The sequence below is a fragment of the Acinetobacter colistiniresistens genome (assembly GCF_000413935.1).
Lineage (GTDB): Bacteria > Pseudomonadota > Gammaproteobacteria > Pseudomonadales > Moraxellaceae > Acinetobacter > Acinetobacter colistiniresistens.
The window spans coordinates 207970-265640 of sequence record NZ_KE340378.1 but is presented as its reverse complement, the minus strand read 5'-3'; the positions used below and the strand labels follow the sequence as shown (position 1 = coordinate 265640).

Annotated in this window: 56 protein-coding genes and 2 pseudogenes (2 of these 58 only partly in view); 18 read left to right on the top strand and 40 right to left on the bottom strand. The window is 40.4% G+C overall.

Going from position 1 to position 57671, the window contains the following annotated elements:
• From F907_RS14120 to F907_RS14130, 3 genes are all read left to right on the top strand, one after another.
• Positions 1 to 328: the 3' end of a DUF4349 domain-containing protein gene (locus tag F907_RS14120; RefSeq protein ID WP_016651479.1), read on the top strand. 548 nt of this gene lie to the left of the window's left edge; 328 of the gene's 876 nt are visible here — the last part of the coding sequence; its start codon lies beyond the left edge, outside the window; the stop codon is at positions 326 to 328.
• A gap of 112 nt (positions 329 to 440) precedes the next feature.
• Positions 441 to 1031: an NAD(P)H-dependent oxidoreductase gene (locus tag F907_RS14125; RefSeq protein ID WP_016651478.1), complete on the top strand. Its 591-nt coding sequence runs from the start codon at positions 441 to 443 to the stop codon at positions 1029 to 1031.
• A gap of 13 nt (positions 1032 to 1044) precedes the next feature.
• Positions 1045 to 1359: a putative quinol monooxygenase gene (locus tag F907_RS14130; RefSeq protein ID WP_016651477.1), complete on the top strand. Its 315-nt coding sequence runs from the start codon at positions 1045 to 1047 to the stop codon at positions 1357 to 1359.
• Between the two features lie 85 nt (positions 1360 to 1444).
• On the opposite strand, the gene F907_RS14135 is transcribed toward F907_RS14130, so the two are convergent.
• Positions 1445 to 2209 (bottom strand): nucleotidyltransferase domain-containing protein, encoded by a 765-nt coding sequence (locus F907_RS14135; RefSeq protein ID WP_016651476.1) that lies wholly within the window; start codon positions 2207 to 2209, stop codon positions 1445 to 1447.
• 489 nt (positions 2210 to 2698) lie between these two features.
• Positions 2699 to 4108, bottom strand: coding sequence for an FAD-binding oxidoreductase (locus tag F907_RS14140; protein ID WP_016651474.1), 1410 nt, complete (start codon positions 4106 to 4108; stop codon positions 2699 to 2701).
• A 347-nt stretch (positions 4109 to 4455) separates the two neighbouring features.
• Between F907_RS14140 and serA the strand changes: the two genes are divergently transcribed.
• The 4 genes from serA (at position 4456) to F907_RS14160 (ending at position 8064) form a co-directional block, all read left to right on the top strand.
• Complete coding sequence (gene serA, locus F907_RS14145; RefSeq protein WP_005185444.1) at positions 4456 to 5688, top strand: phosphoglycerate dehydrogenase; 1233 nt, start codon at positions 4456 to 4458, stop codon at positions 5686 to 5688.
• Between the two features lie 104 nt (positions 5689 to 5792).
• Positions 5793 to 6674 (top strand): EamA family transporter, encoded by an 882-nt coding sequence (locus F907_RS14150; protein ID WP_005238443.1) that lies wholly within the window; start codon positions 5793 to 5795, stop codon positions 6672 to 6674.
• 22 nt (positions 6675 to 6696) lie between these two features.
• A complete protein-coding gene (locus F907_RS14155; protein ID WP_016651473.1) occupies positions 6697 to 7167 on the top strand; it encodes a GNAT family N-acetyltransferase in 471 nt (156 codons plus the stop codon).
• Between the two features lie 39 nt (positions 7168 to 7206).
• Positions 7207 to 8064 carry an EamA family transporter gene (locus tag F907_RS14160; RefSeq protein ID WP_016651472.1) on the top strand — a complete coding sequence of 286 codons (858 nt, stop codon included), beginning with the start codon at positions 7207 to 7209 and terminating at the stop codon, positions 8062 to 8064.
• A 15-nt stretch (positions 8065 to 8079) separates the two neighbouring features.
• On the opposite strand, the gene F907_RS14165 is transcribed toward F907_RS14160, so the two are convergent.
• The 20 genes from F907_RS14165 to ispH form a co-directional block, all read right to left on the bottom strand.
• The gene (locus F907_RS14165; RefSeq protein ID WP_016651471.1) at positions 8080 to 8847 is read right to left on the bottom strand and encodes a sulfite exporter TauE/SafE family protein; all 768 of its coding nucleotides are present in this window, start codon (positions 8845 to 8847) and stop codon (positions 8080 to 8082) included.
• Between the two features lie 11 nt (positions 8848 to 8858).
• A complete protein-coding gene (gene truB, locus F907_RS14170; protein WP_016651470.1) occupies positions 8859 to 9752 on the bottom strand; it encodes a tRNA pseudouridine(55) synthase TruB in 894 nt (297 codons plus the stop codon).
• A gap of 138 nt (positions 9753 to 9890) precedes the next feature.
• Positions 9891 to 10262, bottom strand: a complete 372-nt coding sequence (gene rplS, locus F907_RS14175; protein ID WP_016651469.1) for a 50S ribosomal protein L19 — start codon at positions 10260 to 10262, stop codon at positions 9891 to 9893.
• A 192-nt stretch (positions 10263 to 10454) separates the two neighbouring features.
• Positions 10455 to 11195: a tRNA (guanosine(37)-N1)-methyltransferase TrmD gene (trmD, locus tag F907_RS14180; RefSeq protein WP_005275911.1), complete on the bottom strand. Its 741-nt coding sequence runs from the start codon at positions 11193 to 11195 to the stop codon at positions 10455 to 10457.
• Between the two features lie 45 nt (positions 11196 to 11240).
• Complete coding sequence (gene rimM / locus F907_RS14185; protein ID WP_005275908.1) at positions 11241 to 11789, bottom strand: ribosome maturation factor RimM; 549 nt, start codon at positions 11787 to 11789, stop codon at positions 11241 to 11243.
• 16 nt (positions 11790 to 11805) lie between these two features.
• On the bottom strand, positions 11806 to 12063 hold the full coding sequence (rpsP, locus tag F907_RS14190; protein WP_005275906.1) for a 30S ribosomal protein S16: 258 nt from the start codon (positions 12061 to 12063) through the stop codon (positions 11806 to 11808).
• A gap of 163 nt (positions 12064 to 12226) precedes the next feature.
• Positions 12227 to 12712, bottom strand: a complete 486-nt coding sequence (locus F907_RS14195; protein WP_016651468.1) for a type IV pilin protein — start codon at positions 12710 to 12712, stop codon at positions 12227 to 12229.
• Between the two features lie 31 nt (positions 12713 to 12743).
• Positions 12744 to 17252: a PilC/PilY family type IV pilus protein gene (locus F907_RS14200; protein ID WP_016651467.1), complete on the bottom strand. Its 4509-nt coding sequence runs from the start codon at positions 17250 to 17252 to the stop codon at positions 12744 to 12746.
• 12 nt (positions 17253 to 17264) lie between these two features.
• A complete protein-coding gene (locus F907_RS14205) occupies positions 17265 to 18017 on the bottom strand; it encodes a pilus assembly PilX N-terminal domain-containing protein (RefSeq protein WP_016651466.1) in 753 nt (250 codons plus the stop codon).
• Complete coding sequence (locus tag F907_RS14210) at positions 18014 to 19039, bottom strand: PilW family protein (protein ID WP_016651465.1); 1026 nt, start codon at positions 19037 to 19039, stop codon at positions 18014 to 18016. The genes F907_RS14205 and F907_RS14210 overlap by 4 nt, the downstream gene beginning before the upstream one ends.
• Position 19040: 1 nt before the next feature.
• The gene (gene pilV / locus F907_RS14215) at positions 19041 to 19529 is read right to left on the bottom strand and encodes a type IV pilus modification protein PilV (RefSeq protein WP_016651464.1); all 489 of its coding nucleotides are present in this window, start codon (positions 19527 to 19529) and stop codon (positions 19041 to 19043) included.
• Entirely contained in the window at positions 19526 to 20113 is a 588-nt protein-coding gene (locus F907_RS14220; protein ID WP_016651463.1) for a GspH/FimT family pseudopilin, read from the bottom strand. The genes pilV (F907_RS14215) and F907_RS14220 overlap by 4 nt, the downstream gene beginning before the upstream one ends.
• A 363-nt stretch (positions 20114 to 20476) precedes the next feature.
• Positions 20477 to 20914 (bottom strand): type IV pilin protein, encoded by a 438-nt coding sequence (locus tag F907_RS14225; protein ID WP_016651462.1) that lies wholly within the window; start codon positions 20912 to 20914, stop codon positions 20477 to 20479.
• Complete coding sequence (locus tag F907_RS14230; RefSeq protein WP_016651461.1) at positions 20914 to 21501, bottom strand: type IV pilin protein; 588 nt, start codon at positions 21499 to 21501, stop codon at positions 20914 to 20916. Before F907_RS14230 ends, F907_RS14225 begins: the two co-directional genes overlap by 1 nt.
• Positions 21502 to 21510: 9 nt before the next feature.
• Positions 21511 to 25296, bottom strand: a complete 3786-nt coding sequence (locus tag F907_RS14235) for a pilus assembly protein (RefSeq protein ID WP_016651460.1) — start codon at positions 25294 to 25296, stop codon at positions 21511 to 21513.
• A gap of 28 nt (positions 25297 to 25324) precedes the next feature.
• The gene (locus F907_RS14240) at positions 25325 to 26038 is read right to left on the bottom strand and encodes a pilus assembly PilX family protein (RefSeq protein WP_016651459.1); all 714 of its coding nucleotides are present in this window, start codon (positions 26036 to 26038) and stop codon (positions 25325 to 25327) included.
• On the bottom strand, positions 26035 to 27036 hold the full coding sequence (locus F907_RS14245; RefSeq protein ID WP_032861825.1) for a PilW family protein: 1002 nt from the start codon (positions 27034 to 27036) through the stop codon (positions 26035 to 26037). Before F907_RS14245 ends, F907_RS14240 begins: the two co-directional genes overlap by 4 nt.
• Positions 27029 to 27550 (bottom strand): type IV pilus modification protein PilV, encoded by a 522-nt coding sequence (gene pilV, locus F907_RS14250; RefSeq protein ID WP_016651457.1) that lies wholly within the window; start codon positions 27548 to 27550, stop codon positions 27029 to 27031. The genes F907_RS14245 and pilV (F907_RS14250) overlap by 8 nt, the downstream gene beginning before the upstream one ends.
• Positions 27551 to 27558: 8 nt before the next feature.
• Complete coding sequence (locus tag F907_RS14255) at positions 27559 to 28005, bottom strand: pilus assembly FimT family protein (RefSeq protein ID WP_016651456.1); 447 nt, start codon at positions 28003 to 28005, stop codon at positions 27559 to 27561.
• 140 nt (positions 28006 to 28145) lie between these two features.
• Entirely contained in the window at positions 28146 to 29096 is a 951-nt protein-coding gene (gene ispH / locus F907_RS14260) for a 4-hydroxy-3-methylbut-2-enyl diphosphate reductase (RefSeq protein WP_005238404.1), read from the bottom strand.
• Positions 29097 to 29199: 103 nt separating this feature from the next.
• On the opposite strand from ispH, the gene gmk reads away from it, so the two are divergent.
• From gmk to bfr, 6 genes are all read left to right on the top strand, one after another.
• The gene (gene gmk, locus F907_RS14265) at positions 29200 to 29823 is read left to right on the top strand and encodes a guanylate kinase (RefSeq protein ID WP_005275870.1); all 624 of its coding nucleotides are present in this window, start codon (positions 29200 to 29202) and stop codon (positions 29821 to 29823) included.
• Between the two features lie 70 nt (positions 29824 to 29893).
• The gene (rpoZ, locus tag F907_RS14270) at positions 29894 to 30172 is read left to right on the top strand and encodes a DNA-directed RNA polymerase subunit omega (RefSeq protein WP_004657467.1); all 279 of its coding nucleotides are present in this window, start codon (positions 29894 to 29896) and stop codon (positions 30170 to 30172) included.
• A gap of 328 nt (positions 30173 to 30500) precedes the next feature.
• The gene (locus F907_RS14275) at positions 30501 to 32624 is read left to right on the top strand and encodes a RelA/SpoT family protein (RefSeq protein WP_016651455.1); all 2124 of its coding nucleotides are present in this window, start codon (positions 30501 to 30503) and stop codon (positions 32622 to 32624) included.
• Positions 32625 to 32784: 160 nt separating this feature from the next.
• Entirely contained in the window at positions 32785 to 33165 is a 381-nt protein-coding gene (locus F907_RS14280) for a RidA family protein (protein ID WP_016651454.1), read from the top strand.
• Between the two features lie 179 nt (positions 33166 to 33344).
• The gene (locus F907_RS14285; protein WP_004657461.1) at positions 33345 to 33539 is read left to right on the top strand and encodes a bacterioferritin-associated ferredoxin; all 195 of its coding nucleotides are present in this window, start codon (positions 33345 to 33347) and stop codon (positions 33537 to 33539) included.
• A 244-nt stretch (positions 33540 to 33783) separates the two neighbouring features.
• Positions 33784 to 34248 (top strand): heteropolymeric bacterioferritin subunit Bfr, encoded by a 465-nt coding sequence (gene bfr / locus F907_RS14290; protein WP_005238394.1) that lies wholly within the window; start codon positions 33784 to 33786, stop codon positions 34246 to 34248.
• Between the two features lie 60 nt (positions 34249 to 34308).
• Here the strand turns inward: bfr and F907_RS14295 are convergent, their stop codons facing one another.
• From F907_RS14295 to F907_RS14305, 4 genes and pseudogenes are all read right to left on the bottom strand, one after another.
• Positions 34309 to 35949: a PglL family O-oligosaccharyltransferase gene (locus tag F907_RS14295; protein ID WP_016651453.1), complete on the bottom strand. Its 1641-nt coding sequence runs from the start codon at positions 35947 to 35949 to the stop codon at positions 34309 to 34311.
• 83 nt (positions 35950 to 36032) lie between these two features.
• A pseudogene (gene tfpZ, locus F907_RS0117855) lies at positions 36033 to 36774 on the bottom strand (TfpX/TfpZ family type IV pilin accessory protein).
• Positions 36775 to 36817: 43 nt separating this feature from the next.
• Positions 36818 to 37240, bottom strand: coding sequence for a pilin (locus F907_RS14300; RefSeq protein WP_016651451.1), 423 nt, complete (start codon positions 37238 to 37240; stop codon positions 36818 to 36820).
• 493 nt (positions 37241 to 37733) lie between these two features.
• Positions 37734 to 38192, bottom strand: a complete 459-nt coding sequence (locus F907_RS14305; protein ID WP_016651450.1) for a pilin — start codon at positions 38190 to 38192, stop codon at positions 37734 to 37736.
• 784 nt (positions 38193 to 38976) lie between these two features.
• Here F907_RS14305 and F907_RS14315 point away from each other — a divergent pair.
• Positions 38977 to 39504 carry a pilin gene (locus F907_RS14315; RefSeq protein WP_016651448.1) on the top strand — a complete coding sequence of 176 codons (528 nt, stop codon included), beginning with the start codon at positions 38977 to 38979 and terminating at the stop codon, positions 39502 to 39504.
• A 24-nt stretch (positions 39505 to 39528) separates the two neighbouring features.
• Here F907_RS14315 and F907_RS14320 read toward each other — a convergent pair whose 3' ends face one another.
• From F907_RS14320 to F907_RS14335, 4 genes are read right to left on the bottom strand one after another with little or no spacing between them, the layout of a single operon-like run.
• Positions 39529 to 39897: a hypothetical protein gene (locus tag F907_RS14320; protein ID WP_016651447.1), complete on the bottom strand. Its 369-nt coding sequence runs from the start codon at positions 39895 to 39897 to the stop codon at positions 39529 to 39531.
• A 3-nt stretch (positions 39898 to 39900) separates the two neighbouring features.
• On the bottom strand, positions 39901 to 41958 hold the full coding sequence (locus tag F907_RS14325) for a hypothetical protein (RefSeq protein WP_016651446.1): 2058 nt from the start codon (positions 41956 to 41958) through the stop codon (positions 39901 to 39903).
• Entirely contained in the window at positions 41955 to 43892 is a 1938-nt protein-coding gene (locus F907_RS14330; RefSeq protein ID WP_016651445.1) for a hypothetical protein, read from the bottom strand. The genes F907_RS14325 and F907_RS14330 overlap by 4 nt, the downstream gene beginning before the upstream one ends.
• Positions 43889 to 45316: a tyrosine-type recombinase/integrase gene (locus F907_RS14335; protein WP_016651444.1), complete on the bottom strand. Its 1428-nt coding sequence runs from the start codon at positions 45314 to 45316 to the stop codon at positions 43889 to 43891. Before F907_RS14335 ends, F907_RS14330 begins: the two co-directional genes overlap by 4 nt.
• 497 nt (positions 45317 to 45813) lie before the next feature.
• Here F907_RS14335 and F907_RS14340 point away from each other — a divergent pair, with 497 nt between their 5' ends.
• Positions 45814 to 46197: a helix-turn-helix domain-containing protein gene (locus F907_RS14340; RefSeq protein ID WP_016651443.1), complete on the top strand. Its 384-nt coding sequence runs from the start codon at positions 45814 to 45816 to the stop codon at positions 46195 to 46197.
• A 15-nt stretch (positions 46198 to 46212) separates the two neighbouring features.
• Positions 46213 to 46638, top strand: coding sequence for a hypothetical protein (locus F907_RS14345; protein ID WP_016651442.1), 426 nt, complete (start codon positions 46213 to 46215; stop codon positions 46636 to 46638).
• A gap of 70 nt (positions 46639 to 46708) precedes the next feature.
• On the opposite strand, the gene F907_RS14350 is transcribed toward F907_RS14345, so the two are convergent.
• A complete protein-coding gene (locus F907_RS14350) occupies positions 46709 to 46918 on the bottom strand; it encodes a helix-turn-helix domain-containing protein (protein WP_081402433.1) in 210 nt (69 codons plus the stop codon).
• A gap of 161 nt (positions 46919 to 47079) precedes the next feature.
• Here F907_RS14350 and F907_RS14355 point away from each other — a divergent pair, with 161 nt between their 5' ends.
• Positions 47080 to 47346, top strand: coding sequence for a hypothetical protein (locus F907_RS14355; RefSeq protein ID WP_004281168.1), 267 nt, complete (start codon positions 47080 to 47082; stop codon positions 47344 to 47346).
• Between the two features lie 105 nt (positions 47347 to 47451).
• Positions 47452 to 48072, top strand: a complete 621-nt coding sequence (locus F907_RS14360; RefSeq protein WP_016651440.1) for an HAD family hydrolase — start codon at positions 47452 to 47454, stop codon at positions 48070 to 48072.
• Positions 48073 to 48146: 74 nt separating this feature from the next.
• On the opposite strand, the gene F907_RS0117850 is transcribed toward F907_RS14360, so the two are convergent.
• The 9 genes and pseudogenes from F907_RS0117850 to gltB form a co-directional block, all read right to left on the bottom strand.
• Positions 48147 to 48773 (bottom strand): hypothetical protein, encoded by a 627-nt coding sequence (locus F907_RS0117850; RefSeq protein ID WP_016651439.1) that lies wholly within the window; start codon positions 48771 to 48773, stop codon positions 48147 to 48149.
• A gap of 370 nt (positions 48774 to 49143) precedes the next feature.
• Positions 49144 to 49680 (bottom strand): annotated as a pseudogene (locus F907_RS0117845) (hypothetical protein).
• 530 nt (positions 49681 to 50210) lie between these two features.
• A complete protein-coding gene (locus F907_RS14365; RefSeq protein ID WP_016651437.1) occupies positions 50211 to 50771 on the bottom strand; it encodes a TPM domain-containing protein in 561 nt (186 codons plus the stop codon).
• On the bottom strand, positions 50765 to 51832 hold the full coding sequence (locus tag F907_RS14370; protein ID WP_016651436.1) for a TPM domain-containing protein: 1068 nt from the start codon (positions 51830 to 51832) through the stop codon (positions 50765 to 50767). Before F907_RS14370 ends, F907_RS14365 begins: the two co-directional genes overlap by 7 nt.
• Before the next feature lie 36 nt (positions 51833 to 51868).
• Positions 51869 to 52459: a LemA family protein gene (locus tag F907_RS14375; RefSeq protein WP_005147322.1), complete on the bottom strand. Its 591-nt coding sequence runs from the start codon at positions 52457 to 52459 to the stop codon at positions 51869 to 51871.
• Positions 52460 to 52637: 178 nt separating this feature from the next.
• Positions 52638 to 53528, bottom strand: a complete 891-nt coding sequence (locus tag F907_RS14380; RefSeq protein WP_032861823.1) for a metal-dependent hydrolase — start codon at positions 53526 to 53528, stop codon at positions 52638 to 52640.
• A gap of 114 nt (positions 53529 to 53642) precedes the next feature.
• A complete protein-coding gene (locus F907_RS14385) occupies positions 53643 to 55052 on the bottom strand; it encodes an MFS transporter (protein ID WP_016651434.1) in 1410 nt (469 codons plus the stop codon).
• A gap of 186 nt (positions 55053 to 55238) precedes the next feature.
• Positions 55239 to 56660 carry an FAD-dependent oxidoreductase gene (locus F907_RS14390; protein WP_005275842.1) on the bottom strand — a complete coding sequence of 474 codons (1422 nt, stop codon included), beginning with the start codon at positions 56658 to 56660 and terminating at the stop codon, positions 55239 to 55241.
• Between the two features lie 71 nt (positions 56661 to 56731).
• Positions 56732 to 57671, bottom strand: partial view of a glutamate synthase large subunit gene (gene gltB / locus F907_RS14395; protein ID WP_171068365.1) — the 3' portion only. It continues 3539 nt past the right edge of the window; only the last 940 of its 4479 coding nucleotides appear in the window; its start codon lies off the right edge, out of view; it ends in the stop codon at positions 56732 to 56734.

The window sequence follows — 57671 nt, the reverse complement described above, 5'->3', positions numbered from 1 at the left end:
AAGTAATAGCGGATCCAATGCAGTGAACAATCAGCTGCAGCAACTTACCAATTTAGAAGTCAAAGACCGTTTGGCTTATAGCACCATTCGACTGGAGTTTTTCCAGCAATCACAAGTGCGTAAATCCCATGATCTTAATATCAATCGTATTGCCACCTTGGACAGTGATCCGCTATTCAGTCGGATTTGGGAAGCCATCAAAGTAGGACTCTATGGCTTTAGAGAAACCCTCATTTGGTTAGTGATGTTATGGCCACTGTATCTTGCGATTGCAATTTTATGGGGCATTCGTCGTTGGTATAAAGCTAAAAAATCCAAAGCTGAATAGTCCAATTATTGATTTTTTATCAATAGTATTTTGCTCATTTATGCATTTTTACTCATGAATAGATTTCCTAAAATGCGTTCCAGTTTTTAGAGATTTATTTTTGAGTAATCGCATGAGCAATATTTTAATTATTAATGGTGCCAAACAGTTTGCACATTCGAATGGTGAATTGAATGACACGCTGACCGAATTCTCTCAAGCACATTTAACTGCCTTAGGTCATCAGGTACAAGTGACACGTACCGACAGTGACTATGGCATCCAAGCCGAAATAGCCAAATACTTGTGGGCAGATGTGGTGATTTACCAAATGCCAGGTTGGTGGATGGGTGCACCGTGGACCATGAAAAAATACATCGATGATATCTTCACCATTGGCCATGGTTCACTTTATGCCAGTGATGGCCGTAGTCGTGCAGATGCCTCTAAAAAATATGGTTCGGGTGGCCTAATCCAAGGTAAAAAATATATGTTGTCTTTAACTTGGAATGCACCGATGGAAGCCTTTACCGATCCAGACCAGTTCTTCCACGGCGTTGGCGTGGATGGCGTTTATTTACCTTTCCATAAAGCCAATCAATTCTTGGGTATGGACTCACTGCCGACCTTTATCGTCAATGATGTAATCAAGGTGCCCAATGTGCCAAGTTATATCGAAGCGTACAAAGCGCATTTAGATCAGCTGTTTACCACAAGCCATTAAGTGAGAAAATATCATGCTAACTATTATTGCTGAAATTCATACCCATGCAGGTGCTGAACATCGCCAAGCAGTTTTAGATGCCTTTGAAAAGATTATTCCAACCGTGCTTGCAGAAGATGGCTGTCATGGCTATGAGCCATTGATTGATCATCTTCCTGCGATTGAGATGCAGACCACTGATGAGAATACGATTATCATGTTAGAGAAATGGCAAAGTACCGCTCATTTAGCAGCGCATATGCAAACTGCCCATATGCAGCAACATTTTGAAGCGACCAAAGACCACGTTGCCGATGTGAAAATTCGTATTCTAAACAGCGGGATTTAACAGATAACACCCTACATCTGAGTCCGGCAAAATATGAAATCATGGAATATTTAAGTCGACTCAGGTGTTAAGTAAGCGCATTGTTTTACTGATAGTAATGCTGTTTTAAATGACGGCTATAATCCGTTAAATAAGCTTCCAAACTGGCACGCCGATCCACCTTCTGCATCAACTTGGTGGCCAACTGCTCAATCTTGCTTTCCAATAAATTAAGAATTGCGGCTTGTTTTGCTTCAGGCAATTGCGCCTTCTCTTTCTGCTGCTTTTTAATTTCCAGATAATCTTCTGCCCAATGCCGTAATGGATCATTCGCATCGACTTGTGCAAACAGATCGGTAATCAGTAATTCAGGCATCTGTTCCTGAGTTGCCAACTCAGCCGACATCAATCCACGAATTGAATAAAACACTTTCTTATAAGTAAAATTATCCGCGGTTTGCATCACTTTCATGCCACCTTTTGCCAACGATAAATAGTGGTGATACAAGGCGCTATAATCGATTTGCTCCAGCAATCCATCACGAAAATTCTGCCATTCAGGAAAGGCATTAAAATACACAATATGTGCTCTGACCCACTCCAAAACAGTGGGGTTACTTTTTGCCAATAACCCAAACATTTTATCCAAGTCATAAGAAACAAAGTCAAAGTCCCCATCCATAATCTCAATCAGATCACGATATTTTTTATAATCAAAATATTGGTCTTTACTCGGGAGGTGAAAACCACGCACATCATAGTCACTATCTGGACTGGCCATGCCCCATAAACGGCTACCACTTTCGATATAAAATAATGGGATGTCTTGACGTTGTTGGAACAGTTTTTCGATTTCTTGATGGATATTCATATTTTTCTCTAAGATTCGCTCAAGATGAGGATTTCATTATTTGTACCCACATCCATTTGATTTTTTAGCCTTAATTTATGCAACGAAAAAATAATTTTTAAGAGATTAAACCTATTATCCTATAAAAAACTACTAAAATAGATGAGGCCTATTTGTTCACTTTTTAAATTATAGAGCTCATAATTCTTGAATAAATTTAAGCCTCCATCATAACAAAGAAAGTTTACCTCGCAATGAATAAGCTCTCCCAATATCCAGGAAGAGAAGTCTGCAAATACGAAGGAACAGGAATAAAATAGATCCGAAATTTTTACTCTCAGCATAATACACATACACTTTATATTATGCTGATTATAATAATGATCAATATAGTCTCCATATACTTGATCACTCTCTAGATAGATATAAGCTTGAGTTTTCATATTAGTTTTATAAAAAAGCGCATCTTACGATACGCTTTTAGCAGAACTTCTTTTATTTAATCAAGCATTAAAGATCAAATAATTTACCTGGGTTCATAATCCCATTCGGGTCAAACGCCAATTTCAATGCTTTCATATATTCAATTTCTTCAGGCGAACGCGAATATTCCAAATATGGCTTCTTAGTCATACCGACACCATGCTCGGCTGAGATCGAACCATCATATTTTTTCACGGTTTCAAACACATATTTATTCACCACCTGACACTTGGCAAAGAATTCATCTTTGGTCAAATTTTCAGGTTTGAGAATATTTAAGTGCAAGTTACCGTCACCAATATGACCAAACCAGCAGATTTCAAAGTCAGGATAATTATCTTGAACAATGGCATCAATCTCACGGATAAATGCAGGCACATGAGTAATTAATACTGAAATATCATTTTTATATGGAATAAACGGCGCGATTGATTCAGAAATATCTTCGCGTAAACGCCATAAGCTTTCCACTTGATCAAGGCTCTGGCTCATCACACCATCAAGCACCCAACCTTGTTCCATACAGTGCTCAAAAATCTGCATTGCCTTGTCGACAATCGGCTCATATGGTGCTTCAAACTCAAGCAATACATAGAATGGGCATTGCGTTTCGAATGGGCGTTGTACATGACCACGATCAAGTACTTTTTGCATCGCAAGCTCACCAAAGAACTCAAATGCAGTTAAGTCGATATCTTTCTGGAACGCATGCAGTACAGGCATCACCGCATCAAAATCAGGCACCCCTAGAACCAGAACCTGTAGGTTCTGCGGCTGACGCTCAAGCTTAATTTCAGCTTCGGTCACGAGACCCAATGTGCCTTCACCACCAATAAACAAGTGCTGAAGCGAATAACCGGTCGCATTCTTAATCATGCCTTTGTTTAAACGTAGTACATCGCCTTTGCCTGTCACCACGGTTAAACCAAGCACCCAGTTACGGGTCATACCATATTTGATGACTTTAATGCCGCCGGCATTGGTACCAATATTGCCGCCAATCTGGCTTGAACCTGCTGAAGCAAAATCGACTGGATAGTACATGCCTTGTTGTTCGGCATAATTCTGTAATTGCTCAGTCACCACACCCGCTTGCACACGTACCATACGATCTGCGGGGAAGAACTCAAGAATCTGATTCATCTTGTCAAAGCTAATCACGATCTCGCCATTGGCGGCTACTGCACCCGCTGAAAGGCCAGTACGACCGCCCGATGGGGTAATCGCGACATGAAATTGATTGGCAAGTTTAACAATGGCCTGCACTTGTTCAGTGCTTGAAGGGAAAACGATGACTGATGGGTTCGGATCAAAATGTTTAGTATGATCTCGTCCCCAATTTTCTAAACTGTCGGCATCGGTTTTAATTCGGTTTTCACCCACAATTGCCGTTAATTGGGTCAATAACTCAGGTGTTAAAGCGACTGAAGCATTCATCGTTTACAGGCCTAGCAAGAAGTAAAGATAGAGCATTTGAATAACAACATAATATTTTTCAATATCTTAAAATACTGTATTCAACATATAGAAACTCGGCAGAACAGCGCAAACCTGATGTTTTCAGATTTGACTATCAGATCTCTGCATTTTACATAGAAGCAGGCATGGGATAAAGCTTAGGATAAAGATACTGTAATAACAAAATGTGTTTAACCAGTAAAATTCAGCACTCACTGAAAAATTCTCAGCAATTCTGCTGCGGGAATTTTAAACCAAATATTTATATCTCAAAGCTCTATGCTATAGTACTGCAACTAAATTTTGGCCTTTGTAGCGGAGCCGTAATGAGCCAACATCTATCACTACCTAAAGACAAAATCCGTTTCCTTCTGTTAGAAGGTGTGCATCAAAATGCCATCGATACCTTAAATGCAGCGGGTTATACCAACATCGACTACCACAAAACTGCGCTTGAAGGCGACGCTTTGAAAGAAGCGGTTAAAGACGCGCACTTCATCGGTATTCGTTCCCGTACTCAATTGACTGAAGAAATCTTTGCAGCTGCGAACAAATTGATCGCGGTTGGCTGTTTCTGTATTGGTACCAACCAAGTCGATTTAAAAGCGGCGATGTCTCGTGGTATCCCTGTTTTCAACGCACCGTATTCAAATACACGTTCGGTTGCAGAATTGGTTCTTGCTGAAACCATTTTGTTACTTCGTCGTGTACCTGAAAAATCGAAAGATACCCATGCGGGCGGTTGGAATAAAGCTGCGGTGGGTTCGTTTGAAACTCGTGGTAAGACTTTAGGTATCGTCGGTTATGGCTCGATCGGTTCACAACTTTCTGTATTGGCAGAAAGCTTGGGTATGAAAGTCATCTATTTTGATGCCGTGACTAAATTGCCATTGGGTAATGCACGTCAAGTGGGCTCTTTAGATGAACTATTAGAAACTGCGGATGTGGTGACTCTACATGTTCCAGACGTACCATCTACGCGCAACTTCTTCAAAAAAGAACAATTCGCGAAAATGAAAAAAGGCTCAATTTTCTTGAACGCAGCACGTGGTACTTGTGTGGTGATCGAAGATTTAGCCGATGCGATCAAATCTGGTCACATCGCGGGTGCCGCAGTTGACGTATTCCCGAAAGAACCAAAAGCCAATGGTGAAGAATTCTTGTCTCCACTTCGTGGTTTAGACAACGTGATCTTAACCCCGCACGTGGGTGGCTCGACCATGGAAGCGCAAGCGAACATCGGTTTGGAAGTGGCTGAAAAATTCGTTGCTTATTCAGACAAAGGGATGACCCTTTCTGCGGTGAACTTCCCAGAAATCGCATTACCGCTTTCTGATGGTCAGCACCGTTTGCTTCACATCCACAAAAACGTTCCAGGTGTATTATCGAAGATCAACACCTTGTTCGCTGAACAAGGCATCAATATCTCTGGTCAGTCGTTAATGACTAAAGGTGATATCGGTTACTTGGTAATGGATGTTGACGCATCTGCTTCTCAAGAAGCGCTTGATACCTTGAACCACGTTGAAGGCACGATCCGCGTTCGCGTATTGTTCTAAACAACATTTAGAACAATGCTAAAAAAGCCACAGCATTCGCTGTGGCTTTTTTATAGGCGTTTGACTTATTATGTGAATATTATACTGAATGTTAAAAAAATAAGATGTCTAGCCCTGTACTAAAAACACCACTGCATGCTTTATTGCTGTTGATGATTGCCATGTTGTGTGTGCAAGGCAGTGGTTCTTTGGCCAAAATTCTGTTCCAAAGCTTTCCCGTCCTAACAGTCTCGGCCATGCGCCTGTTTTTTGGTGCGCTGATTCTGGCCGTGATTTTTAAAATCTGGACCATCAACTTCAAAGTGGTACGCTGGAAAGCCATTCTGACTTATGGGGTTGCCCTTGCAGGGATGAATGCCCTGTTCTATTTATCACTTGAACGCTTACCACTAGGCCTTGCCGTTGCCTTTGAATTTATCGGCCCTTTAAGTGTCGCGCTGTATCATGCTCGGCAAAAATACGACTTTATTTGGGTCGGCTGTGCCATTTTAGGCTTAATCCTGCTGTTTCCTTTGCAACAGGCACAGCAAGGTCTAGATTTAGTCGGTGTAATGTTTGCGGTGAGTGCCGGTGCATGTTGGGCGCTGTATATTATTGCAGGGCAAAAACCTTCGGGCATCTCTGGCAATCATACCGTTTGCTTAGGCATGTCAATTGGTATGCTCTGCCTGCTGCCTTTTGCACTCTTTTCAGGGGCGATTGATCGGGTCTTTGAACTACCCAATTTGTACTATTTTATCGGGCTTGCGATATTAGCCAGTGCCTTACCCTTTACCCTAGAAATGATCGCCCTACGTAGCTTAACCCCACTGAGTTTTGGTACCTTAATGAGTCTGGAACCCGCAGTGGCTGCACTCTCAGGTTTTATCTTTCTCGGTGAAATGTTGCTTTGGAATCAATGGCTAGCACTGGGCACGATTATTATTGCCTCAATTGGCTGTACCTTTACCACGCAACAAGCGCGACAGCAAAAAGAGGCTGGATAATCAGCAGATTCAGTAATTGCATATGGAAGAATATTTAGAACTCACATTGATGACCTTAAAAAACTTGTCTGAGCATGCAGGTAAGCCGATTGATCACGCATCCTATTTAGCCTCATTAATTAGCGCTTCAAATCAAGGTTATGTATTTGAGTATCGAAAAAATCAGCAATTATTAGGCTATTTCACTGTTGAGCACATGGAACAGCAGAGATGGTTTATTCCAATTTTAGTGGTTCACCCAAAGCACCGAACACGGAAGGTATTTGCGTCATTACTTTCGCAGTTTATTCAATTTATTGAAGCTAAACAGGCTACAACTATAATCAGCCACGCATTCAAAAGTAATACCTTATCTATAAAATTCCATAAACAGTTAGGTTTTAAAGTCATCCGAGAAAATCAAATCGCTTTTGAATTTCAACTCGATATCAATGAAGCCATCAAAAAGACATGGTCTTGTTTTTATTTACAAGGAATACATTCTCATGGCTAAACACCTTATCGTCGTTCTATGCATGGAGTGGCTATACACATGAAAAATATCCAGTTGGTCGCAATACTGTACATGGTTTTATCCATGCTGTCTTATCAAATCAGTGCGTCCTTTGCCAAGCAGTTAATTGCGACACTGGATCCGCTCACTGTAACGATTTTAAGACTGTGTTTTGCCACCCTTCTGGTCGCGGTTATGTTCCGTTCATGGAAAATCATTTCCAAATTAAAAGAACTGAAATGGCGAGATTTACTTTGCTATAGTGCTGCACTGGGCTGTATGAACATCTTGTTTTACACCTCTTTAGGCAAGTTACCTCAAGGCATTGCGGTGGGTTTAGAGTTTATTGGCCCACTGGGTTTGGCTCTACTCTCGATTAAACAGCGTAGTGATTATATTTGGGTGGCCTTTGCTATTTTGGGCATTGCCTTAATGGTGCCGTGGCACGATGCCCATGCACAGCATTTTTCCTATATCGGTGCAGCATGTGCACTTGGTGCAGGGTTCTTTTGGGCTTTATATATCTATTACGGGCATCGCGTAGTGCAACAGAATATTGGCATGCATGCACTGACCATTGCCATCGGTTTATCCGCACTAACCTTACTTCCTTTTGGTCTATGGAATAACGCGCCTGTACTGCTAGACACTCAATATTGGGGCAAAGCGCTGGTGATTGCCCTACTCGCAACTGCGATTCCTTATGCCTTGGATTTAATGGCACTGAAACGCTTAAGTAAATTGAGTTATGGAACGCTTTCCAGTCTTGCGCCTGCATTAGCTGCTTTAGCAGGTCTGGTACTGCTACATGAACGCATTAGCTTGATTCAATGGGTGGCATTGGCCTGTATTATGGTGGCTTCGATTGGTGTTACTTTACGCGGAGGGAAAGCCTAGTCTATGTCTAGGCTTCTAGCTAGTAATGATCTGATAGCCCAATCGACAGATTAAAATACTGACCAATATCAGGAATAAAATACGGATAAAGCCACTACCGTATTTTAAAGCCAAACGCACACCCAATAATGAGCCCGCAATATTGGCAACCGCCATCATCAGGCCCAATGTAAACAGCACATGTCCTGTCGGAATAAAGAAGCTTAATGCCGCCAGATTGGTCATGAAATTGCCAATTTTCGACAAGGCTGAAGCATGTAGAAAATCCACCTGTAAAAAGCGGATAAAAAAGAAAATAAAGAAACTGCCTGTCCCTGGGCCAAAAATACCATCATAGAAACCAATCGCTAAGCTACCAATCGCAGCCAGTAGCAGTAACTTAGGTGTAATTTGTTGATCGACGTGCACTTGCCCGAATTGCTTTTTCATAAAGGTATAAATCGCAATCACGATCAGCATGATCAAGACAATCGGTCTTAAAATATGCGTCGGCACCAATGATACACAGGCCGCCCCAATAAAAGAGCTGATAAAGGCAAATAGTGCAATCACACCCAGTAATGACCATTGCAATTTGACCCGACGTACAAATGAAAATGCAGCCGAACCTGTGCCGCAAATGGAGGCTAATTTATTGGTCCCAAATAAGGTCGCAGGTGCAGTTTGTGGTAAAGCTCCCATCAATGCAGGAATCTGAATCAACCCGCCGCCACCGACGGCCGCATCAATTGTTCCCGCACAAAAAGCAAAGAACACCAGTGTTAGAATCAGTTCCCATTCCATTGACTTTACTCTTATAGATTTAACAAGCGTTTCGGTACCAGACGTTTTTTATCGGTGATTTCAGCCAAACCTAAGCAACGTTCACCGTCAAACACCAGCACTTCAGCCGCAGCTTCATGCTCAATATTGCTTTCCTGACCATTGCCGAAATACTTTTCACGGCCTTCAGGCAATTGCACACGCGGAAAATGCTCAACGGGTGCATAGACTGGCAGCAATAATGCATCGCGCTGTTCGAGCGAAAGACCTTCTAAATATTCAATAGTATAACTTGGATTAATCTCAAAGTGACCTGTTTGAGTACGGTGCAATTGGGTTAGATGCCCACCGCAGCCCAAAGCCTCGCCAATGTCTTCACCTAAGACACGAATATAGGTCCCTTTTGAGCAAGTCACATCCAGCGTTAAGCTATCTTCCGTAAAATCAACCAAGCTTAAGTCATAGATGGTGACTGGACGTGCTTCGCGCTCAATCTCAATGCCTTTACGCGCCAATTCATAGAGTGGACGACCATCACGTTTTAACGCTGAATACATCGGCGGTACTTGCTGAATATCACCACGGAATTGCTCAAGTATTTGCTCAATCCGTTCTTGCGTCAATGCAGGTACTTCTCTCTGTTGCAGAATTTCACCTTCAACATCCCCTGTTGCTGTGGTTTGTCCCAATTTCACCGTAGTTTGATAACGTTTGGTTGAATCCAGTAAATAATGTGAGAACTTGGTGGCTTCACCCAAACAGATTGGCAATAACCCTGTTGCCAATGGATCCAAGGCACCCGTATGCCCTGCTTTTTGTGCATTAAACAGACGACGGACTTTTTGAAGTGCAGAATTAGAGCTCAAACCTAAAGGTTTATTTAATAGGAAAACACCGCTCAAATGGCGATAAGAACTTTTTTTCATAAAAGAAAAGTCAACGTATAAAGACCTATTTTAGCAAAATCAGGTCTGAGATTATTAAAAAGAAAGTGCTTGTCGACGCAAACAGGCATAAAAAAATGCGCCAAAGGCGCATTTTTTCGCTTTAAAACAAAGTTAAAATTAACCTTGTTTACGAGCTGGTAACTTTTCACGAATACGTGCAGCTTTACCAGACAACTCGCGTAGGTAGTAAAGTTTAGCACGACGAACGTCACCACGACGTTTCACTTCGATCTTAGCAACGATTGGAGAGTGAGTTTGGAAAACACGCTCAACACCAACACCGCTAGAGATTTTACGAACTGTGAAAGCAGAGTTTAAACCACGGTTTTTCTTCGCGATTACAACACCTTCAAATGCTTGAAGACGCTCACGGTCACCCTCTTTTACTTTAACTTGAACGATAACTGTATCGCCCGGTGCAAAAACAGGGATGTCTGATTTTAACTGTGCATTTTCAACAGCTTGAACTAAAGGATGTTTACCACTCATGTGGAATCTCCAATATGTGCGGGAGAGAAGAGGTCTCTGACACCGCTGGGAATAGAGGCTAAAGCGCATATCTCCCGTTTAACTTTCCCCTTAAGACAAACGTCTTAAAGAGCCTATTTTTAACTTAAACTAGGTTTAAGTAGAACTCGAAGCAAAGCTTCTCGTTGGGTGCGAAGATCAACTGGTACCAGTTTAACCTTTCGAATTTTTTAACCATTTAATTTGCTGTTTGGTCAACTCTACTTTTTCCACCAATTCTGGTCGACGCTCTAAAGTTCGTTGATAACGCTGCAAAAAACGCCATTTCTCAATATTGGCATGATGTCCTGATTTAAGTACCTCAGGCACATCCAGCCCTTCAAAATGATCAGGCTTGGTATATTGTGGACAGTCCAGTAAACCATCTACAAAAGAATCTTGTATCGCAGATTGCTCGTCAGACATGACATTCGGCAATCGACGAATAATACTATCCAGCAACACCATGGCAGGAAGTTCACCACCCGATAACACGTAATCCCCGATTGACCATTCTTGGTCAACATAATGCTGGATTAAACGCTCATCGACGCCCTCATAACGCCCACACAATACAATCAAACCATCATAATCAACGAATTGTTGTACTGCCTGCTCATTCAAGGTCTTGCCTTGCGGTGACATATACACCACTGGGGCATGAACACAGCCTGCTTGCATTGCAAGTTGTTTGGCATGGCTAATTGCTTGTGCCAAAGGCTCAGCCATCATCACCATACCAGGGCCACCACCGAAAGGACGTTCATCCACTCGCTTGTAATTGCCCTCAGCAAAATCTCGTGGGTTAATGCAAGTCACTTGCACGATGTCACGCTTTGCCGCACGTCCGCTAATCCCGTACGCTGTAATCGCTTCAAACATTTCAGGAAACAATGTGATGACTGCAAAAAACACCGCAGACTCCTCTATTTTCCTGCTGCGCTACTGTCCCCGAAAGGATTAGTAGTCTACGCCCCAATTGACGTAAATACGACCAGCTTCAAGATCAACACGCTGTACCACATCTTTATGCCAAGGAATCATTCGCTCTTCAGCATCAATACTGTCAGGCGTCGCTTTTACGACCATGACATCATTGGCACCTGTTTCAAACAGTTCGTAGATTTGACCAAGATTGACTTCCTGTTCATCCTCTCCAAGACCTAACACGGTTAAGCCTTTGAGATCAGACCAGTAATACTCGTCTACATCTGCTTTTGGAAGCTGTGATTTGGCAATCCAGATATTTGCGCCAACCAAGTTTTCTGCACCAGTACGATCATTTACGTCTTTTAATGCAACAACCAAGCCTTTGCCATGTGGTTTCCAACGTTTCACATCAATCGTTTGCCAACCTGCCTTGGTCTCAATGTACCAAGGAAGGTAGTCAAACATATTGCTCATAGGTTCTGTATTAGAGTAAACCCAGAGCCACCCATTCAATCCATAAGCTGAACGTAACTGTCCAATCTGAATACGATCTTCTGGCACATTCTGTGTCGATGTCATGGGCTACCTACTACAATTATGCAGTAGTTGCAGCTTTTTTAGCTTGAGCAGCTAAAGAAGCAACACGATCTGAAGGTTGAGCACCTTGAGCAACCCAGTGTGCAAAACGGTCAGCATCTAAACGAACTTTTTCAGCTTTACCTTGTGCAGTTGGGTTAAAGAAACCAATACGCTCGATGAAACGACCGTCACGTGCGTTACGGCTATCAGTCACAACGATTTGATAGAATGGACGTTTTTTTGCACCACCGCGCGCTAAACGAATAACAACCATGAGAACAACCTTATAATTTTTACGGATTATCCCTGCGCCGACCATCGGCAACACTTCAAACCCCTTTCATAGAGGGCGATATTCTACGTTAAATTGACTTTGAAATAAAGATTATTTTTCGAGTTATCCACAGCTGTGAATTTAATCTATAAAATCTGCTGAGTTACCAGTCTTCAGCACTATTGCCACAACTTGATGAGGTCATATTGGCAACCGTTTTAGTCTTACACTTAAAGCCCGTACTCGTCATCAGCAAGGAATAATTCCTTGGACTTTGGCTGACCGCTTGCAAAGACCATGCTTGGGAGTTAACCGTTAAAGTTAGGCTAAACTTCTGATCGCCACTGCTGGCATTCAAAGGCAGCAGTAAACTGGTATTGGTCGCCGTAGGCACTGCATAATACGCCCCCTGATTCGTTGCCGTCCCTTTAAGCACAAAACCATCATAACTAAAATTGCGAGCTCGATGCTTTTCCAATAGCGCTGCAACTTTCAGCATTTCTTGTTGTGCTGTCGCTAAATCTGCACGGCGAATATAGACGTCATAACTGGGGATCGCGATCGCCGCAATAATTGCAACGATCGCCACCGTAATCATCAGCTCGATCAAAGTGAAACCAGAACGACTCAGCATATAACGTTGATTCATGATGGTCTCAGATTGACAGCTCAACTTATTGTTATTCATTACGCTCGTACCAAGTCAGTGGAACCAATTGGCGGCGCATGGTATTGATAGGAAGTTTGCTATTACCAATTTTGTCTTTTGCATTTGGATTGAGTAGTTGCCGCGTCAAACCATTTTTATCACCTAGGCCTATGCCCGCACCGACCATCGAATCAACGATCCCGTGTCCAGCACCAAAGCTCATAGTCACGTCCTTAACGTCTTGCTCACAGACACCAAAAGGTAAGCAGAAGCGTTGAACCGTGGTTGCCCCATTGGCCTGTATTTTACACCCATTCCCAACACTGGTATTTGGATTATAAACACTGGCATACAGGCTCTTATTCATGACCACCATTTCGTTCAACACTTTGCTGCCAGCCTGATTGGTCAGACTAACTTCACTGCCTTGTGCATCTAGTTCTTTTCCAACCACCGTATTGGCCAGCACATACCAGCCATTTGGCATCATCGCTTTGACTTGGACTAAATTTTTCCCTTTGAGATCAGTTGCCGTGAACATGGTTTTAAGATCAGTTGTTAATAGCTTAGGTATGCTGCTATTTGCATTCCCCGCAGCATTAAAGTTACGACTAACCACATCCTGATCAAAAAGATTATAGATCGTGCTGCTTGAATTTTTATCACTATAAGGCAAGCTACGATTGCCTGAGGCAATACTTAGTACCGCCAGTGGTTGTTCATAGCCATAGACACTAAAATTAGGGGCTTCATAAAAACGGCTATTGCTGTCTTTAAACAACATGCTATAACGGCCACACCCGCCACCTTTTAAGCCAAAATCTTTGCCTAAATCGATGCGCCAAACCTGCCCACCCAAATCACCAAAATACAGATGATCTGCGATGCCATCGCCATCACGATCTACAACATTGATACGACTTACCACGCTATATAGGTCTTTCATTCTTAAACCAAGGTTACTATCTCCTTGATCACATGAGGTGCTTGAATTGTCTCCACCTGCATACCAGATCAAATCTCCATTATCGGCATCAAACATATAAATCATACGGCCTTTGGTCGTATTGCTAATGCTTGGTGTGACTTTTTCATACTCCATATCATAGCCACCACCCACCAGCATCACGCGTTTCGCAGCACCTTTATACATCACCGTTGCAATGGTTGGCTTAGACCAACTCTGCCCCATAGCTGCTAAAACCGTATTGGTGGTGGTTTTATAGCTCCCATCTGCTTGTAGACTAATAATGCGATTATTATCTGGATCGATATGGAACTTCAGTTTTGGACGTGTGAGATCACTCAGATCCAAAGCATAATAACTACGACCGCCCATACGCAAACCACCATAAGCAATTTGTTTCCCTTTTGCGAGGACCTGATCACCTTTTTTAATTTCACCAACGGTTGCAACCACTGCACTACTAGTACTGCCGCTGCTTAGTGCCTTCATTCCATAGACGTATTCACTATAGATGGTCCATGCACCATCAATCCCATAAGCCATATTTGCTTTAACGCCTGTCGCTTTGTCCAAGAATGCCTTGCTCTGTTGAGTATTTTCCAGCATTTCATTGGGAACAAAAGCAAAGCTTTCTTCACCCGTTTTGGCATCAACGACATGCAATAAACCTTGTGTTGTACCAAACAGCATATAATCCTTGCGCTCTTTAATACTATTATCCGCATTAAAAGTTGCTTCTTGGGTGAGTTTGACTGGGGTTGAATGCAAGTTCATGCCAACCTGCCAATTGGTTCGATTCGCTTCAGTCAGATCTGCCGTACTAGCCGCATTTCCCACGTTATAGCCCAACAAATTCATTAACAAATAGCCTTTAGCATCTGTAACAGCTGAAGTTCCTGAACCACATTTCACATCTAGATATTTATTCGTCAGGGTTTTCAGCCCACCAACCTCTGTAAATTGATAAGTAGAGGTATTGTCAATTTGCTGGCAATCCCGATTTATCAGGACCTGACGTTCTGTAATGATTGGTTTGGTCGGATCGGAATTGTCCGTTTTATTTTTCAAATTTTTAAGCTTGGCAAGTACGCCGCCCTTATTCCAATCTTGCACATCGTAGCTTGTTGACGTTGCATCCCATGCATCTTTCAGTTTATTAATCGAATTATCGGTTTCGACATAGTATTTTTTAAAGTTACCAAACCAACTGGCTTTTTCTGTTGGTTCAAACATACTTTTATAGACTTCATTGCTCATCCGATATGGCGTCAACGGATCCTCAGGCAACGTTTGCAAACCAATAGGATCACCAGCCGTCACCCCTAAATTATCGTGAAAATCGCGAATACTTTGTGCAATATTCTGGCTATTGGCGGCGTTATACCAACCGCCCCCGCCAATGACCCCCCAGCGTGCCATATTTTTGATGTCCTCTGGGTTACGAGGTAACAAGCGATCCAATAGACTGGTAATTCCTGTGGTTAAGCCACTTCCGATCAAGCTATTTGGCAATAGGCCATCAAGCAGCGAACCTGTTACGCCCAATAAATCCCGAACAGCCTTCGGCACAATCCCAGTTAACAATTGATCTTGCGCCACATTGGTACTTGAAATTTGAGTCAAGCCTTTGGTATCCGAACTATTTTCTTGTCCTGCAATATAATTGGGAAGCTGTAAAAACGACCGATCCAGTCCAATGACGGCGGTTTTAATCGGGTTGGCTTTTAGTGCTCGAATATCTCGGGCATAGGCACCAATGCACTGCCAGGTTGCAAAATCCGTATTATCGTTTGCGTTTTTATTATTCCCCAAAGTGGTCGCTTTTAAATCGGCAGAATTACATCTAAAGCCCCAATTATCATTCAAGCGCCCATCTTTATATTGAATATTGAGTGTTTGGCTGCTGTCCAATGAACGGGCCATTAAACGTTCCATGGCAACTTTGGTCGCATCGGATTGGCTGCCTTGCGGTTGCAATAACGAGTCCGTCAATGTCGGTGCTATCGTTGGCACCCCACCCGCAATCACCATTAAACCATTGGCATCGCATTGTGGGGCTGTCGATGGTGCCTGATAGAAGCTACCATTGCTTTTAATCAGTGGATTAATGGTGCTGTTATTTTTCTGGCTATCACTAAAACCACTATATTTTGCATCGACATCTGCACGGTATTCATAAAAGATTTCTTGTTTCCCGACCTGTAAAATACCCAGTACATTTAACAGGTTGCCATCGACTTTTTTATAGCCACTGGTACTTAACAGAACAGCATATTTCCAATCATCACAGGTCATGCCATCGGCTTTCCACGCCTTACATTCATAATCAGTCCATAATAATGGTACTCCCAATAGCCCTAATAAGGCATTCCGCTTCGCATATTGTCTGGCACCAGTTCCCTTGGTGGTATTACCTAACAAGTATGCACCTGTTTCCGCATAGGCACTAGCCATTGGGTTATTGCCACCCAGGCCTAACATGGTCAGCACATCATTCAGGGCATTATTGGTATTTTCCAGATTCAATAACTCACTCACCGCATCCAGTGGATTACTTAAAATTTTGCCCAGTGTTGCAACCACATCATTGAGTAATCCTCCTACGAGTTTAGGTACAATCATGAGTAAACTTTGCAGGCTAAACTCACCTTTGGAGTCCATATTGGCACTGGCAATATAGTCAATCATATGCTGACGATGGGTTTGAGTTTTCCCGTTATAAAGATAAATATCACTGAGTAATTTAGGTTCAAAAACAATCGCACCAGCGCGATCATTTAGCGTTTGGTTATAAGGTGAAATGGATAGCCCGACCATTGTACTATCTGGGATTTGATCGATATCTGGCAGACCACCGCCCCCTTTTTTCCCTTTTAAAACATCCGTCAATGCCATACGAACGCGCGAATTTTTATCATAACAACGATAAATCCCGACCGTTGAAGAGTTAGTAATGGATTTAAGTAGGCTAATATCAATCAGTGGGTCACAGGTTTCACGGATATATTGTTCTGCAGATAACCCTGTTTTCACCCCCAACAAGCCACTCAGCAAGTTATCCAACAAGCGTACCGTTGCATCTGTAGTAACCACCGTACAGGATTGACGCGGAAATGGATAAGCCGTACTCGGCTGTTCCGTTTTAATTTCAGCAATCGAATCTAGCAGCCCCTGACCTTGGCCATTGCCGAGCAGACCTTTTAAAATGGCTTTATTGATAAGATCAGTGGCCTCTTTGGTGACATTAATCAAATCGGTTTGACCCGCGATCTTGATTCCCAAATTCAAGCCATTTTTACCCAATACATCGGTAACGCCCTGATCAATACATAATGGGTAATCTTTGACTAAGTCTAAAAGACCTGCACCGCCCATACTTCGGGATTGATCCACCATCAGCATCAGGCGTTTCTTATTCCCGGCCGCAGGTTGATAAATTTCAATATCGCTCGCAGACGCAACAGAAGAAAGTACAAGCAGGCTAGACAGGACCGTAGAGCCCAACCATAAATACTGCATTTTGTTTTTATGTTGATCACCCTGCGTCAATTTTTCTATCTTATTATTATTCATGACATTTCTCCCTTATGAACTCGAAGGTTCAAAGTCAGACAAGAAACGATATTCTGCGACTTGTATGTTATATAACGGTTTTTCTGTATTCTGTTTTAAGCAAGTGGCAACATCATTGGCACCGTTATTGTCGATACTTTTAGTTAAACAACCTTTGTTAATATCACTATCTGCTTTAAATAAGGCATCCGAGGTTAATAAGCCTTGCATCACGGACACCACATAGACCCGTAAGCGAATATTATTTTCAGTTTTTGCACCAAATACTTCTGTTCCACGAGATAAATCTGCAAAAGGTGCTGTAGGGTTGATTTCTCTTTTGATATAAACCTGTGTCACCACTTGTTTACGGCCACTCGATTGAGAAGCTGTATCATTGGCTGAGTTACTCGAATCAACTTTACACATCCCAGCATTGCTTGCCATGGGCTCAAAGCTGGCACTGTTTAAGCGATACGCAGCTTTGGTTAGGGCAAATGGATCTGTTCCTGAAAAGCAGAAGACCAGTTCAGCATTTTTATTATTTTCATTTTTAAAGAAACCAACGACACCATTGGCAGAAGCTAAATTTTGCTGGGTATTGGGATCCTGAAAATACATCAGTGCAGTATCCGCATTTTGTGCCAGTAGCGTCTGTATTTGATGGTTACTGACTAATTTAAGCGAACTGATACTTTGCCGAATTGCCAGTGTGCCCACAATGGTAATCATCAGCACAATCATCAAAACAATAATCAAGGTTGAACCACGGTGCGTTTTTATCATGTTCCAGCCCCCCCATTTGTACAGCTTGAGCTTTTACTGCTATCACACCCCTCTGAAACCCAGCCCATTGCATTTCTCAATGAGATCGTTTGATCAACCACTTGTCTTAAATAAGTATCTTGAGATGCAGGGGTAAGATTGACCTTCGTGCCGAGCACTTGGAATGGTTCTTTATTTCTTTGTTTAATGACCGACTGGTCTCCGGTCTTATCATCAGAACGCACTAAAACACCGATTTGAATGGCATGTACATAGGGACGAACCGTCTGTGTAATGCCATCAATATTTTTTTTAGCTGCGGTTAAAGCCATATAATTTTTAACGTCTGTATAGGCGATCATGCTATTCGCACTATTGAGCTCACCATCCATATACCCTAACCGAATCTGAAAAAGATCCACATTGGGTAAAATGACCTGACTTTCGCCCCAAACCAGTTTGAGTCGGTCTGTTGTGGTTTTTGCATCGAGCATCGCCTGTGTATATTGGGCAGCCTGACAACGCAAAGATTGGCGTAAATCTGTAGAAGTAGAACCGACATAGTAGCGCTGGATCACAAAAGTCCCATTTGCTACATTTTGACCAGAACAATCCAGCCCCCCTTGCGGTGCCTGATAACGAATCATTAACTGATCATTGGTCAATCCCGCCACATTGGCATTGCCAAAACTGGCAATCTGATTATTCGAAAAACAATCCGTACAATTCAGGTCAATGTTTCCGCCGACATTATTCGAACTCAGTAAAATTCCGGCATAGCTGGTTTGATCATTAATTGCAGGGACGGTGGAGCTGAGATTGGCTTTACGAATATCGTCAACAATAAAGTTCAAGCCGAGACTGGCATTGTCTTGAATATGCGCCATGGCTTTTTGTAACTTATAACTGGTGATTCCTGTAATAAACAGCTGAATAGCGGCAGCAACGATCAACAATCCCAAGGTAAGAGAAATCATTAACTCAATCAGGGTAAATCCTGCTTGTGCTTGACGAGATCTTGAATATAAGAGGCCTGTTTCCATTTCAGTATGCCTCCAAAAACAAACAATGCGATCCTGAAACATATGCACCATCTTTGATACATGCGGCGATGCCTTGATCACCTGCTAAATTGGTTCCATCCCAAGCCACATAAATACATTGCCGGTTATTGCCTGCTGGACATTGGTCGACCGCCAGATTCATGCCATTGTTTTGAGCCTCAAGCGCAGCCTTCTGTAAGTCTTGTAAGGCAATCTTTTCAGGTTTATCCGCGATCGTTGGGACTTCTGCTTTAGGGACTTCAACTGCTTTCACCTTATATTTCCCAGCACGCGTTGCTTGTGGATTGGCTCGCATCCGTTCTGCAAGATCACGTGCAATGGTAAGTGCCAGAACCTGTTTATTGGCTTCGAAACTGGAATCAATTGCTTTTAATTGCAAAGCAGCAAAGCCCAGCACACTAATTGCCAAAAGAACGAGGGCAACCAAAACTTCGACCAGCCCGACACCTTTTTGTTTTTGAATATTCACGTGCAAGCTCCTTCTTTGATTGTAGTATCTCCAATCACCCCCACCCGGATACAATAAGAAAGATTTTGGCGCTGTAAAATAAAGTCCTTTTGCGCTGCAAGACTGCCATTTTTCCTAAAACTAAGATTGGTCGATGAGTTATTTGCGCTGTTTACCCCATTATCTAAACGGACGACAAAGATACGTTGCGTCTCTGTATTTGGAATGGCGAGTACAGTTGCACAATCATCTTCAGATAAAGAAGACAGGCAGAGCCCAGTAGTTTGACGAAGTAAAACGGCTTGACTCCTTGCTTCCGAAACTTTCATGATCAGTTCACGTGCAGAAGATTCTAATTTTTGGCGACTATACATCGTTGCGAATGACGGCGCTGCTATCACTGCAATAATGGCTAAAACAGCGATCGTGACAATCAACTCAACTAAGGTAAATCCTGAGCGAAGATGAACAAAGCTCTGCTTTGTCTGAGCGCAAGACGGAGAGCTACGCTCGAAGTTGAACGGATGATGTTGGACAACACTCGGCCCTATCGCAAAGCGAGAAGCTGCAGAGCGAGGCTGTAAGTCAGAATATGCTTGTTGCATACAGTCCTCCATATGCACAAATCTTTTTGTTTTAACGAACATTTCAGTTAATTTTTATTCAATTCATCTTACAAATTATTTCATCTTGACTGTATAAATAAGGAACTCTTAAGTCAGTAAAATCAAATTGTTATATGAATGAAATGAACGTTATTTTTCGTGATTGTTTTCATGTTTAATATCAATTTCCATCGAAAATACACTTAAATCCACCCTTAAGAGATAAAAGGTAGATAACAGCAGATAAATGATAAATAGATCACATTCATTAATTATTGTTGTTAAAAATGTTAAATAATAAGCATAAAAAAGCAAACCAGATTTAGGTTTGCTCTTGTAAAACATTAAAAATACTGTGAAACGTTAACGACCATCCCAGTTTGTTGTCGCAGATGGCGTACATGCTGTACCACTATTTTTGTCAGAAGCTTTGGTCCAGCATTTATGTCCTTGATTATTTAATACCACATGCCCATCACCAACTTGCCCATTTATTGGCGTTGCTGTAAGTACCCAAGTCTGATCAGCGGGTATTAAAGTAATCGTATAAGACGCATTAGATGTCGGATAATTTTTTGTTAATGCTCCATTATCCAATTTAGCATTGGTATATTTATGATTAATCACACGATAACTTTGCAACCTTTGTGCGATAGTCATCATTTCGCTCTGTACATCAGTGCGCTTAGTCCGTTTTACATAGTCCTGATAAGATGGATAAGCTATGGCCGCTAAAATAGCAATGATTGCAACAACAATCATGAGTTCAATTAATGTAAAGCCTCTATCAGTTAATTGCATCACCACTTCTCCACATCATCAGCACTACCACAATCCATATACTTTTGTAGATTTTCTGTTTGAGCTTTGGTCATACAGCGCAACCCCGCGCTAGTTAATAATAAATCATAATTTTGAGGGTCTTTTTCCGTCGCGCCTCCATTGATGAGGCGCTCTACTTTGATGGCCCAACTCAATCCTTTTACCAATTTAGAATTGTTAGTTTCCACCCCATTACTGTCTACAGTCATGGTTAATGGTTTGTGCTCAGTTCCACCATCAACTAAAGTTAACTGATATTTAGCATTTGTCGATGTTGAGCCTATAGGCAGATAGAGCTTTCCTGTAGTATTGTCATAATAGCTCTTTTTTGTACCGTTATCGTCGTACGCATACCAGAACGATGCATCAAAACCTTTATAACTAAAGTTTTTGGATTTAAACCGTTCCAATTCACTGGATATGCGTAAAGCTTCTTGTTTGGCTACTGCCAAATCTCGTTTACGCATATAACTCTGATAACTTGGAATCGCAATTGTCATGAAAATAGCCGCAATTATCAAAACAACCATCAGCTCAATCAAAGTAAAACCATGATATTTTTTCATCGGGTCACCTTATCTTGATTCGTACCAGCGTAAGTGCTGCAATCTAGCACCAGTATCAAAGAGCTGGCATTCAGGTTTATTTTTATTCGCAGTATCATCACAGAAATTATCTGGCTTTTTCACGATCAGACCTGTTTCATTAAATTTATTGCTAACCCCTAGGCCTAAGCCCGTCCCTAGAATACCTCCCCCTAATACCGTTTTATTTGGGCCTGTTGTTTCCGTTGTATAAAAACTACATTTCCCTGAAGGCAAACAGAATTGATAAAGCTCCGTATCTCCAATAACACCTGAGCCACATGCACCTACAATACCAGTACCATCCTTATGATAAACATTGACATACAACATTCCATCCAAGGCATAAATTTCATTCATTCCTTTATATCTACCCGCAGTTGTGCCGTACTGGTATTTCCAGCCTCCATTATAATTAGCCCCAGTTTTTTGATCGATTCCAGCTCGTAGAGTTGAAAAGCTCGCAGGTGTGATCGTTGTTAACAATACCCCGGTATTGGTCGAGGAGGTTCTTAATTCGCTGTTTGCAATCGTATATAAGTCTGAACGAGCTACATCATTATCATAAATAACATATACAGCATCATTCGCAGTTGTAGTGATCGTATCTACCCCATCAACTCTATGTACTCCCGCCAAAGGAGAACTCCGATTTCCAGAACTTAATGCGACTACGCCAAATAAACCATCTACACCACTGTGCACTGAAAAACTTGGCATTTCATAGAAACGAGGGCTTGCTCCGGCAGTTGTATGTGCATTATATAAACGGACAATCCGCTTACTGAAATTAGCAGTAGATGTCGCTTTGTTATTTAAATCAATTCGGAAAGCTTGGCCACCTAAATCACCAAAAAATAAATGATCAACTAATCCATCATTATCGCGATCCACGGCATTAATTTGGCTCACGACACTATATTTTAGATTAGCATCATTCACTCCAATCCCTGTCGTCGTACTTCTTACATTTGCACTCGCCCACCATAATAAATCCCCACTTCCAGCATCGAACATATAAACGCCCGCTCCCTTTTTAGGTGTGGTGGTATTATTATCTTGGTCATAATCTGGTGCTTCATAGCCCTCATCATATCCGCCCCCTACAAACATAACCAGTTTGCGAACACCACCCCAATTTACCCATGCAATCGTGGGCTTAGACCAGCTCTGTCCCATATAGTTTAGTGGATTATTCGTATCTGGTATTTTCTTACCACTCGCATCTAGTCGAGGAACACCATTATCTTTAACCACAGCATCATCAGGGTTGATATGGAATTTTAAACTTGGACTACTTAGACTGGTCAAATCTAAACCATAATAGCCTCGTCCTCCCATCCGTAAACCACCATAAACCCATTGCAAACCTTTTTGATTGAGATCTTTACCGTCATTATCTTTACGCCCTGAAGTCCCAACCGTTAAAGTTTTATCCGTTTTGGATACATACTGCGTATAAGCGGTCCAAGCCCCATCCATGCCATAATATAAATTTGCCCGGCCACCATTTGTCGCCCCCTCATTCAAGAAGGCTTTAGGTTGCCGCTCCATCATTTCATGTGGCACAAAAGTAAAGGCTTCTTTTCCTCTGTCCGTGTCAGTATCACTTCCCACTTCAATGACATGTAAAGAGCCTTGATTACTTCCAAATAGCAAATAATCTTTCCGACCTGTTGTCGTGACTTGCCCTTTATTATCACCTGATGTTGGAACAACAATTTTACCTTCCTGAGTCAATAAAATCGGTTTTGAGTGCATGGTTGCACCCAATTGACGTTGTATATCTGTTGGTAAGGTTGCAAGTGTTAGGCCGGTGGCATTTTCATTAACTTTATAACCTAAAATATTTAACCAATAATTTTTCTTAGGATCATTGCGCAGCGTTCCTTCAGCATCCGCATTAAATAAAGTTCTTAAGTTTACTCTTTGTAGACTGCTGATTTCTTCAGCTACACCGCTTGCCGTATTTATTTGGCGGTTCGTAAACACTGTCCGATTGGAAGATTGTGTTCCTGAAGCCGTGTCGGTAAATGTTCCTAGTGGCAATTTACCAAGCACTCCGCCATTCCAAATTCCATTTGCAGCGTTATTCAATTGACCACTATCTTGAATGAGTCGAATCGTCTTCGTCGTGTCATACAATTGACCATCCTTAATATGATATTTATTAAGATTTCCAATCCAAAGCTGATAAGGTTCTTGTGGCTTAGGAGTAAACCTTGCATAGTAACCATAAGGTTGGATTTGTATTGGATTTAAGGCATCTACAGGTAAAGTCGGTGAACCTGTCGGAATGGGGTCAAACTCAGGCTTCATATCCTCAACAAAATTTTTAAGACTCTCAATCACTTCTTCTGTAGAAGATGCAGAATAAAAACCGCCCTCACCATATCCCCCTGAACCTGCAATAGTCGTTGTTGTACCATCAGAAAATTTACTTTGCATTCCCCAATTACAAGCATTTTTTTGGTCATTACCTGTAAGTTTACTGCAATCATAATAGGTTCTTTTATTACCCGTTTTAGGGTCAATTAATTCTTTACGAATTTCTCCTCTTGGATCAGCGACATCAAAAACCGAACCAAAACCCACTACTGCTGTTTTAATAACATGTTCATTATTACGCTGCGTACTACTAAAAAGAGGCTGTAAAACACTTCCTGTATTTAAAGATTTAGCAAAAGATCCTATCGATTGCCAATCTGATCGATAATTTCTAAACGAATTATTATTATCATAGTAGCCATTATTTGTTAACCCAGTTGTATACGAATAGTTTCCACTTAAATTTAAGGCATTTTTCATCAATGTACTGGTAATAGCACTTGTACTCGCATTAGGCTCACCATCGGTTAAAACATAAATTCCTTTTCCCGAACATAATGGATCTTTTGTCTTATCCAATGGCGTGACATATTTCCAAGTTGAAGTATTTGTACCTGTACGAACATTTATACCCTCTGCAACACCAATACCACTGTATGTACTATTTCCTCCTGTTGTAGTACCTAACAAATAAGCTGCTGCCTCTGCATAAGCTGATGAAGTTGGCGTACCTCCACTTCCTTTAAATCCCGAATTTCGAATTAAGGTTAATACTCGATCACGCTGGACACTCCCCACGGCGCCCCATTGGTCTGCTGCGATACGAACATATCCTCTATTCCCATCTGCATTATAAGAAAAAGTTCCTATACCTATTTTTGTATTCAGAGGAATATCATTTGAAGTTGCCAGTATATATAAAGAATTTTTTAAACGGCTAATACGGTCATAATATCGTTTCGTTTCACCATAATTATAATAATAATAAAAATTATTACTACCAGTACCTAAGGTAGATCTTGTGTATTTAAAAATTTCTTCATTATCAGGCCGATTTATAAGAGTACTACAGTTAGCGACTGTATTGTCAGATGTCTTGGTACATTTCCACCAATTTGTTTCATCGCTATTAGCACGATAGTAATATATATTACTCCTACCTTTTGTTCCTGTATAACAAAAGTTCGTACTATAACCTCCTGCCACGGTATCACCAGTTACTTTACCTGAAGAACTCACCGTACCTAAATCACAAGGTCCATTATCCGAAACAGCTGTTAGATCCATACTTCCTGACAAATCTAGCATCATCATAACGGTGAGTTCTGTTGCATCAGGCAACTTATAAATATCAATATCACTGGCTTGAGCAGTAACAACATGACATATAGACATAGTCATTAACATTGATACCGATGCCGAAAGTAGTTTTTGATTAAAATTTTTCATTTTTTCACCTCTTACAGGTAGGTATCTATTAAGACTTGAGCTTTGGCGAACTGCCAACAATATAGTCTGCATGCTGGAGGTTATAAGGCACACTTAAGCTTTCAAAACACTCTTCGACCGTCTGTGTATCGTCATTTTTCTTAATTGCCGTCTGTTTAAAACAATTTTCAATCTGTGTATCTGTAGCACTAACATAACTTGGTAAAATTGAAATCACGGTCACACCAATATTATTTGCAACAACAGGGACTTCACTTTGTCCTAGACTGGTTGCTGCTGGTGCCGTACTAAAAGGTGATGCATTCGGCTCTTTATTTTTCTTTAAATAAATCTGCGCCTGAATTGCCGAACGGCCTGAAGAAAACTCTCCCACTTTACAAAAACCCGTATTCCCCATTTTGGTTGTTTTACCATTTTGCTCGATCACACTGGCCTTATCCATTGAATAAAAAGTACTCATCGATGCGGGGCGATAACAAAAAACCAATTCGTCTTCAAGATTAGTCACGGAGTTAAAATAACTAAACATGCCATCAAGCGCCAATTGGCGGGCAATCTGGTTTGGATCTTCAACATTAAATAAAGCTGAATTACTATTTTCTAGCAATAAGGAGCGAACCTGACTATTCGTTGAAATTTTTAAGCCCAGAATACTCGACTTGACAGCCAATGTCCCGATAAGAGCAATCACCACCAAGATAATCAAAACCATGATTAGCGTTGCACCATTTTGCTTTTTCATGATGATGCCCCCAGAGTATTTCTAAATGCCACAACCTGACTAAAAACTTCTCGAAGAAACTTTGAACCCTTCTGCTGACCATCATTTAAAGTGGCATCACTTCCTATAATTTTAAATACTTTTGCATTATCAATCAGTGCTTCAGAATTTAATGGCGTCGTTGAACGGGCCAACAAACCAATTTCAACCGACACAACATTATAATAATTTTTACTGTCGGTAACGGTTACTGGCATTAAAGCTAAATAATCATTAATACTCATATAGCGAAGTTTTCCATTCATGTCTTTTACTTCTAAACGCACTTTGAATGTATCTATACGCTGCATGAGTTGTGTACCGTTTGCCCCCACTGTCATATTTGTAATCGTCGTATCACCCTCTTGGTAATAGCCAGCATCACAATACAAAGAATATGCTGTTGGTTGCCCATCAATTTGGTTAGGGTCGGTTTTCAAGTGATAACGTTGGACAATCGTAGTGACCTTATCAAATTCAAGTCTGTTTCCTTCGCAATCCACATTTTTCGCAGTATAAATAGTGACGTCTTCTTTATCTGCATCGGCTGTGCAGTTAGGCTTATCTTGTTTACATTTTTTTTTCGTAGTCACTTGATACTCAGGAATAAACTGAATCGTCAATTGATCACTATTCCCTGTTGTCGCATCACTATCTTTTGCCTGCCCAGTCAATAAACTGGCATTCACTTTCGATAAAGAAGATGGCAAATTGGCTGTTGTAAAGATCACTCCAGATCCAACCTGTTTATTATTTACTTTTTGAGTTGAAGGCGTATTCAAATTGGCATGCCGTAAATCATGCGTGATCATGGATAAACCAAAATTTGCATTTTGCTGCAATTCACCCATACTGCCCTGTAAACCCAATGAGCGTTGTCCACTTAAAAATACGGCAGTACCAGCGGCAACGATCAATAACCCCAAGGATAATGCAATCATTAATTCCAGTAAGGTTAATCCTTTTTGTTGATTAATCATCATAGTTATATACCTCTACGATAATACACTTCGCTTCAGGCACATACGCTACACCGTTGGTACAGTTTGAAGTTGTTGTTCCATTATCCGGAGTTGTTCCTTCCCATGCCACATAGATACATTTACGTTTTAAACTTGCTGTTCCTTGGCAATTCTGAATCGCTAATTGCATGCCTAAATCGTTTGCAGTATTACTCACCTTTACAAAGTCATAGGCCGCCATTTCTACTGCAGTGCAAAATACTGCATCACTTTCATTCGCACAATTTTTACTCGCTATTATTTTAGTGGTATAACCATTTTTATCTTTAAAAGCTTGAAGTCCATCACGATTACTCCGTATCCGCTCCGACAAATCTCGCGCAATATTCATTGCCTGAATATTACGGCCAGCCTCATGACTCGCGGCAATTGCCTTCATCTGTAAAGCAACAAAACCCAGTACAGCAATTGATAACAGGATCAAAGCTACCAAGACTTCAACTAGCCCTACCCCCCGTTGATGAGATCGCATGATATCTCCTATTCCGTCCCTAAATTTGTAGGACAAGCTGTAAATGATTTATCAAAAATAACTAAACCGCTTCTTCGAGCAATGATCACGGCTTTCATCGTTTCATCTTTTTTACTCTTTAGGATGAAGCATAAATTGTTGGCAGAATTCAAACGCCCCATAGCATTATAAGAAAGAGCCGTTATCGTGGGTTGTCCCCGATCCCAGTCCACTTTATTTGAAGGTTTCCATGCAGCATCTTGATTAACATCTAAAGATAAGCTTTGCTCTTTTTGGCTTAAAATAGCATTTGAACGTATCTCAACTAATTTATCTGTGAAATCACGAGCATCCATATTTAATTGGCTTTTATATATAAGCGCAGATAAAACAGGTGCAGCCATCATTGCAAGCACAGACAGCACTGCAATCGTCACGAGCAACTCAATTAAGGTGAATCCCCGAGTTTTCCCCATTTCCCCAGCACCTAATTTTTAAAATTCACTACTCTATATTAAATTTTATTTTTACAGAACCAATACAAAGCAGATAAACACCAAAAAAAAACGGATGGAGTGTCATCCATCCGTTTCCAGTTCACATTTTTCTAATAAAATTAGGCTTGTATCACCTGGATACGCAACTCTTTTGGTAGACTAAAAGTAATATTTTCTTCTCGTCCTTGCAGTTCTTTGGGTGGAGTTGCCCCCCAGTCTTGCAAGCGCTGAATCACCTGTTTAATCAAAATTTCAGGCGCAGAAGCACCTGCTGTCACACCAATTTTAGTGTCAGCTTTAAACCAGTCTTTTTCAAGCTGATCCGCATTGTCGACCAGATAAGCAGATTTCCCCATACGTTCAGCCAATTCTCGTAAACGATTGGAGTTTGACGAGTTTGGTGAACCGACAACCAACACCACATCGCACTGCTCGGCCAGATCACGCACCGCATCTTGACGGTTTTGAGTGGCGTAGCAGATATCATCTTTACGCGGGCCTTGAATGAGAGGGAATTTAGTACGCAATGCATCAATCACTTTGGCCGTATCATCAATCGAAAGTGTAGTCTGGGTAACAAATGCGACTTTCTCAGGATGTTTAACCATGAGCGCTTCTACATCTTGCTCATCTTCAACCAGATAAATCTCACCACCTCGGGACTTATCATATTGCCCCATGGTGCCTTCAACTTCTGGATGGCCTTCATGCCCGATCAAAATCGCTTCAGTCCCTTCACGCGCATATTTGGTGACTTCGATATGTACTTTGGTGACGAGAGGACAAGTTGCATCAAAGACTTTTAACCCCCGACGATCGGCTTCTTGCTGTACAGCTTTGGATACGCCATGCGCACTAAAGATTACAATCGAATCATCAGGCACCTGATCCAGTTCATCGACAAAAACAGCACCGCGCTGACGCAGATCATCAACCACAAATTTGTTATGTACCACTTCATGACGTACATAAATCGGCGGATTAAAGCACTCCAGCGCCCGATTGACGATTGCTATAGCACGGTCAACACCAGCACAAAAGCCTCGTGGATTGGCCAACACGATTTCCATAACATCCTCTCTCATCATCTGAATTTTTACACCAAACTATTTCGTTTAATGGCACGCTACACTACAATAGCCAAGATATTTTATCATATTCAGGAAAAATATCATGTCGGGTCTCTTGTTTGTCGTTTCTGCAGCTTCAGGAACAGGCAAAACATCTTTAGTCAAAGCCCTACTCGATCGAGTCAGCAACCTGCACGTTTCTGTCTCACATACTACACGCGGTCAACGTCCTGGTGAACTCGATGGTGTTCACTATCATTTTACCAGTAAAGAAAGCTTTTTAGCACAAGTCGATGAAGGTGGCTTTATCGAATACGCAGAAGTATTCGGCAATTACTATGGCACCTCCCAGGCCAAAGTTAAAGAGCAATTGCAACAAGGTCATGATGTTCTGCTTGAAATTGACTGGCAAGGTGCAGAACAAGTTCGTCGACTCTTTCCTGAATCTAAACAAATCTTTATTCTGCCACCAACACAATATGATTTAAGACAGCGCCTCTCGAACCGCGGCACAGACTCGGTCGACGTGATTGAGCATCGTCTCAGCTGTGCAGTTGAAGATATGCGTCATTTTGCCAGTTTTGACTATGTCATTATCAATGATGATTTCAATAAAGCCGTGCATGATTTGGAAGCCATTATTAGCGCAAACCGTTTAGTGACCTCGCAACAAAGCACGCGCCATCAACAATTAATCGAAAACTTGATTACCCTTAATCGCGAATGACTTGAGTCTGGCAGAAAAGCCTTTTATACTACTCAGTCTTTCCAAATGTAATGTTCAAACGAGACAACTTATGGCACGTGTAACCGTTGAAGATTGTTTAGACCATGTAGATAACCGCTTCGAGTTGGTACTGGTAGCGAGTAAACGTGCACGTCAATTGGCACGTCAAGGCATGGAACCTACTGTAGAATGGGACAATGACAAACCAACAGTGGTTGCATTACGCGAAATTGCAGTCGGTCATGTCACCAAAGAAATTTTAAAACAACGCGATCAAGACTACCAGACATCAAACCTTGATATGGTACTGTCTACAAATTCATTAAACTTAGAAGGTTTTACTTTCTAAACCGAATTTGTTGTGCGAAAAGCCCATTGTGAATACTCTGGGCTTTTTTCTTTCTTGCAAAATTCGATGCATATTGATAAAAGCAATATCCGTCATTGAAAAAATTTACGAGTTTTTATAATGAACAAATTGACAAGTTTCGCAATTTGCTTTTCATTAGAAGAGAGGCGTAATGTTTACGAATACTGGCACTGAAAGTACGTTTTCAATGCGATCCAATATGATTTAGCACCTGAAGACGGTACTAAATCACAAAATCATCCATGTAATACATCGTTAAAGTATCAACAGACAGATCATTACTGAATTCAAGTTATAAAGGTGTTATATGCCAGGCGAAGAAGTCAGCCAAGCGAAGCAGCAGCTCAAAGCAATTATTGAAGCCTATCTCAAAGATAGTGACGTTCAACGTGTGCTTGCTGCCTGCGATTTTGCTGATTTAGCGCATAGCGGTATTACCCGTAAAAGTGGTGAGCCCTATGTACTGCATCCAATTGCAGTGAGTTGCATTTTGGCGCACATGCGTCTTGACGCCGATACCTTGATGGCAGCCCTTTTACATGATGTGATTGAAGATACTGAATTTACCAAAGATGAAATTGGGCAGAAATATGGAGTCGTCGTCGCAGAACTGGTCGATGGCGTCACCAAACTCAGCCATTCCAGCGACAAGGAATACAACAAAGCCGCATCATTCCGAAAAATTCTACAAGCAACTTTACAAGATCCTCGTGTCATTATTATTAAACTGGCAGACCGCTATCACAACATGACCACTCTGGGTGCCCTGCGTCCAGATAAGCGTGCCCGTATTGCGCAAGAAACCCTCGATATTTTTGTACCCATGGCGCGTCTGGTCGGTATGAACGAGATGGCGGATAACCTTGAACATCTCTGCTATCAAAATCTTGATTTAGACATGTTTAATGATGTGCAAACTGCATTACTGGAAACCAAGCCTAAACGTTGTGAGTACCAAGCAGTTTGGGAACAAAAGCTCTCTGAACTGTTAAAAGCCTATGACCTCAAAGGTCGAATTAAAAAGAAAAATAACAATATCGAATTGCTGCGTCATTTTATTAAAAATGAAATTGACTTAAATGAACTGAGCCACAGCCATGCTTTTGAAATTATCTTACAAAGCATTGCGGACTGCGACCGTCTGGTTGAGGCACTGAAAGATAATTTTCAGGTTTTACAATATAGAGATCATATTCGCCGCCCTTTACCTGGTGGTAATCAGTCGTTAATGATCCAGCTCAAAGGCGAAAAAACCACACTTTCTTTGACTATTCAAACTGAACTGATGCGCAAAGCTGCGCGTTTTGGTGTGGTTCTCGGAGAAAATGCACCGCAAGCCTGTCGCTCAGCCATTCAAGCCTCTATGCAAAACTTGAATACCCTGATTGATAGCGGCTGTGCGAAAACCACCTTTAGTGATTTACTCGATTATTTGCACCAAGAAAAAATCTGGGTCTATACCCCACACGGGCAATTACATGAATTACCGCAAGGCGCCACTGTGGTTGATTTTGCCTATTCAGCCAGCCTATTTCTGGGAAATCATGCCGTAGGTGCCAAAGTGGATGGTGAAATTCGCCCATTATCCACCCCGTTACATAGTGGGCAAGTAGTTGAAATTATTACCGATGTGTTGGCAACACCAAATCCTGACTGGCTCAGCTTTATCAATACCCAAAAAGCCCGTCGCGCCTTGCAAAATATTCTGAGAGAACAAGATATTGATGAGCAACGCTTGGTTGGACAGCAAGCCTTAAATCGTGCCTTAAAGCTGTTTCAACGTTCGATCAATGATCTTTCTCCAACAGATTGGATTAACGTGCTTGAGTGGCGACATTTAAGCAGTAAAGATACGCTATTTGAACAAATTGCAGTGGGTGATCTATTACCGCAACTGGTTGCCAACCATTTATTTGCACAAGACTATCATTCACAGCACCAAGATGCTTCTGATCGTTTAATCGTCGGCACAGAAGGTGTCGATGTCAAATATGCACATTGCTGTAACCCGGTATTAGGTGATCCAATTCAAGGGCATCTATCTCGACGTGGTTTAATTGTTCATCGCTCACGCTGCCGTAACTTATTACACGAACAGCATCTGCATCCAGAAAACATCATGCCGCTACACTGGCAATCTGAAGAAATCGACGATGTTCGCTTCAGTGCTTATCTTTGTATTCATATGGCCATGAATGATGAACAAATTTCTGATCTCATCTATCAATGTCGTAAAGCCAAAACGGGCGTAGAAATGGTTCATTCACAAGACCAGAAAACTTATGTCAATATTGTGGTCAGCAACCGAAATCAAATTGCTCAAATTATTCGCGATCTCCGTATGCACTTTGGTTTTCCGCGTATTGAACGCTTAAATATGCCGATTGTTCAGCCTGAAGTGACAAAAGCAACCAGTGTCCCTTCGGCTTAAAAATATTTGCCACCGTAAAGCCAAATACATCCTATAAACACAAGAAGCTGGATGATAAGTTCATCCAAGAGCGACTATTCAGTATTCTGCCCTTTCGTCACTCTGGTTTTGTGTTAAAGTCGCATGGGTTAAGATAGAAAAAACGACATAGGAGAGCTTAATGTCACGTCAAGTTATTCATACTGAACACGCCCCTGCTGCGATCGGAACATATTCTCAAGCAATCCTAGTTGGCAATACACTCTACCTTTCTGGTCAGATTGGTTTAGATCCGTACAGTATGGAACTTGTAGAAGGCATTGAAGCTCAAATCCGCCGTGTATTCGACAATCTTAAAGCGGTCTGTACTGCGGCTGGCAGTAGTCTAGCAGATATCGCCAAATTGAACATTTTCCTGACTGATCTCTCTCACTTCCAATTAGTCAATCAGATTATGGGCGAATACTTTGCTCAGCCTTACCCTGCTCGTGCTGCCCTAGGTGTTGCAAGTCTGCCAAAAGGTGCATTAGTCGAAATGGATGGAATCGTAATCATCCCATAATTTTTTAAATTTAGATTTATCAAAAAGATATAAACCAACAAAAATATCGCCGATCAGGCGGTATTTTTTTATTCAAATTCCCAATAATAATATACTCATTGTTAGAATGAAATTCATTGACAAACGATAATAATTATCAATAATATCAACTATCGCATTTATATTTGTGGCTTACTCCCATGTATGTTTGTTTATGTCGTGGAATTACGGATCAGGATATCAAAGACGCTGTTGCAAACGGCGCTGAAAGCTATCGCGAAATCCGTGAGCTTCTCGATTTAGGCACATGTTGTGGTCGTTGTGCACCTGAAGCCCGCGCCATTATCAGCGACGAACTTGCAGAAATCGCTGCACGCATTTCTATAGCTGCCTGATTTATCTTTAAAATTACTCCGCTAATTCAATTCGTGTTTTACGACTCCGCCGCTTCTTGTAGAACTTTAAATAGTCCTCATCTAAGCGGTTTTTTTATAAAAATCATAACCCTATCAGGATGTTTTTGATTGTGATTTTCATTTGCCGTTCTATAAATTACTCGCCATAACATTATTTGTTGATTAAGATAATATAAATTGCCTTAGCAACTAGGGCATCACGTGGTGTTTTGGAGTAAACGCAATGAAAGGCAATCGCGAAGTTATCAATCAGCTGAATCAGGTGCTTTACCACCATTTAACAGCAATTAACCAATATTTTTTACACTCTCGCATGTTTAATGACTGGGGCATTGAACAACTTGGTTCTGCCGAGTACAAAGAATCAATTCGCCAGATGAAACACGCAGACAAAGTCATTGAACGCATCTTATTTTTAGAAGGCCTGCCGAATTTACAACATTTAGGTAAGCTCTATATTGGTCAGCATACTGAAGAAGTCCTGAACTGCGATATTCGTAAGGTGAAAGAGAACATTGCCGCACTCAAGCAAGCAGTTGAGCTTGCCGAGTCAGAACAAGACTACGTGACCCGAGATTTAGTCCAAGAAATTCTAGAGAAAGAAGAAGAATATTGGGACTGGTTAGATACGCAACTTGATTTGGTTGAAAATGTTGGTATTGAAAACTATATTCAAAGCCAAATTTAAGAAACTCAAACAACGCTTGAGTTTTACCCAAAAATAAAGCCCTGATCAGGGCTTTATTTTTTACATTGCTCGCTTATTCATTTCTACAACTTCAGGCAAACTCAGCTTTTGCCCATACAACTGCTGTAAAATAAATAGCTGCTGTTCCGCTTCTTCAAACTTTTGATTATAAGCAAGTAACTGCGCATACTTCTTCAAGTTATACGGTGTTGCTTTATTCTTAACCCGCTTTCCAAATTGCTCTAAATCAGCCTCAGCCATTATCGTTTGTGGTTTTAAACGAATCCAGTCCATGCGTTGCTGAAATTGAGTCAATAACAGAATTTTAGAGCTGCCCAATATTTCAACTGTCGGTTGCTGCTTTTTAAAGATTAAACGGCTATTCTCTTGAAAAAGCTTATAATCACGCCAAATCAACAACATAACCACAATCGCAATCAGCCAAATACACCGAATCACATTCTTATATAAATGAATCCCTTTTAACTCTGGGGTTTGTGCTTGAATCAGACCAAGAAGAAAGCCCATTGGAAGCAAGAAATAAGCATAACGCTGTGGGAACTCCAACAGGGCATGAATCAGAATCGCAGAGACCATCAAAATCGCAATAATCGAGGTTGTATCTTTGGCATTTTTATCCAGCCAGAAGAACCACAACACCATATACGCAATAATGAGCAGGCCAAGCGGTAATCCATTCCAGACCAAAATATCTAGTAATACATTATGTGCACTAGTTACCCATTCATGGTTTGGATGTAAATGAAAAACCGTCATTTGTGCAACACTGGTCTGGTTCCATCCATAGCCAAACCAAGGTTGCTCTTTCAACGCCAATAACATCTGTGCCCAGATATCTAAACGTAGGTAACCTGAGCTGGCACGCTCAGCTACACTGCTGGTTTGAACCAATTCAGAATGGAATACAGTTTGAATCAAGCTTTGAAGAAAAGGTAATCCCCAGACAGCAATAGCAAAAAATCCAAGACACCATATCCAAAGTTTAGGTAAATTTAAGCGTGGTTGTTGTCTATATTGCTTATACATCCAATAGAACAGAATAAATAAACATACCACCCACGAAGTTCTAGATTGGCTTAATGCAATGGTAAATACAATAAGTAAGCTTGGAAGAGCCAGCCAGCACGATGACATTATTCTTTTTTCATAAAGATATAAAGTCCCCATCAACCCCATGATTAAAAAAGTTGCTAAGTGGTTTGGTTGACCAAAATTAGCATAAGGCCGATCGCCTTTGAGCTGCATGACACCATTAATCACGCCATCTAGACCACACCATTGTGCAATCGCAATTCCACTACAGATTATCGCAATACCAAACAGAAGTTTGGATATTTCCTCCATTAAGCTATCGCGCTTCTCGACCTGTAATGAAAGGTTAAAGCCCAGCACGATCATTAACCAAAAAGCGAAAATATAAAGCGAACTTAACAGCGCCGTACTAAAATCGTAGACTAGTCCAAAACCCCACTGAATGAGAGGAACCAGAATAATGGGCGCAATCAACAGTTGTGCTCGAGGCACAAGCATTTTTTTATTGAGGAACACCGCAAGTAGCGCTAGGCCTGCACCAAAACCTGCTAATTCACCTGAGAACGTTACCCATGGATAAGTATGAAATGGGGAGAGCCAAGCAAAACTAATGAGAACGCTGGCAAGAAAAAAGCATATAAATTGCATACTTTGTACATATTAAAAAGGCTTAGCGGAATTATATCGCTAAGCCTTCATACACAAACGAAATATAAGATAAAAACTACAATTTACTTCCAAGGACGCAGATCTGAAATTTTAACCACTTCGCCTTTTTCTTTATTAATGAGAACCGTCATGTCAACACTAGTCGAACTTAATGGCAACCATGCATCCGCATCAGGATAAGCATTTATAATTTTTTCAACTTCTTGCGGTTCATTAAATTGCTTTAAAATTTCAATATTTTGTGCATTTTCTCGTAATTGTGCTCTACTCATATCAACAGACTGATAACGTTCTGGACGCATGGCATTTGAAATGCCTGTAGTTACGGCTTCAAACAGATTTTTATTCCGCTCTTCAACCGAGTTTACTGCATTAATCGCAACAAACTGCGGTTTTAACCAAGAAGGTGCTTGATACTCTAGCTTAGCCTGAGTGATATGCTCTTTGACAATTTCATTCTTTCTTACCAGTTCAAAACGATTCCCATTTTGTACAATCCATGCTGGACGGCCTTGCTCAATACTATATACCCCGTAAGACAATGCTGCGACCTGAAGTAAAATAATTACCGTCAAATCCATTTTGAGGGTTTTTTCCCATCTTTATAAAAAAGTAAGCCTAATGCTGGACCAATAATCACATCAATCACAAGCATCATTAAAAAGATATGGGTCACCCCTACCGACTTTGCCAATGGCGCTGGATACCATAGAAAAAAAATCACCCCAACAACAAAGAAAGCAATAAAAACCGAAATGGCTAAATGGCTAAATGGCTAATAAAAAATTTTATGCGTTTTGACATGGATATCCTTAAAGTAATGGGAGTCCTTATAAATTCAGATGAATTAAATACAATCCACAGGTTTTAACCGATTAGGAATTCCTGCTGATGCGCTACATCTCCAAGAGCCATTGATCTGACGATCTAAAAATATTGATTTACCTAAAAGCACCGCGGCAACATTATGCATTTGACATTCTAAGGCAGGTTGTGAAATACCGCCAGCATTAGGGGCATGAACCACATAATGACAAAATTGAGAATCAGACGCTGAAAAACCCATATTCTCTACTGTAAATGCTCCACTTGTAGCACCATCATTCATCACCAGTTCATACTGTGTTCTTGCACCATTCAACTCAGCAATTGCAGAAGTAATTTGTGACTTAGCTACATGATTTTGATACATCGGTAATGCAATAGCTGCCAGTACCCCAATAATTGCCACCACAATCATTAATTCAATTAATGTAAATCCTTTTGGCATATAAAACCCTTTTATTCATCTACTTAAAAAAATAAAGCAAATATCAAGCCACTAAAAATATAAATAAAAAACAAAAACTTATATTTAAATATAAAATTTAAAAGTCTTAAAGTAACATTTTTTGTCAAAAAATTCACACTATTGTATAGATTTTTCTAAGTTATTTAGATATTAAAAAATTACTTTTTTATTATTAATTAAAGATCAAAAGCAGCTCTATTACAAAATAAAAATTTAAATAACTCTTAACGACTATCTTTAGAAAAATATTTAAAATAACTAGAAATTATATGTTAAATAATAAAATTTTAAAATCCAGCATCTAAATTAAGAGAAAATAACATACAGAAAATTACGTAATTTTGATCCAATATAATTAATTCTTATAAAAAAGAAGCTAATCTATCTAAATAGATTAATATAGTTGTCTAATAAATAATTAGACAACATAAAAAAGAGAGCTATAAAGCTCTCTTTTTTATACTAATATCTATTAAGGCCCTGCTGCTGCTGCTGTTGTAGGACAAGAAGCATTATTATATTTTTCTACTGCTGTACTTCCACAACTCCAAGTTCCATCAACAGTTCGAGTCCAAGTTACTTTAGCTGCTGTTCCAGATTTTAAAGCTGTAGATGCAGAATTACCAAAAGTACCAACAATAGTGGCTGCGCCAGTTGTATTCAGAGTTACTTGGGGAACTCCTGTTCCTGTAGCTAAAGTTTCTCCGCTTTGTGCATTACCAGTTAAAATATTAGAACCAGTTGCACCAATTATACAGTTGCCAGTTGCAGAGCCCACAGTAGTTTTACCATTGTTAAGACAGTCTTCCACAACAGTTTTTAAAGCACCAGCTTCACCTACAGCACGAGACACTTGCGATTTAGCAATATAAGTTTGATATTGCGGAATCGCAATTGCAGCCAAAATACCAATGATCGCTACAACGATCATCAATTAGATACATTCCATAAGTTACTTTATATTGACATGCATCAAACCATTGAATTATATTATTTTACTTATTAATTAATCTTGTCCATATGGACATGCATTTTGATAGACAAAATTTTGATTTTTGTCCATATCAGAAAATGGCTTTTGTTGAGTGCGATAGGATTAATGTTATAAAAGCAGACTGGTCGGGAGATATTTTAAAATTTTGATAAGCTAAAAACGGAATAAAAAAATCCAGACTCATTTATAAGCCAACTTCTGTATTTCTTCTTTATGCTGAAGAATTAGACGTCTTGCATGATGCAGAACAATACGTCTAGTTACTTCGTCATCACCAAATTGCATGGGAAAAACTTTTACAGCTAGACGAGGTATTTGTTCAGTTACTTTATAGTCTTTTAGCCGTTTCACCCTATTACTCCCCCCCATATATGAAACATTCCGCATAGAACAGCACTTTCAATTTAAGATTGCTTTCATCCTCACACAAGCAATCACGACTAAACTAATATAGTTATCTACTCGCTTAGCTGTTAATAATTTTGCGCTTACAGCGACAAACCATTTACGACACGACATCTCACAAAACCAACAAAACTGACATTTTTTGTCAGTTAGTTGCACAAATTTACTTTCCGCTTTTTTACATTTTTAATCCATTAAACAATGTATTGATTTCATACATAATAATTGGATAATATGCTTTGGCACACTTTGTGCAACCTATAAATTAGCTTAAAAAGCTTATAAATAAATTAACAAAATATTTGTGGAGAATGTTATGAACGCACAGAAAGGTTTTACATTGATCGAGCTGATGATTGTGGTCGCTATTATTGGTATTTTGGCTGCAATTGCGATTCCTCAATATCAAAATTATACTGCTCGCTCTCAAGCCACCGAAGCATTAAATCTTTTAGGTGGGCTTAAAACCCCACTGGTAGATAATGCTGGAACTGCTGGTTTGGCTACAGCATGTAGTACAGCAGATGCTACTACTAAAAAAGTAACCGATGCAAATGGCGTTGAGCAGACAGTGCCAGTTCCTGCAGGTACTTTAGCTAAAGCTAACGGTTTTACACTAAGTGGTAAATATGTTAAATCAATCACTTCTACGGCAAATGGTTCTACTGACTGTAAACTGACAGCAGAATACTACAGCACAACAGATGGTACTGGCATCAACGATAAATTATCAGGTAAAAAAGTTGAATTTTTATATACTGCTGCAAATGGTACTTGGACTTGTAAAACAAGCTTAGATTCAGCTGTAGCACCAAAATCTTGTGAAGCTGGTGCAACTCTTTAATTACAAATTTCTTTAATGAAATTTCTAAAACGCATCAAATTTGATGCGTTTTTGTTTTAACTCAAAATTTTCTAATAATAATGAATTACACTTTTCCAGCAGTTTTTCATAATCTTCCTCAAACTGCTCATAAGCACTTTTTACAGCTTTGGTTTTATTTTTTGCTTTTTCAACCTGTTGTATAGGGGAAAGAATATTTTGCCCTGCTTCCTTCGCGACTTGCTCAATTGCTTCAATCAATGCAGCATGGCGGCTCTTCTTAATCGCCCCCCGTTTACGCCCTGCTTCAAGTGCGATGGTATCATTATTAATTGCAGAACCTTTCGGTAGGACGGTTGGTTTATTGGCTTTTAATCGCTCCAAAGCAGCATAATATTCATTGAGTGCGCTCATATTTTAAACCTCCATATTGATCGTTTGAATTTTTTGAATGGTCTTGTTTAAAGTCATAATCTCGCTTTCCATTTGACCGTACAGCAAACTGCTTGGTGCTTGTGTATCTCGTGCTCGTTGTAATCGTTGTACTGCTTTTTGCATCTTCTCTGCGCTGCCATTATCAAACACCGCATGAGCACAAACCAGACAACTCGTAATTGCAGTAAATGAAATTTTTTCGCAGGAGTCAGGGTTAGTACATGCTCCAAACAAACTCGGTTTATAAGCAATTTCACCTTTCTTCATGCGCTTGATGGTTTCATCACGATTCGGAAATACTGTGAGTAATTGCTCGCGGTCTTTTTGCAGCTGCAAATAGGTTCCTGCACCACCGAGTAAACGACTAGCACTATTAATTACACCATCTTCAAATTGTGTATAAGAATGAACGAGACGTTGATATTCCAGCTCTTGAATAAATTCCTTTTGGCTATCACTGGCTAGAATATTCGGCGCGAATACAGCATTATCTCGATAAAATAAAGTCATTGCTTCGGTTAAATGCTTATATTGAACGGATAAAGCTCCTAATCCAATAATCCCTGAACGTGCACCATACACAGCTAATGAGCGCCTAAATTGATGCGTACAGATATTCCAGTATTCACCCAGTTGACAGTCCTTTTCTTCACGCCAATTGCGAAAACCATCAAAGGCTTCCAGTTCAGCCAAGTCACTTTCACAGATGCGCAACTCATCACCAAGTAATGCCGAAATATGGTTCAAGTACTCGTTAAAATTGGACTGTGTTCTAGTCGGAGCACCTGAAAAATTAGAAATAAAATCCGTTTCACTTTCAATATTTCGATTATTTTTATGCCGATGTTTTTGTGAATATCGTGTTGGAAATAAGGGATATTCACGAGGGTTAGAAAAATCGTAGTGCGGATTAAATAACGCATAGATTTCACCAATACTTTGTGCTGCGTGTACGCCTATTTGAATATCTTCAAACGTAATCCAATAAGTAGACTTGTTGCCACCCCCGTGTAACTTTGATGTATAGCCCATAATGACATGCACAAGATGCTCATTACTTTGAATAGTTTGATAGCAATCAGAAGACAGCTGATTCACTTCATTATCACGCATACCTGTGAATAGATGAATCCAAAGTTTGGCCATTCCTTGTATCAACGTCATGTAGCGAGTCAAATTCGCATGTTTGCTAATCTGATTATTTTCAAACAGTGCCGTTAAACCAAATAAATCACGAGCATCGGCAAAACTCACTGCATTTTTATAAACTTTAAACTCGCGGGGCATACGCGCAAAAGATGGCTCTTGTTGAATGCGCTGAAACCACTGATGTAAAGCAGGCGCATACTGATTAAACTCATTGAGCTTCTCCGCTAAACTATTGATTAGATTTATATAAATACGTGAGGGGATCAACTTAGTTTGCGGACCTACTTTGCCTGACTGCAAGCGTATTTGTGCAGCGAGTCTTGCTAAATGCTCTATTGGCTTATATGTACTAAACGCAGGAATGAGCAATGGGTATTGCTGTTGTAAGGCAAAACAATCAACTAAAAATGCTTTGATATGGATTGCTTTTTGATAGCTCACACCAGCATAAGCATCTCGAACTTTTGACATATAAGCAACATTGCTAAACAATTGCTGCAATGTGCAGCCATTGCGGTAGGCAATAGCAGCAAACTGGCGCAAAACCGTATGCCGCTGCTCAATACTTTTAATAATTGACTTGCCAGATTTTATATAAAGCAAAGCAAAACTGATTTTTTTCATTTCTGCCCGAATTTGGCAGTAAAGAAAATCATTTTCTCGGACATTTTCAAGCCAACTATCAAAATTCAGGCGACAATGACACTTTGGTAAATATGGAGAAAGATCCCAAACATTATCGGCATAAACCGATAATGTTGTACCGTTTTTCATTCGCGATAATACAAAAGTACTTGGAACAGTCAGCTGATGATTTTGTAACTGATATTCATCAGGTAAAAACTGCTCAGCAATACCCAATGAATATAGATATGAATTAAATGAACTCATGATATCCACCCCAAATCAATTAGCAATTCAAAATGATTCAGCCAATACGCATGTAAATCACCGCTTTCTACTTCTTCTTGAATTGAAAAAATACGATCACGTAAATTTTCATAAGTATCTGATAAATCGTTAAGTACTTCGTCAATTCGATGTAAAACCACACCGAATTGTGACTCCCATTTAATCAAATCCGTAGCTTTTTGCTTAACGTAGCCAAGCAAACTTTTCAGTGATAAAAGTTTGCGCACATCTTCATCATCGGCATGGACTGCATAATGCTGGCAAAATAAACAGTGCTCAAATTGCTGACAGTTTGGAGTTGGGGCTTGTACAGTAAAACCCATTGCTTTTTCAGGCTGTGGCGTTGCTGTCACACATGCACCAACAGGTAAGGTCTGAACATCAACAGTTTCATCTAACATTTGCACAGCAATACGTTCGACAGTTCGAGTTTGTGAAACTGCAACGTCCCGCAACTCATAAAAGAATTGAGAAATTTGCTGGCTTGCATCTTTAAATGAAGTTCGACTGTAGTTTTTCTTCGCAGTATCGAGTGAGTGTCCCATTTTTTCGACTTCAAGCAATAAATCGCCATCGCTCAATTCAACATATTGACTGCTAACATGCTTGCGCCACTGCTGTGGTTTGATCCAGGCCATTTTCGGAAAAATACGCTGTAAAAATTTTTTTATTAATTGTAATCTGCCGTTGCTTACAGGTCCCAATTGCTGAATTTCGTTGCGCAATGGAAAGACAAAATCACATGGCTCATCTTGAATATACCAAGTGCGAAGTTCTAAAATTTTTCTAAAAATCGGCTCAAATTTAACTCCAAACTCTGGCCGTACTGTCTTGCCTCCTGCACGATTTTTCGTTCCTGAAAAGCGTCGGCCTTGTGTACTCGGTAGGATTTCCATCGTATCAAGTTGTAACTGTTGAGCTGTATCTAAATTAGCCCCTGTTTGAGCAATAAATAACAGCATGCCGATGGTCAGGCCATAGGATGCAAGTCTTTCACGCTCTAAATGCCGCTTATCTTTGTTGCGTTCTTCAAGTTTACGGATCGCTTGATTACGATTTTCACGTACACGTTTTCGATGCTCACTATCTTCTTCTAACTCAAAATCAGCCAGCATTTTGGGAAGGGCTGGAATAACTGGATATTTGGCTAAATAACTCTGTACATCAAACTGAATATGTTGTTTCTCAGTTTGATGATGAAAGTTCGAGTAAAAATAGAAGTTTTCCTCATCCACGGATTGAAAATGCGCAGGAAATTCATTTTCTTGTACAACAATACGATAAATTTCAAGAAAGACATTTAACAAAGTTGCATAAGTTTTTTGATGATCTTGTTCTGCGATCGGTAAAACAGGCACATCATAACGCTGAGACTGTACTTGCATCGCTTGACTAACAATATCAATTTCATGACAGTCAAATACATATGCGATTAACTTCGCTGCATTACGCTGATATTGCTTTGCTGTATGTGCAGCCAGGTTTTCTTCATCAGTATCTGCAAGCAAAGTGCGATCAACTAAATATTTGCTGTAACGACGATACGCATCAATCACAGTGTCTTGATTTGATAAATCAAAATTTTTCTTTTGCAAATCCACATAATCTAGAAACATTTTACTAGTGTAGTAAAAGAGGCCTTTTGACAAATCTGATCCGCTCATTTGCAACAAATAGTCCGTTAAACACTGCAAAAAATAACGTCTTTTTTCATCAAAAGATGCAGATAACTGTTGTTCTGACAAAACCTCGCTAGATACTCTTTTACGATAAAACAGAGTTCCAATGTCAAATGTCTTAAAAGCAAAAGAAGCTGTCTTATCTTTGCAGACGAGAACAAGTCGCTCATGCTCATTAATTTGTTTGTTGATATCTGAGATATGCACAAAAATCGGAGAGCGTCTAAAATTCATGACAATTCTCCCGCTAAATTGACAGAAGACATCACGTATTTCATTAAGCTTGATTCATACTCATGCTGAATTTTACTGCGCCATTGCAATCGTGATTTATAATTCAAATACTGTAAAGTCGTGCTGATGTTACGATGTCCCATACGAGCTTGCACATACTCAACAGCGGTCATAGCAGAATGCCCATCTGGCAAATGCTGTAACTGACTTTCGAGCAAATTCATACCAAAACTGGCACGTAAGTCGTGGAATTTAAAACTTTTAAATTGTGGATCAATCAATCGAATTTCGGGTAATAGCACGACCTTTAAATAGCTGCGTACTGCTTCACCTTCATAAAGTTTAAGTTTTGAGCTAAACGAGTCAGAAGCTTTGATTTCCTCGGTCAGTTCTTGCTGTTCGGCTTTGCTTGTGTAAAAAGGTGTACCAAGCTTTGTGAGAAACACATAGTTTTCATCCGAGTCGCCATAGTTTGACTTTTGTCTACGCAGACGCGCTTGCTCACTATTGATATAAACTTTCAGGTCTTGTACTAACCAATTCGGGATTAGCAGCGTCATTGGTTTTTGAAATTTGGTATCAATGCCTGTACCCGCCCCAACTGGCAGACGAATAAAGCCATGACCATCAGGCTCACAACCAATTAAGTTTTTGATTCGTAAAGTACAAATCGTTTGTAAACGGGCGCCTGTAAACAATGCAAGATAAAACATCAACTGATATTCACGTGATGACTTCCGCAATGCTTTTAGTATGATTGTTTGTTCTTCAACGGTCAGTGGACTTAACTCACCACCATCGACAATCGCTTCAGAGTTTTGGGCTTTAGCAGGAACATGAATTGCAAGATCATGTGACTTAATTGCCATTTTTCGACGTGCGCCAAACTCATTATCCACCGCAATGTATTTGTAAACATCTTGGAAAGGAAGTCCATAACGTTGGTGATCGATCAAATCTTCTGTAACGAGAAATCGGTAAAAGTTCACCACTGCATTAATTCGACCACGTGCAGAGCTTGCCTCAATTAAGCCCACATTCGCTTGCTCAATCAAACGAGCACGATATTTAAAAATCGCATTTGACTGTTTTAGTTTGTGGAACTTCAAACAGTCCAGTTGCTCATCTTCTAAAAAACGCTGAAAATCAACCAACTGATTCGCAATAGATGCAAATGTTTTAAAATCATACTGTATTGTTTGCTCAAGTTTTTTCAGCAAATACAGATTAAAAACTTCAGAAGGGCTGCCATCTCCCTGAATAATTACAGGGAATTCAAGATACACATCACCATGTTTTTCGAATGCTGCATCATTTAAACGATCAGTTGCCTTTCTCAACGTCGATAACTGAAATTTTTTAATGGTCACAACTTTGGCTTTAGACTGGTAACGTGACTGACCATTTTTAAGTTTAGTGCTCATTTTGAGCCTCCTGTTTATTAAAAAACAGGCAAAAAGTGATCTTGAGATAGGATTGACAAAAATGCCCCTATTCATCAAAATACAAATGTCTGATCAGCAATGAAGACATTCATAAGAGCTCATGTTCCCGCATGGGCTTTTATACTTTTTGCCAAATGAAAATAATTAATTTTAAAATTTAGTCCACTGCATCTATCTCTTTTGTAGCATTTTTTGATTTATACTTGACAAATCATTCAAATAGCCTTGGATTTTAAGTTCTCTCATAATCAGTACTGAAGACTGTGCATCAAGACTTCTTAAATGATCTGAACAATATCGTTGATAAGCCTCACGAATTTCAGGATTCGGTAGCCGAACCAAGAATGGCTTTCCTTTCATATCGTTTACCCTTGCGTGTTAGTTCATGATTATCTCGAGCGTGTTACACTATGTAAGTATCGCTAACAAATTAATATTAATCGTTCGATTAACTTAAATCAACAGGATTTATTCAAGTGAATAAGATTTTTTTAACAGAAGAACGTAATAGGTTGAATTTAAAAGCAAAAGATGTAGCTGAATTTGTTGGTGTAGCAATTCCTACACAGTCTAATTATGAAAATGGCAAACGCTCTCCAGATGCAGAGTATCTTGCTAAACTTACGGAATTAGGCTTTGATATTAATTACGTTTTAACAGGAAAAAGAGAGTCTTTAAGTGTGACAACACAAGAAAAAATGCTGATTGAATTATTTCGGCAAGCACCAGAAACTGTACAAAGACATATCTTGGCGGGGTTATTAACTCAAAATACTCCAGAACCACCTAAGGGTAATATTGTTACGGTCGGTGACTCAAATACTGGGAATGTTGCAGGAAGAGATATAACTCTTAAATAAATAGCTAGGATTCTTATGACAAATAATTCTGTTTCTGTCGGTCATTCAAATACAGGCAATGTATGTGGTGGCAATTTAACAATTAATCACTCATTACCATGTAAAAATGGTGATGGGATGCTTTCTTATGAAGACTATCAGAGATTTCCTTATTGTAATCAATGTATCTCATCATTCCGTAAACAGACATTTTTTCGCTATCAAAAACATTCTATCGCAATTTGTTGGGTAATCTCTACCTTAGTAATCGGTGGATTCTATTTCATTATGGGACGTTTACCAAATTTTGCGGGTATTATGTTTCAGAAACATAATTTAATGGAGCCTTTGATCCCATTAATGTCAACATTAATTTTATGTCTTTTAATTTTTTGTCCAGTTAGAGTTTATGCTAGATTTTTAGCAAAAAAATATATCAATCAAAATTTAAGCTATCACTAACATAAAACTTTGCTGATTCTAGATTATTTTTAAATTTAAAAATAAATTATGAACCACTTAGTTCCCTGCTTTACGAGCCTTCGCTGTATTCAAATAAATCTTGCATATTACAATTAAAATATTTACATAAGGTATCAGCGACTGAAAGTTCAATTCGTACTGCACGATCATAGTAAAGGCTTGTTAGCGTATTACGATTGATACCAGTCGCTTGAGCTACCTCACTTAGCTTTAAAATTTTTCGCTCACCCATCAAATTTGACAACCTACATCTAATCATAACAACCTTTAAATTAAAAAAATTAACCTACAGCAGGTTAATTCAACTTGATAAATAACTCTCTACATGCTAATTTAACCTACAGCAGGTTATATTGTTTTATTAAAAAACAAATTAGCCGTTCTAAATTTCATTATATAGTTTTTTAAGGAAGTTCAGCTATGAATAACTACTTTTCTCCAAAATTCTCTGTTTCAGAGGAAGTTCGTTCAACTGCTGTTGCACTAATCAAAGAGTTTAATATTGACCGTACATTTGATTTAGCTTTGTTTCTGAATGTTAACCCCAACTTAAATGACCAAGATGCGACTTTAGCCTGGGTGAATTATTTTGAAAAAAATCAACATGATCTGAGTGACTTCAATCATGTTAGACGCCACTTTATGAAAAATTTCCCTAAAATTATGTTTGCAAATTTCAGTGAATAAAATAATCAAAGGGAGATATCAAATATCTCCCTTAATTTTTTATAGCAATCCCTCTTATGGTAATCTCAACAAAAAGTAAAATTCAATTTAATTGGTTGTCAAAATATGGAATCATTTATAAAAGCAGGCCATATTGAGCCTTCAGTCATTGTTTTTGACGTATTTGGCACACTTGTGAAGATAGGGGAAAGACGTTCCCCATATAGAAAATTAATGAAATGGCTAAAAGAAAATGGGCGACAACCAAAACCTGATGATGCCAAATTTATTATGTCCCACAATTTAAATTTGGCAGAGCTTGCAAAGCGATTAGCAGTAAATATTCCAGACCAATTTCTGCAAGAACTTGAGCATGATTTAGATGAAGAGTTACGCTCTATTAGACTGTATGAAGATACCTTATCAACTTTGGAAGAATTAAAAAAATTGGGATTCAGATTAGCATTATGCTCAAATTTAGCTATGCCATATGGAAAAGTTGTTTCTTCATTTTTACCTTCTCTTGATGCTTATGCTTGGAGTTATGGGGTTGGAGCAATTAAACCAGAGTCACAAATTTATCAATATTTAATTGATAAATTACAATGTCATGCCAAAGACATTTTGTTTATTGGAGATACACTTTTAGCTGATTACAGTGGTCCAAATGAATTTGGTATGTCAGCACGTTTAATTGATCGTAAGAATGGTCAAAAGCTGGCAGATGTTTTAAACGACATACTTTAACAACTCGTGGACGTCCCCCTAATAGTGAATACTCACAGCTCTCCTCATCTTTCCATTTTTTTAAATTCTGCAATTCATTCATCAAGCTCCAGAACCCATGCTGGTTTTATATGTGGCACATCTGGACGCTCAACACCTTGATGGTCAAAAAACTTATACACCATTGCCGCCAACTTGATAAACGCCTGTTCAAACGTATCTGCCCAAACATCTAAACGATAATCATGATAATGCTCTTGGTATAATTTACCACTATCTTCTACTTTATTGAGATGTGAGCCAGTCTCTAAATAAATCACTAATTTCCCATCATCTTCATCATTATATGCACCGTGATAAACATTTTGGCAATGCCCCCATGTATTCCAGTGCCATGATGGTACATCGCCAATAACCGTCCAAAAAGCTGGGTGTGTATCAATAAAATGATAGGCAGTTAAAAAGTCCGTTGGATTTGCGAGATATGCTTGCTCATTTTCAAAGGCAGTCTGTAAAGCAGATTGTAAATGCTCAAATTTATTTTGATCGGTGTAGGAAAACAAACTACTAGAAAGATGCTCAGAGGTTTTAAAAAATAGGCAACCATTCTCTTTATCCTCACCAAAATATTGATAAACCTCTGGTAGAATCTGTAAATCTGTAGGTTTGACATGATGGATCTGGTGTTGTACGTCTTTTAAGCTTTCGTGAATTGCTTCCATACGATCAGGGTAAGTGACGACAAGTTTCGTATCTCGCAGTGATAAAATTGCTGGTTCAGTTATTTGGGGTAACTGTTCTAATAACCAGTCTGGTAATTATTTTAATTCAGTCGGTTGCATTTTTAGTTATCCTATTTTTTAACAATTTCAACTTTTTACATACGTTACATAACATAATTTGTGCAAGTTCAGTATAAGTTAGTCCATAGGAGTATATTGTCACACAATGGCTTCGACAAGCGTCCGACTAAGCTCACGCCGAAGTCTCAGCCAACAGTTTCCTGAGCTTATTGAAGGAAAAATATTCCCCGTTTATTTTATACGACTCACGTACCTTTCCATTGAGCAATTATAGATTTTTAATCTTGGTTTAGATGTTCAAAAAGCTTGAGTTTCCTTTCTTTAGTTTTTCTATATAAGCCTCACATTGAGCAGCTAAACCAAGATGATATTTTAAAGCGCTTTCCACTCTTGCTGTCACATACTCAATACTTTGAATTTCACGCTGCTGAGCAAAGACTTGAATCGCAGGATGTAACTGTTTTGAGCAACTTGCATCATTGCTAAAGTATTTTAACGTCTTGGTTTTGGCAAAATAAATTGCAGCAAACAATCGCCCATCTTTAAACACAATCGCTGATGAAGCATCTAAACTGCTTCCAGACCGACCTTCATAATACAGAGCCTCATCTGTTTTTAGTAAATAGGGCGCTGAGTAATTATCGAAATTAGATTGAAATTTTAGATAATCATGCTCTCACAATGTTTGAAGTTCTGTTTGGATTTTTGGATGCAAAACAATTTGAGGAATTGATGAAATATCTGAATATTGAATTAAGTCTAGTTCTTGAGCATGAGTAAAAACAGAGATCGAAAAAAGTAGAAAAAGATAATATTGATTATTCATATCAAATTTATTATTTTTATGTCCATATTGACTTACTTATGGATTGTTCATTTTATATGGACACTTATGGAGTATCGATAAGAGTAAAACCCTTTTGCATTGATTTCATAACATTTCTCCAATAGATATTTTTTATAAGCTTTTTTCAGCTACTTAGTATTTAGCATGTTTTATGCCAGTCCTTAGCTTAGCCAATTTTACCCTAAAAAAACAGGGACTTAAAAAAAATTCATGTTGAATAAAATGAGAGCAATTTAGACATTTAATGAAAAAAAATGACAAATAACGTCAACTTTACTGCTTTATTATTCTTTTTTTGAGCTATCGAATTTGACTACTTTCTAATTGTGCTTAAATTGAGCGACTCATTTCACAGAAAATTTATTGTAATTTATTCAATTTTTTTTTGCCGTTTATCGGAAGTTGCTGTAAAAGCTTGCTATAAACAAATTTCATGTATACAGAATCGTCTGCACATTAGTTTATTTTTCCTAAAATAACAAGCTTTAATTTTGAGAAGAATTTAAAAGTTAGTTCAAAATAATCGGTTCATTTGGCAATTCATTCTGGTCATTTGAATCCGCTTTGACATAGTACTGGTCTAGCACCTGTCCAATTTCAGCAACACCACTACTTACTGCGTGTCGATATTGTTTTTGCGCCAATAACAGCACAATACTCTGGCAAATCACATTCCATGTTTCAGCAGGCGTAGCATTCTTTAAACCACGGTCGATCACGATCTCAACTTTGCGCTCGCATAGGTTTAAATACAGGAGTACACCACTATTGAGCTCAGTATCCCAAACCCCAAGTTCAGCAAACAGCTGTTGCGCACGTAAACGGGTATTTTGATGGTAAGCCTGTGAACAGGGAATATGCCCTTCTATCACCACCTGAATTTCACCGATATGACCCTTCTCTGCCCGTTGTACTGCTTCGGCGATGTCTAGCCGATCTTGTTTATTAAAATAACGATGCGCAGAAGACACGTAAAGAAAATGCTTAAACCAACGTTTTAGACTCGGCTGCACATGCTCATTCAGTTTAGGTTGCGTAATAATCTGCGTTGTATCCGTTTTTGTTACCATGAGCCTGATGCTCCTCCCCCGCCAAAACTACCACCGCCACCGCTATAACCACCGCCGCTGCCGCCACCAAAACCACCACCTCCGCCACCACGGCCTCCACCAGAAAGGAAAGCCTGAAAAATCAGCTGTGCCAGTGAGGTAATCAATAAAAAGAAAATCCCAAAACCGAGTAACAGGCTCATCACTAAACCTGCACCATTCAGTAATCCTGCTGCAGCAGCGGTGACCCCTGCTGTGGCAGCACTTAGACGATTACCAACAATGAATGATCCCACTACACCCGCAATCAGGATAAATAATGCCATAGTCAAGGTATTGTCTTTGGCCTGTTGTGCTTGAATCGCTTGTTCATGCCGATCTTTCAACTCTTGCGCGGCTTGCTGCGCAATTTCAGGATCCAGATTGACAATGCGGCTAATTTCATCCAAGCCTGCGGAAATACCTTGTGCGTATTGGCCCTGTTTAAAATACGGGGTGATTTGATTACGGATAATCCGACTTAACACGACATCGGGCAGAACGCCCTCTAGACCATAACCTGTCAAGATCTGGATATTACGGTCATTCACCGCAATCGCCATCAATAAACCATTATCGCGTTTGGCTGAACCCAATTGCCATTTTTCACCCGTACGCAAAGCAAAATCAAAAATGGCTTCCTGCCCAGTGGTCGGTACAATAATCACCCCGATTTGGGCTTTGCCTTGCTGATACAGGTTAAGAATTTTCTGATTGAGCTGCTGCAGCTCAGCATCACTCAAGATTTTGGCCTGATCAATTACTGGTTGATTTAAGGTCGGCAAACCGCGGATGGATTCGCCTTCGGCCATATCATTGGCCACTTGCGGCGGATTGGGTGTTTCTGCTTGCGGCTGCGTTGTAGATGATGTATTGGCTTTTTGCTGTTGCTGAATAATTTTACCCGCAACGATCAAATCACTTTGATCCGTTGCAGTTGCGACTTCAGCCCAAACCGTATGCTGGAAAAATAGTGCGGCAAAGACGAGAGTTAAAACAGCGAATATTCTCTGTTTCAAGTTTTGCTTAAGCACGCTCAACATACGGTTGCTCCTCACAGTTCAGAATCATTTCAACAGTTAATTAAATGAAACTGTAGGTGCTTGCTGTGCAGACTGTTCCGCCTTAAAGTTTTCTTTGGTTTTCATGCCAATTACTTTTGCGGTCAGGGCTTGCGGGAACTGACGTACATAGCCATTGTAGTCCTGAACCGTGGTGATATAGCGGTTACGCGCAACTGCGATACGGTTTTCTGTTCCTTCAAGCTGTGCCTGTAAATCACGGAACTGCTCATTGGCTTTTAAGTCGGGATAGTTTTCTGAAACCGCGATCAAACGAGATAGTGCACCCGTCAATTGGCTTTGTGCCTGTTGGTATTTCTCGAAAAGTGCTGGATCTTCGAGTACTTCTTTATCGACTTTTAAGCCTGCAACATTCGAACGTGCCTGAGTGACTTCAACCAAAACTTGTTCTTCATGTTTGGCGTAGCCTTTCACCACATTCACCAAGTTTGGAACAAGGTCAGCACGGCGTTGGTACTGGTTCTGTACCTCAGACCAAGAGGCATTCACCGCTTCGTCCTTGACCTGCAAGGTGTTATAGCCACAACCGGTAAATAGCAAGCTGCTGGCCAATACGGTTGCGAGTGCAGTCTGTTTGATGATTTTCATAAAAATTTATCCTCAAGTTTTTCTTTATATTTTTGCGATAATTCATTGTAATGAGATTTTTTGTCAGCTGTGTAACATTTATTAAAGTTGCTTTATGGGTATTTAAATAAAAAAGGCATCACTCAAGCAAGCTTGAAGTAATGCCGCGCTAAGCACAAAGTTTTATGATTGGTGTGGATTAACTATATATTTTAGATGCTGTATTTTCTTGAAAGCTCGCCATGCCATATTCATCGGCCATACGTGCTTTCCAGTAATTCACCAATGCGCTGTAATCATGTTTGGCGGGATGAAAATCGGCCTGATAATAAGATAAATATTCAGGAATCAATTGCAGCAACATTTTACTGAGTAAATACATGCCAAACAGATTACCACCCAGTTTCGGTAGGCTCTTCCATTTATCCTGCCAGATCAGTCGTGTGGTGGCATACAACGTCAGGCTAGCAAAGCCCGTCGTTACACTGCGCATCAGTAAACGGCGAATACGATCATCACCATACACCGCCTGATAGACATCAAAGGCCACCGAACGATGCTCAATTTCCTCAATCGCATGCCAGACCCACAGTTTCATGGCATCCTCATCCAAGGTACTGAGAATTTCAGGATGCTTAAGAATATAACCACCGAGCATTGCAGTAAAATGCTCAAAGGCACAAGTCAAAGCCAACTGCAATTTGGGGTGAATATTTCGCAGCACATCATCACGTTTTGCCAGCCACGCCTGAAAACGATCAAGATTATAATCGTCGCGTCGCCAAGCATCATTAAACTCGGTATGCGCTTTGGAGTGCATCGCCTCCTGCCCAATGAATGCTGCAATCTGTGCTTGTAATTGCGGGTCTTGCACTTTGTCTCGGACATTGCGCACACTATTGACAAAATACTGCTCTCCAATCGGGAAAGTTGACGACAATGCCGTGAGTAAGTGAGACATCACCGGAGAATTGGCAAAATAATGACGTTTGATTTTGTTTGGATTAAATTGCAAACGTCGTACCGTAATCCCCAAAGCTCTGGGGCGATTTAAATAAGTTCTTTCCACATTCGCATTTGCAAGAGCCATCTCGATTGCCTGCATCATTTCCTAGACTGTGTTCGAGTATCACGCTGTAAAAAATGCATGCACAGGGCAAAAAAGCTTACAAAATTTGCCAAAACTACCAAAATGATGACTGGTCTAGGTCGATGAGATCGGTGTGACACATTCTTGTTGTTTAATTTTTCTCAAGCTCCACATCGCTGCAAGGAATAGTCCGCCCATGATCGCCACCACCACATGAAATGCCAATAGCTGTGCCTGTACCATCGGATAATGCAAGCTTGTCACCGCCCATTTGATCATAAACGCAGTCAGCGTGCCCAATACCGCGATGCCAAAAGTCAGCCCAAGCTGTCTCAGCATATTCAAGATTGCTGCGGCAAAACTGGCATCAGCCTGCGATACCGTATGTAAGCTCAAAGTACTGGAACTCGGTACAATCAATCCAATGCCTGCACCCATCATGCCGCTTAAGCCCATAAACAACAGATAGGAGGAGTTGCTCTGGAAACTAATCATTGCGATCAATGCAGTCCCCGAAATGAGCAAACCGATTCGAAGTAATGACAAAGCACCATAACTTTGCTGTAAGCGACCAAACCCGATGGAAACCAATGCCTGCATCAGGAATTGCGGGGCAATCAGCCAACCGGCTTGGGCCGCACTTAAATGAACCTGTTCTTGATAAAACAAGGCAAACACAAATAAGGAGCTATAGCCTGCAAATCCCAGTAGAAATGAAATCAGATTAAAGCGTAAAAAAATACGGTTATGGAATAAATGACGTGGGATCAATGGATGCAAAGCATGTTTTTGATGTCGAATAAAAATCAGAGCAAAAACTATTGAAATCAAGAAACTAAAAACAATCAAATAACCCAAATGCGCTTGCTGAACCATAATAATGCTATAGGTCAAGGTGGCAATCGCAATCACACTATAAATCAGCCCCAAATAATCGAAACTGATTTTTTGCTGATGCGCATCTTCAGCAATGCCTTTCCAGCCTAGAAACAATGCCAACAGACCAACCGGCAGATTCAGCCAGAAAATACTCTGCCAGCCCAAATAATGCACCATCAATCCCCCCATCAAGGGCCCAATAATTAAGGCAAAGGCACTGAATGAGCTCCAGTTACCAATTTCCCGTGCTTTGCGATTGGCTTGGGTAAAATGATGTACGATAATGGCCAAGGTCAGTGGAATCAGCATCGCTCCCGCAATGCCCTGAATCACCCGCCCAATAATCAATATGCCAAAATCAGGTGCAGCAGCACAAATCACTGAGCCAAGAATAAAGATGATGACACCGACTAACCACAAGCGTTTACGCCCCAACCATTGGCTTAAAGCACCCACTGCTAACATCAAACTCGACATACTCAACGCATAACTATCAATCACCCATTGTAAATCGGCAAGATGGCTATTGAATTGGGCTTGAATTGCCGTTAAAGCCAGATTAACACTGCTCAAATCCACCAAGCAGAGAAAGGTACTGGTATACAGTGCCGCAATTAACAGCCGATCATTGAGTTTTGATGTCATTATTTTATCCACTCAGCAAAAATTAAAATGAGAATTATTATCATTAATAGCATAACAAGTTATTGAACACTTGTTAAAGTTTTTATTTACTTTGGCCACAACAGATAGATCGCAGATCATCAACCCTATAAAAAAGCCCAAGCACGAGGCTTGGGCTTTTTAACAACTTAAATATGCAGAATAGGTTTATACGCCGAGATAATCCAAGATACCTTCAGCAGCTTGACGGCCTTCCCAGATCGCGGTGACCACCAAATCAGAACCACGAACCATATCTCCACCTGCGAAGATTTTTGGATTCGAAGTCTGGAATTTAAATTCTTGCTGTTCAGCCGCGACCACACGACCTGAACCATCTAAACTCACATTCGCACCACCGAACCAGTCTGCTGGACTTGGACGGAAACCAAAGGCCAATAATACGGCATCTGCGGGTAGAATTTCTTCAGAACCCGGAATTGGTTCAGGGCTGCGACGACCACGGCTGTCTGGCTCACCCATTTGTGTGGTTACAACCTTAACACCCGTTACTTTACCATTTTCACCGACAATCTCGATTGGCTGACGGTTGAACAGGAATTTCACACCTTCTTCATAGGCATTCTTCACTTCACGTGCAGAACCCGGCATGTTACTTTCATCACGGCGATAAGCACAAGTCACATCATGTGCACCTTGACGCAATGAGGTACGGTTACAGTCCATCGCCGTATCACCACCACCTAATACGATGACTTTTTTGCCATCAACACTGATGTATTCGCTTGGATCTTTTTCCCAGCCTTGGCAACGATTCACGTTGGCAATCAGGAAGTCCAAAGCATCGTAAACACCATTTAAGTCTTCACCTGGGAAACCACCTTTCATATAGGTATAAGTGCCCATGCCCATGAACACGGCATCGTACTCAGCAAGTAATTGCTCAATGGTGACATCAACACCAATTTCAGTGTTTAAACGGAATTCGATGCCCATCCCCGTGAAGATTTCACGGCGGCGTTTCATCACATCTTTTTCCATTTTAAATTCTGGAATACCGAAGGTTAATAGACCACCAATTTCAGGACGCTTATCAAATACAACAGGTTTAACCCCACCACGTGCCAAAATATCTGCACAACCTAGACCCGCAGGACCTGCACCAATGATGGCAACTTTTTTATTGGTCCATTTAACGCCAGACATATCTGGACGCCAGCCTAAAGCGAACGCAGTGTCATTGATGTATTTTTCTGCATTACCGATGGTGACAGCACCGAAACCATCATTCAGGGTACATGCCCCTTCGCACAGGCGGTCTTGTGGGCATACGCGACCACAAACTTCTGGCAAGGTATTGGTTTGGTGGCAAAGTTCAGCGGCTTGAAAAATTTGACCTTCCGCAATCAACTTTAACCAGTTTGGAATGTAATTATGTACTGGACATTTCCACTCACAATACGGGTTACCACAGCCTAAACAACGGTGGGTCTGATTCGCCGCCACTTCCGCAGTAAAAGGTTTATAAATTTCCACAAACTCTGCCTTGCGGACAGTAATATCTTTTTTCTCTGGATCTTGGCGTGCTACATCCAGAAATTGAAAGTCATTATTAAGGCGCTCTGCCATGTCTCTCTCCGTGGGTAGGCGCAGTGATGTCCTTCACCGCTGCACCTGCCTATGTCTTTGCAGTCGTGGAATTATTGTGGATCAGCTTGAGTCGTTTTCAAAAGCGATTGTAAATTAGCAGCTTTCGGTTTTACCAGCCAGAATTTACGACTATAGAAGTCGAACTCATTACGGATTTTGTAGGCCCAAGCACTACCTGTTTCCTTGATGTGCTCATCAAGAATACGTAGTAAGTTCTCTTTATGATCTTCCATCGCTTCTGTAGAAATACGATTCAAATCAATCAACTCATGGTTGTAGTAATCGACAAAGTCATTATCAAGGTCAAGCACATAGGCGAAACCACCGGTCATGCCTGCCCCAAAGTTATGACCCACTTTACCCAATACCGTCACGACACCACCTGTCATATATTCACAACAGTGGTCGCCCGCACCTTCAATCACCGCAAATGCACCTGAGTTACGAACTGCGAAACGCTCGCCCGCAGTCCCTGCTGCAAAGACTTTACCGCCTGTTGCACCATATAAACAGGTATTCCCAATGATCGCTGTGTTTTGTGTTTGGAATGGTGAACCTTTTGGTGGGAAGATCGATACACGACCACCCGCCATACCCTTACCGACATAGTCGTTGGCATCACCTTCCAGCTTGATATGCAAACCACCTGCATTCCAGACACCAAGTGACTGACCCGCAGTACCGACAAGGTTCATGACCACTGGGCTGCTTTCCATCCCCAAGTTGCCATAGCGACGCGCAATCTCACCAGAGATACGTGCACCAATCGAACGGTCACAGTTCCCCACGGTGAAGTTGAATGAGCCACCTGAACCCGCTTCAATTGCTGGTAACATCTCTGCCACCATTTTCTCTGCCAAGACACCTTTATCGAATGGTGCATTGCCTTGAACTTGGCAATATTGCGCCTTACCCTCAGCAGCAGGGTGTGAAGTCAGTAATGCACTAAGGTCAAGATGCGCGTGTTTGTCTGTTTCGCCCGGTAAAACT

Excerpts from the sequence above, each read along its gene's own strand:
- F907_RS14125 (WP_016651478.1), top strand. The coding sequence starts at position 441 with ATGAGCAATATTTTAATTATTAATGGTGCCAAACAGTTTGCACATTCG.
- F907_RS14130 (WP_016651477.1), top strand. The coding sequence starts at position 1,045 with ATGCTAACTATTATTGCTGAAATTCATACCCATGCAGGTGCTGAACAT.
- F907_RS14135 (WP_016651476.1), bottom strand. The coding sequence starts at position 2,209 with ATGAATATCCATCAAGAAATCGAAAAACTGTTCCAACAACGTCAAGAC.
- F907_RS14140 (WP_016651474.1), bottom strand. The coding sequence starts at position 4,108 with ATGAATGCTTCAGTCGCTTTAACACCTGAGTTATTGACCCAATTAACG.
- serA (WP_005185444.1), top strand. The coding sequence starts at position 4,456 with ATGAGCCAACATCTATCACTACCTAAAGACAAAATCCGTTTCCTTCTG.
- F907_RS14150 (WP_005238443.1), top strand. The coding sequence starts at position 5,793 with ATGTCTAGCCCTGTACTAAAAACACCACTGCATGCTTTATTGCTGTTG.
- F907_RS14155 (WP_016651473.1), top strand. The coding sequence starts at position 6,697 with ATGGAAGAATATTTAGAACTCACATTGATGACCTTAAAAAACTTGTCT.
- F907_RS14160 (WP_016651472.1), top strand. The coding sequence starts at position 7,207 with ATGAAAAATATCCAGTTGGTCGCAATACTGTACATGGTTTTATCCATG.
- F907_RS14165 (WP_016651471.1), bottom strand. The coding sequence starts at position 8,847 with ATGGAATGGGAACTGATTCTAACACTGGTGTTCTTTGCTTTTTGTGCG.
- truB (WP_016651470.1), bottom strand. The coding sequence starts at position 9,752 with ATGAAAAAAAGTTCTTATCGCCATTTGAGCGGTGTTTTCCTATTAAAT.
- rplS (WP_016651469.1), bottom strand. The coding sequence starts at position 10,262 with ATGAGTGGTAAACATCCTTTAGTTCAAGCTGTTGAAAATGCACAGTTA.
- rimM (WP_005275908.1), bottom strand. The coding sequence starts at position 11,789 with ATGACATCGACACAGAATGTGCCAGAAGATCGTATTCAGATTGGACAG.
- rpsP (WP_005275906.1), bottom strand. The coding sequence starts at position 12,063 with ATGGTTGTTATTCGTTTAGCGCGCGGTGGTGCAAAAAAACGTCCATTC.
- F907_RS14195 (WP_016651468.1), bottom strand. The coding sequence starts at position 12,712 with ATGAATCAACGTTATATGCTGAGTCGTTCTGGTTTCACTTTGATCGAG.
- F907_RS14200 (WP_016651467.1), bottom strand. The coding sequence starts at position 17,252 with ATGAATAATAATAAGATAGAAAAATTGACGCAGGGTGATCAACATAAA.
- F907_RS14205 (WP_016651466.1), bottom strand. The coding sequence starts at position 18,017 with ATGATAAAAACGCACCGTGGTTCAACCTTGATTATTGTTTTGATGATT.
- F907_RS14210 (WP_016651465.1), bottom strand. The coding sequence starts at position 19,039 with ATGGAAACAGGCCTCTTATATTCAAGATCTCGTCAAGCACAAGCAGGA.
- F907_RS14220 (WP_016651463.1), bottom strand. The coding sequence starts at position 20,113 with ATGCAACAAGCATATTCTGACTTACAGCCTCGCTCTGCAGCTTCTCGC.
- F907_RS14225 (WP_016651462.1), bottom strand. The coding sequence starts at position 20,914 with ATGCAATTAACTGATAGAGGCTTTACATTAATTGAACTCATGATTGTT.
- F907_RS14230 (WP_016651461.1), bottom strand. The coding sequence starts at position 21,501 with ATGAAAAAATATCATGGTTTTACTTTGATTGAGCTGATGGTTGTTTTG.
- F907_RS14235 (WP_016651460.1), bottom strand. The coding sequence starts at position 25,296 with ATGAAAAATTTTAATCAAAAACTACTTTCGGCATCGGTATCAATGTTA.
- F907_RS14240 (WP_016651459.1), bottom strand. The coding sequence starts at position 26,038 with ATGAAAAAGCAAAATGGTGCAACGCTAATCATGGTTTTGATTATCTTG.
- F907_RS14245 (WP_032861825.1), bottom strand. The coding sequence starts at position 27,036 with ATGATTAATCAACAAAAAGGATTAACCTTACTGGAATTAATGATTGCA.
- pilV (WP_016651457.1), bottom strand. The coding sequence starts at position 27,550 with ATGCGATCTCATCAACGGGGGGTAGGGCTAGTTGAAGTCTTGGTAGCT.
- F907_RS14255 (WP_016651456.1), bottom strand. The coding sequence starts at position 28,005 with ATGGGGAAAACTCGGGGATTCACCTTAATTGAGTTGCTCGTGACGATT.
- ispH (WP_005238404.1), bottom strand. The coding sequence starts at position 29,096 with ATGGAAATCGTGTTGGCCAATCCACGAGGCTTTTGTGCTGGTGTTGAC.
- gmk (WP_005275870.1), top strand. The coding sequence starts at position 29,200 with ATGTCGGGTCTCTTGTTTGTCGTTTCTGCAGCTTCAGGAACAGGCAAA.
- rpoZ (WP_004657467.1), top strand. The coding sequence starts at position 29,894 with ATGGCACGTGTAACCGTTGAAGATTGTTTAGACCATGTAGATAACCGC.
- F907_RS14275 (WP_016651455.1), top strand. The coding sequence starts at position 30,501 with ATGCCAGGCGAAGAAGTCAGCCAAGCGAAGCAGCAGCTCAAAGCAATT.
- F907_RS14280 (WP_016651454.1), top strand. The coding sequence starts at position 32,785 with ATGTCACGTCAAGTTATTCATACTGAACACGCCCCTGCTGCGATCGGA.
- F907_RS14285 (WP_004657461.1), top strand. The coding sequence starts at position 33,345 with ATGTATGTTTGTTTATGTCGTGGAATTACGGATCAGGATATCAAAGAC.
- bfr (WP_005238394.1), top strand. The coding sequence starts at position 33,784 with ATGAAAGGCAATCGCGAAGTTATCAATCAGCTGAATCAGGTGCTTTAC.
- F907_RS14295 (WP_016651453.1), bottom strand. The coding sequence starts at position 35,949 with ATGCAATTTATATGCTTTTTTCTTGCCAGCGTTCTCATTAGTTTTGCT.
- F907_RS14300 (WP_016651451.1), bottom strand. The coding sequence starts at position 37,240 with ATGCCAAAAGGATTTACATTAATTGAATTAATGATTGTGGTGGCAATT.
- F907_RS14305 (WP_016651450.1), bottom strand. The coding sequence starts at position 38,192 with ATGATCGTTGTAGCGATCATTGGTATTTTGGCTGCAATTGCGATTCCG.
- F907_RS14315 (WP_016651448.1), top strand. The coding sequence starts at position 38,977 with ATGAACGCACAGAAAGGTTTTACATTGATCGAGCTGATGATTGTGGTC.
- F907_RS14320 (WP_016651447.1), bottom strand. The coding sequence starts at position 39,897 with ATGAGCGCACTCAATGAATATTATGCTGCTTTGGAGCGATTAAAAGCC.
- F907_RS14325 (WP_016651446.1), bottom strand. The coding sequence starts at position 41,958 with ATGAGTTCATTTAATTCATATCTATATTCATTGGGTATTGCTGAGCAG.
- F907_RS14330 (WP_016651445.1), bottom strand. The coding sequence starts at position 43,892 with ATGAATTTTAGACGCTCTCCGATTTTTGTGCATATCTCAGATATCAAC.
- F907_RS14335 (WP_016651444.1), bottom strand. The coding sequence starts at position 45,316 with ATGAGCACTAAACTTAAAAATGGTCAGTCACGTTACCAGTCTAAAGCC.
- F907_RS14345 (WP_016651442.1), top strand. The coding sequence starts at position 46,213 with ATGACAAATAATTCTGTTTCTGTCGGTCATTCAAATACAGGCAATGTA.
- F907_RS14350 (WP_081402433.1), bottom strand. The coding sequence starts at position 46,918 with ATGATTAGATGTAGGTTGTCAAATTTGATGGGTGAGCGAAAAATTTTA.
- F907_RS14355 (WP_004281168.1), top strand. The coding sequence starts at position 47,080 with ATGAATAACTACTTTTCTCCAAAATTCTCTGTTTCAGAGGAAGTTCGT.
- F907_RS14360 (WP_016651440.1), top strand. The coding sequence starts at position 47,452 with ATGGAATCATTTATAAAAGCAGGCCATATTGAGCCTTCAGTCATTGTT.
- F907_RS0117850 (WP_016651439.1), bottom strand. The coding sequence starts at position 48,773 with ATGGAAGCAATTCACGAAAGCTTAAAAGACGTACAACACCAGATCCAT.
- F907_RS14365 (WP_016651437.1), bottom strand. The coding sequence starts at position 50,771 with ATGGTAACAAAAACGGATACAACGCAGATTATTACGCAACCTAAACTG.
- F907_RS14370 (WP_016651436.1), bottom strand. The coding sequence starts at position 51,832 with ATGTTGAGCGTGCTTAAGCAAAACTTGAAACAGAGAATATTCGCTGTT.
- F907_RS14375 (WP_005147322.1), bottom strand. The coding sequence starts at position 52,459 with ATGAAAATCATCAAACAGACTGCACTCGCAACCGTATTGGCCAGCAGC.
- F907_RS14380 (WP_032861823.1), bottom strand. The coding sequence starts at position 53,528 with ATGGCTCTTGCAAATGCGAATGTGGAAAGAACTTATTTAAATCGCCCC.
- F907_RS14385 (WP_016651434.1), bottom strand. The coding sequence starts at position 55,052 with ATGACATCAAAACTCAATGATCGGCTGTTAATTGCGGCACTGTATACC.
- F907_RS14390 (WP_005275842.1), bottom strand. The coding sequence starts at position 56,660 with ATGGCAGAGCGCCTTAATAATGACTTTCAATTTCTGGATGTAGCACGC.